The organism is Acinetobacter sp. Tr-809, from assembly GCF_011753255.1.
Lineage (GTDB): Bacteria > Pseudomonadota > Gammaproteobacteria > Pseudomonadales > Moraxellaceae > Acinetobacter.
In genome coordinates, this window is sequence record NZ_VWVZ01000003.1 from 461,370 (window position 1) to 512,398 (window position 51,029).

A 51,029-nucleotide genomic window follows, 5' to 3' on the forward strand; every position below is an offset into this window, starting at 1 on the left:
TCAGTACTGACTGAAGTCGATGGTAATTGGCTCATACGGCAATCTTTAATTCTGTATCAAACTGTTGAGTTGATAGGTTTGGCTCAACGTTGAAAGGTAACTGCTTTTGATATTCAAGACTGAAAGGAATGATCGCTTGCTGAGAAAAAAAGTTATAAGTGATTGGAGCTTTGCTCTCAGATTGTTCTGCTTCAACTTCAGAAGGCGTTTGTGTATTTTTAAGCGCGTCTAGCTGTTGTTGCATCCTGCGTTCAAGTTCAGTGATTTTATCAATTTCTTTTTGCATTTCTTCGCGGAACTCAGAAAGGCGTAATTCTCGATCAATTTCGTTCTGAATGTTGTTGATAAACTTTTTAATTTTTCCATACCATTTCGCTACGAACCGTGCAGCTTCTGGCAATTTATCAGGACCGAGTACCAACAATGCAATCACAGCAAAGCAAAAGATTTCGGTCATTCCCAAATTCAGCATAATCGTGCTCGCTTAGCTTTTTACTGAGCTTTCAGTATTTTTAACTTGAGCATCAATGGTGCGAGGTTCATTTAAAGGTGCTGCTGTTTCTTCTTCTTTCATCGATTTTTTGAAGTCTTTGACTGCACCGCCGACATCTTTACCTAAGTTTTTAAGTTTAGATGTACCAAAAAGTAGAATCACCACAATTGCAAAAATCAGTACATGCCAAATTGATAAACCAGCCATCATTCTATTCCTATAAAACTTTGGATATATCTCAACAGCTTGGCATGACAAAGATGTGACACTTATATTGCAGTTTTAAGACAGTGCATTTACCCAACGGTAAATAGTGCTAGCATAAGCAGCATATCAAGACATGATAATAATAGATCGACATGACCTTTATTCTCCCCACCAGTGCCTTTATTTTCGGGCTGTTGCTTGCTCAATTCAAAGTCGCGGAACAGGCGAAGAAAATCTTATCTTCCTTATTGGCACGCTTATTTATTCCTGTGGTGATCATCTACAACATGGTGTTTTATCAGGCGGGTAGTTTTGCACTGATGGGATTTAGTTTCATTACATCGATTCTTCTATTTTATTGTTTTTTCCACTTTTCAAAGGATCGCTTACAAGCGCTTTGTATGAGTTATAGCAATATTGGTTGGTTAGGTTTTCCATTTGCCATCGCCTTATTTGGGGAGCAGGTCAGTGGTGCCATGATCGCACTGTATATTGGGGGTTCACTGTTTGGCAATATTTGGGCTGTTGCTGCGGTTTCAGAAGGGCCGACTAATTACGTTGCAACACTGCATAAAGTTCTTAAGTCACCACCAGTCTTGGCATTGTTTGTTGCACTGATTTTATGGCTATTCGGCATGCATCGTTTGCAAGGCAATTTTATTCTAGAGGGGCTGTATGATATTGCCAAATTTGGGATGAGCTTTGCGGGGATGTGTATTTTAGGGATGTGGCTGAGACATACTCGGGTACATTTTGTTGATTTGTGGCTGAGTGCACGAACCTTAATGTTCAAGCTCTTGTGTGGTGTGGTGATCTGTACGTTGACTTATTATTTTTTTGCGATTCCGCAAATTGAATCATTGCTTCCTGTGCTGTTTTTCTTATTTTGTTTGCCACCTGCCGCCAATATTGTTGCTTTGGAAACACATTATCAAGGTACGGGTGTTTCAGCCCGCTATATTGCTGCGGGAACTATCGTGAGCTGTTTGGTGATTGTGATCTATGGTTTAGTGCTGCATATAAAAAATGCCCTCATCTAGGAGGGCATTTTTAAGTTTTAAACCAAACTGGCTTTAAACAGCTGCATTGCTTGACCGCGATGGCTAATTTTATTTTTATCAGCTTTGCTCAGTTCAGCACTCGAAACATTGAGTTCAGGCAGCCAGAATAAAGGGTCATAACCGAAACCATTTTCACCACGAGCAGCTTCTAAAATCTCACCTTTCCAGATACCTTGGAAAATTTGTGGCAGTGGATCTTCTGCATGCGTGACCAGTGCCAATACGCAGACAAACATCCCTTCAATGGCTTCACCTTCTTTACGCAAAGGTGCAAGATCAGCCAACAATTTCTGATTGTTGGCAGCATCATTACCATGCTCGCCAGCATAACGCGCTGAGTAGATGCCAGGCGCACCACCTAAAATAGGTACACAAAGTCCAGAGTCATCTGCTAGCGCAGGTTTACCTGAAAGCTTAGAGGCATGGCGTGCTTTGATAATGGCATTTTCAACAAAGCTGAGACCGTCTTCAATCGCATCTTCAATATCGAGTTTGCCTTGAGGAATGATCTCGACAGGAAGATTAAGTTGTTGAAACAGATGTTCAAATTCGACTACTTTGCCTTTGTTATTACTTGCAAGCACAAGGCTGCCTTGGTTGAGCCATGATTGGGTAGACATATCAGTTTTCAGATCAATAAAATTAAAGAGGATTTTAGGCAAATTTTATGAAAATAGATACTTTATACATACAGGTATGTCTATTTTAGGGAATTTGTTATGCTTAGGTTTGAAAGAACAAGAATAGAGAGGAAATGATGAGTCCAACCTTTTTACATGAATTGGCTATAGAGCAATTGCAGCATATGTCTCAGGAGGATATTGAACAGACGTTAAAAGCTGAACAATTGTATTGGGAGAATAAGCCTCAGACGCTTTACTATCTTGCTGTAAATGGTGCTAAAACAAAAAATGGTGGCTTGGTTAGAGCTTCTTATCATTATTACAAAATTGCAGGGATGTCGATTGCTCGTGTGGGTGATGATGTCATTTATATAGATGGCACAACGTCCAAAATTATTGCAGGTGCAGGGCAAGCATGTGTGCTTGATGGCGTGCCAGTTGCTTTGGTAGGGAGTCATTTAGAAAATGGTGATGAGATTATTGATAGTCCAAATACATCCGTTGCGATTCGTATTTTTAAAGATCAACCAAAAATTGATAACTTTCTAAGTTCTGATACCTCTCTAAAGGACTAAATTATGGCAAAAGGTTTTGCGATTCATAATGCATTTACAGATCATGGTGGCATGATTCCAGCAACTCAAATGATGAGTTCTCAGCAGGGAAATTTATTTGTAAGGGCGGGAGATGGGCATCTTTGTCCTAAATGTAGATGCTGGTCTACAGTGATAAAAAGCCATGATCATGTCATTTTTGATGGTAAACCTGTCGCTTATGTCGGTGATAAGCTAACGTGTGGTGCAACCATCATGCCTCAACAAACACATGTTGTTGGGAGCAGTAGCTCTGGAAGTAGTATAAGTACAGCAACATCATCTTTTGTAAATAATAAGCAAAATACTACGGATAGTTTTGTTGACAATATAAAAAATTTTGAGATTGAGCTTACTGATATGAGAAGCTCTCCCTTTATTCCATTGGGTGTTTCTAAATTTAAAGATTTTACTTTTTTTGTAAATATTAAAAAGGGGACTTATGATGCTATTAGTTTAGAGGTTGAACATGAGGGAACATTTGTAGAAGTAAAAAAAATAGAAAAAATATTCACGGCTGGCCAAAAGGTAAATATTGACTGGGATGGTTTCTTAAATAATTTATATGATAGTAAGTTCTTTTTAAAATCTTTAGGTGTTAAATTTAAGCTTAAAGGTTACTCTTGTGGTTCTTGTCAATGTTCTGATGAGAAAATATTTCAATTTAAATATATTAGTAAAGACTGGATGGATGTAGTTGTTAATAAGAAAAGTAATCACATTTTAATTAACTTAAGGGTAAATTTAACTGATGGTGGAGCAAGTGGACTGTTTAATGAGAGGTCAGTACCAGAAATTACAACTAAGTTAAATAAAACTAAACCATACTCTTTAAGAACGCGGTCTTTTTTGCAATTGCAACAACTATCTTTGGATGGTATTAAGTATTATTGGAGCCGTAATAGTAGTCATCCTACAGGGAAATTTATTTCTATTGATAGTAAAAAATATGAGGTTTTCCTGAAACCTTCTTTATCTGATTCTAAGGCTATGCCTGAGATGAAATTAACATATATTACAAATGTTAACCCTAATGACTTTATGTTTAGAAGTTCTAATTGGGCTTTGTCAAGAAAAACAGCATACGCAACTGGATATTTAAAATTAGAGAATGATTGGTATTTTTATAAGCATGAATATTCAGATAAAAAGTTTAAAGAAACAATTGCCCATGAGATTGGGCACGCGATAGTAGAAACTTATGCTGGGTTCAAAGAATCTATTACACATCATGGTTCGTCAGGTTATAACCAAAATCCAAAATCTGGAACTACTTATCCTCAATCTGGAGAAATTGACCTAATGAAATATGCTGAGACATCTCTTAGTCGGACACCTTCTTGGGATACTCGAATGATAGCAAATGAAAATGATGTTATAGGACTTTTATTCATATCAGGAATTTCTAGAAAATGAGAAAAAGTATAATTTTTATTTTATTAATAGTGATTTTTTCAAGCGTTTCTTGTTCAAAGAAAACAATTTATCTGACCCCGGAAATTACGGGGTATCTCTATGATAGTAATTCTAAAGAACCTTTAGGTAACAAAAAAGGTTATATAAGCTTTTCGTTACCTACTGAAAAAACTCCAAAAAAATCATTAAAATCATCAGGTGAGTTTGTAATATATCCAATTAAAAAAGAATATTATATTTTTAAGCCGGATATAAGTTCTTATAAGGATATTCCTTTGCAGATATATATATATATAGAAGGTTATGAAGGGGAAATACTGGATTATTCAAAATTCTTTTGGAGGCAAGTTCCAAAAGAAAAAATAGGCTTTGATTATTATAATAAAGTTGAAGTAGGTAAAGTATATTTGGATCCTGAGAAATAGACTTTAATTTTATTGTTATATCGAATTATGATTTTTTGTGTATATGACTATGAAGATAATTTTTTTTGTATTTTGCATTACAGGGTTGATTGCTTGTACGCCTAAAAACTACTATTTAAAACCAGAGGTTAATGGGCAGGTTTTTGACAGTAGAACAAAAGCTCCTATTACGAATACTGAAGGTTATATTGGCTATGATTTAGGCTTGGATGAAAATAAGAAAATTAAGACAGATCATACTGGTAGCTTTAAAATTACCCCTAAGGCTGAGCCTTATTATTTTTTTAGACCAAATTTAAAAAAACTATCCCTTAGTGCCCCACAAATTTATATTTTTTTTGAAGATTACGAGCCTAGAATAGTGGATTATTCAAATGGGAAATCTCTTGAAGATATTAAAGAGAATCCTGGGGCGAGAATTTTGGAAAAGATAGATGTCGGTATCATCTATTTGGAACCAGAAAAGTAAAAGGACTTTGATCGAATCGTTTAACAGGAAACTGAAAATTAGATCTAAGCATATAAAAAAACCGACTCTCACAAGTCGGTTTTTAAAATCACTCAATAGATCTAAGCAAGATTATTGCGCTTGAATCCATTTATCAGCACGGTCACGTGCGGTACGGATCTGATCTTGAGTTAGGTTAGCCGCCAAAGCAGTTTTCTTACCTTCAGAAAGACTGATCACTTTGGTGTCGAGCATGCCATCACGCGTTGAAAGCTCATACCACTGATAAGCACCAACAAAGTTTTTCTTCTGTTCTTCCATCATTGCAAGATTAAAGCTGGCACGGTTGTCACCGTTGCTTGCTGCTTTCTCGAAATATTTACGTGCTAAAACTTCGTCTTTCTTGACGCCCATGCCATCGGCATACATACGACCAACATTCAATTGTGCTGCAGATAAACCTTGATCTGCTGCTGCTTTGAATAAAGAAAATGCTTGTTTCTCATCTTTAGCAACGTCTTTACCAAATTGGTAACGGGTTGCTAAGTAAAACTGTGCCCCAGCTTGACCAGATTTTGCTGCGCTTTGCAATTCATTGATACCCATCACTGAATATCGCGCTGCCTGTGTTGCAACCGATTGAGGTTGAGCAACATAGTCAGCGTGCGCTTGTATACTGATCAGACCAAATAAAAATGTGCTGATTAATGTCTTTTTCATAGAGCGCTCACTCGATAAATTGCGACTTCACCAAATAGGTTCGGCATATGCTTACTGAGCATACTACCTTGTTGGTCACCATTAACGGCAAGTCGATTAATAATTTTAATCCGATTCTCAGCACATAAGGCTTCAAAGTCACGGAAAGTACATAAATGAATATTCGGGGTGTTATACCACATATAAGGTAAAGCTTCCGAAACAGGCATTTTTCCTTTCAATGCAAGAAAAGAACGTGTCTTCCAATGCGCAAAGTTTGGAAAAGTAATAATAGCCTGTTTACCGACACGCACCATATCACGAAGTAATACATCGGGTGCATCTACAGCTTGCAAAGCTTGTGCCATAACCACAGAGTCAAAAGACTGGTCGGCAAAACGGCTTAAACCAAGGTTTAAGTCCTGTTGGATAATATTTAACCCCCGACTGATGGCAATTGCAATCTTTTCTTGATCAATTTCTAGACCATAGGCACGAATATTGTGCTGTTTGCTCATATGAGCCAGCAATTCGCCATCACCGCAGCCTAAGTCTAACACGCTAGAGTTCGGGTTAATCCATTTTTCGGCGAGTCGTTGATCTATGCGCATTAGTGCTGCTCCTGCGATGTCGATTGCAACTGTTGTTCTCCACCTAAAAATGCGCGTAGCGTTTTCACATACAGTGGAATAGGGAATAAGAACGAGTCATGACCTTGTTCAGCATCAATGTCTAAGTAGCTGACAGGCTTATGATTATCAATCAAAGCATCCACCAGTTCCTGAGAACGGCTTGGACTAAAACGCCAGTCTGTGGTAAATGAAATCACCAAAAATTGGCACTTTGGTTGGCTCATTGCCTTCGTCAAAGAATGTTCATATTCACGCGAAGGGTCAAAATAATCCAAGGCCTTGGTCATAATCAAGTAAGTATTTGCATCGAAATTGCGGCTAAATTGTTCGCCTTGGTAACGTAAATAGCTTTCCACTTGGAATTCGACATCAAAACCATACATAAATTTGCCCGATTTTAAATCGCGACCAAATTTTTGTTTCATGGCTTCTTCTGACAAGTAGGTGATATGACCCACCATCCGCGCCAAAATCAAACCGCGTTTCGGATAACTATCATTTTCTAAATAACGACCATGATGAAAATCTGGATCGGAAAGAATCGATTGGCGTGCCACTTCGTTGAAGGCAATATTTTGGGCTGATAATTTGGGTGCACTGGCGATGATGGCGCATTTATGTAATCGGTCTGGATAATCCAGTGACCATTGCAGGGCCTGCATGCCGCCCAGAGAGCCGCCAATCACAGAATACCAAACTTTAACGCCTAAACGGTCTGAGAGCATCGCTTGGGTTTTGACCCAGTCACGTACTGTAACCAATGGAAAGTCTGGACCATAGGGACGATTTTCATTTTCAGGATTCGGTGAGGTTGGACCTGTAGAACCACTACAACCACCGATATTATTTAAGGAAACAACAAAGAAGTGATTGGTATCAATTGCTTTCCCTGGTCCAATACAGCTGTCCCACCAGCCTGCTTTTTTATCATCTTCATGATGATAGCCCGCAGCATGATGATGTCCTGACAGTGCATGACAAATCAGAATGGCATTGGATTGATCTGCATTGAGTGTTCCATAGGTTTCAACCATTAAATCGAAACGAGGCAATACGCGGCCACATTCAAGTTCTAAAGGTTGTTCAAATTGAAACTTTTGTGGTGTGACTAAACCCACTGAATCCGATGGAAAAGACACTGGAATGATTCGCCCTATAATAAATCATTAATAATAAAAGGATACCAATTCAGGTATCCTTTCAAAAGTCATTTTTTCTGATATTACAACTCAGCTTTACTGACGATTATGTGATATTTCACTTACCTAAACGGCTGCTGCAGCCACTTGATCGGTGGTTAATACCCCTTGTTCAATTAAACGGTTGGTACAGGCAATAATGGCTTCGATTGATGAAGTTACGATGTTGTCATGTACACCCGCACCAAATGCGCTCTTACCTGTGCCTTTCACTTGAAGCTCAATCAATGCAAGTGCTTTGGCATTGGCACCTGAACTGATGCTGCGCTCTTCATAGTTCACCACATCAATTGGTAACTGTAAGGCATTCAACATGGCTGAGATAGGACCATTACCTTCTCCGCGGAGACGCTGAATTTCACCATCAATTTCAACGTCTAATTCAATGATTTGTGTACCATTGATATCCGACAATTGATAATGTTTGGTTTGATAATGGCTGTTCTTCACATCCACATAGGTATTTTCAAATAAGGTCCAGATTTCATGTGCACTGATTTCTGTACCATTTTCATCGGTATGTTGTTGTACGATCTGACTGAATTCGATTTGAACACGACGCGGTAATGCAACGTTGTAATTCGATTCCAATAAGTAGGCTATACCACCTTTACCTGATTGGCTGTTGACACGAATTACTGCATCGTAGTCACGGCCCAAGTCTTTTGGATCGATTGGCAAGTATGGCATATCCCAGATTTCTTCGTTTTTCTGGAATTCGAAGCCTTTTTTAATTGCATCTTGGTGTGAACCAGAGAAAGCGGTAAAGACTAAATCACCTGCATATGGATGACGAGGATGAACAGGTAAACCTGTACATTCTTCAACTGTTGCAATGATTTCATTGATATTTGAGAAGTCTAGGTTTGGTGCAACACCTTGGGTGTACATGTTCAAGGCAATCGCAGCAACATCAACGTTACCCGTACGTTCACCATTTCCAAATACACAACCTTCAACACGATCAGCACCCGCCATAATTGCCAATTCAGAGGCTGCGATACCGCAACCACGGTCATTGTGACAGTGAACAGAGATAATCACGCCATCACGACGTGCTAAGTTACGGTGCATCCATTCGATTTGATCGGCATAGACATTCGGTGTAGACACTTCAACTGTTGCAGGCAAGTTCAAAATGACTTTATTGGTCGGTGAAGCTTCCCAGATTTCAGTCACAGCATCGCAGACATCTTTGGCAACTTCTAATTCTGTTGCAGAGAAACATTCTGGGCTGTACTGGAAAATCCAGTCTGTAGCAGGGTATTGCGCTGCATATTCTTTGACTTTGGTTGCCGCATTAATGGCAAGTTGTTTCGAACCATTGGCATCGACATTCAAGACTTTCTGGCGGAAGGTCGGTGAATTTGAATTATAGATATGCACAATGGCACGCTTTGCATCAACCAACGCTTCAAAAGTACGTTCAATCAAATGATCACGTGCCTGAACCAAGACCTCAATGTAAACATCTTCAGGAATCAAATTTTCTTCGATCAATTTACGGGTAAAGTCAAAGTCAATTTGAGATGCTGAAGGGAAACCAATTTCAATATGTTTGAAACCGATTTTAACCAACATGTGGAACATTTTTAATTTTTGATCCATATCCATCGGTTCAAAAATCGCTTGGTTCCCATCACGAAGGTCGGTACTCATCCAAATCGGTGCTTGATTGATTTCATTATTCGGCCATTGACGATCTGGTAAATCCACTCGTTGATACATACGGCGGTATTTTTTGCTTGGGTCAGCCAACATCATGAGAAAACTCCTTGTCGTAGCATGGTTGCTGAGTCAAATAAAAGGCAACGTGCTACAGATATATATGGTGTCTATAAGAATTAATTTAAAGCGAATTCGGGGATCGAGCGCCTAAAAAAGTAGGCGAAAAAATTTATACGCGCGCGAGGCGCAGCATCAGGAGAAGTGCAGCGAGATGTGTTGTATGAGACGGGTGGGTAAAGCCGCGATTTGTTTTCATCATCTACCATTCATATTGGGTATTTAATTTTGCAGTTATATTAATCATCTAACGATATTCAGTCTAGGCGAAAATACAGACGACTGCAAAGGTCTATAGAACATTTTAATAAGAATAAATGGGAAATATTTCCCTGTTTTTTGCATTATTTAAATTTTAATGGGGAAAATTTCCCGTAATTTTATTAATTAGAGATAAAAAAGTTGTTTTTATCTCTAAACTTTGAAAAGTGTGCGAATTATAGCTCAGACCACATCCGAATCAGGTTATGGTAAATGTTGGTGAGTTTCATCACTTCTGGATAAGCATCGCCATGGGTTTTCCGTAATTCACGAATACTTTCATCCAACGTAAATAATAGGTGGCGTTTACTATCATCTCGAATCAGGCTTTGTACCCAAAAAAATGAGGCAAAACGGGTTCCTGCGCTAATACTGCTGACTTCATGCAAACTGGTTGATGGGTAAAGCACCACATCACCAGCAGGGAGTTTAATCTCATGGTAGCCATAAGTATCTTCAATAACCAGTTCACCACCTTCATATTCTTCTGGTTCGCTTAAGAATAAGGTGCATGATAAATCAGTGCGGATTTGCTCAGATGTGCCACGAATCAGGCGAATCGAGTTATCGACATGAAAGCCAAAGCTTTCAGATTCATCATAACGATTAAATAGAGGTGGGATGATTTTATGAGGAAGCGCAGCTGCTTGAAATAATGCATTTTGCCAAATTGCTTTGATCACGATATCACTGAGCGCGTGAGTGAGTGGATCTTGCTCAGATAACTGCTGATTTTTTTTCACGGAAGCAGAGAGTGTACCTGCGGTGACTTTTCCACCTACCCAATCTGCATCTGCCATCAAGCGACGGAACTCTGCAACTTGTTCTTTCGTTAATACATTGGGAATATGATGAATCACTGTGAACACCTTTTGAGTATTTGCTTCATATGTAAAAATAGCCTCATGTCGAGGCTATTTTATACGAACTGAGTTTAATTCCATAAATATTTTATGGATTTTGACTTAGTATTTAAAGTTAATCGCTAAGACAGCATTACGTCCATTACCTTCATTAGCATAATGAGCTGCATGAGCACCTGTAAAGTAACGCTTGTCACCAATGTTATTGACGTTCAGCTGTACATTTACATTTTTATCTACGTCATATTTTGCCATCGCATTATAGATGGTATAAGTCGGTAAGAATTTTGGTGCAGTGGTATTCGCGAATACTTTATCTTGGTATTGAACGCCAGCACCTAAAGTAAGTTTAGGGATGACTTTGTACGTAGACCATAAAGTTGCACTATTTTTCGCAACAAATGGTAATGGCTTACCTTCTGCTAACAAGCCTGCTGAATTTTGGTTACCTTTGGTAAGTTCACTGTCTAAGTAGCTATAACCAGCAGCAATATCCCATTTATCTGTAATTTTGCCATTTAGGCCAAGTTCAAAACCATCAACTTTACTATTACCAATATTACGAGTTGTACCATCTGAATCTGTTACGCGAGAGTCAGTTTTTTCAGTACGGAAAATAGCAGCAGTGACGTTAGCACGTTGATTAAATAAATCCCATTTGGTTCCTAATTCAATCGTACGTGCTTTTTCTGGTTTTAAATCAAGATATGCAGCACCAAGATCACTTTCTCCATCGCCTTGGCTAATACCTACAGGACTCGCAGAAGTTGCATAGCTTGCATAAATGCTGCCTTGTTCTGTTGGCTTATACACTAATCCAGTTTGATAAGAGAAATAGTCCGTGTTGCTTTCAAGTTTTACACCTGTTGCTTTGGTAACTTGCTCAGTGTCAAATTTATCCCAACGAACGCCAAGATCAAGTAACCATTGAGGGTGTAATTCGATACTATCTAATGCATAGATAGATGTAGTTTTACTGGTTACGGTATTGATTGAGGTTGGATTAATATCAATTTTGCCTAACCAAGGGTCATTTGGATTCGGGTTATTTAAATCTGTACACCAGTAATTTGATGCAGCCCCAACACCTAATGAACATGCACCTTTCAATGCATCACCATTATTGGCATTTGCTATATCTGTTAATAGATATGATGCTTTATCTGTTTCTTGGCGAGCATATTCTGCACCGACATTAAAATTATGTTTTAGAAAGCCTGTATTGAATTTACCTTTTAAAGATAATTGATCGCTAAAAGCATCTGTATCTCTAGTGTGGCCATTTGAGCGGCGCCATACTTCACCATTGTAGATGTTGCCTTTAGAGTCATCAGGCATAGAGTTGACATAATCAGCTTTAGACTTAGTGTAGGTCGCAACGTTACTAAGCGTTAAGTTTTCATTAAAGTCATGTTCTAATTTTAATGTACCAATATGATTTTCGCGTTTATCAAAATCGCGTGCTTTCCAGCCATAGTAAGTACCTTGCTTCACATGAACAGGTCGACCATCGCCTTTTTCAGTACCAGCTGGCGCATTGGTTGGAACATTGGAGTTATTAAATGGAATACCTGCATCTGGCTCATCATTACTTTTCAAGAAATAATAGCTAAGGGTTGCACGGTTAGGGCTACCCAAGCCTAAGCTAATACTTGGTGCGATACCAACGCGAGCATATTCGGCACCATTGTGTTGACCTGGTTTTTCATTTTCATGACCCATCACCACGACACGGCCTGCTGTACCATTACCAAAATCTTTGTTGGCATCAAGTTGGATATGACGATAGTTATCAGTACCACCTTGAACACTACCTTGGTAAACATCGCCTTCATGCGCAACTTTAGTTACTAAGTTGATGCTACCACCGATACTACCGCCACCACCAAGTGCAGAAGAAGAGCCTTTAATAATCTCAACTTGTTCAACAGCGAACATATCACGGCTTTGTGAAGTGGCATTGCGCACGCCATCCACATAAATAGAGTTTTGGCTGTTGTAACCACGAATAATCGGCATATCCGTATAAGGGGTACCACCCTCACCAGCGCCTAGAGTAATACCTGGCTCATAACGAAGTGCTTCAAGTAAGGTATTTGAATTGGTTTCTTTTAGTAGTTTTTGCGACAGAATCGAAACTGACTTTGGTGTGTCTTTAAGAGGAGCAACAAATTTTGCATTTGCAGACTGATCTACTTTTAAAGATTCTTCTTTTGCTGCGTGTGCATGAATTGTTGGTAGTTGAACGGCTTGGTCCTGTGCAATGGCTGGCATCGCAATAACTGAAAGTGATGATGCAATTGCAGAAGAAACAAGTTTCTTCCGTGATTTAATAAAAGACATGGGGCACGCCTAAGTATGTAAAAATTTATGCAAAGGATAATCATTGTTATTTCTATATTCATTTTTTTTGGATTGGATTTTTCAATTGTTTCTAATTGTTGCAATGGAAACCTAAATAATTTTTCGTCCTTAAATGTTTAAAAACGTTGTTAATTTGTTGATTTTTTTATTTAATCTAAAAAAACGATTGTGTTTTAACTATTAACTTTTAATTTAGATATTATGAGTTGTGTCATTTTACTGAAGTTTTATTTATATGATTTATCTTTAAAAGCCTGAAAGTTTTTTGAATATCAGTTTGTTAAAGTGAGGTTGGGGTAAAACGGATTATTGATCAATAAAGTCATGGTTAATCTCTTTTAATGTTGCTGTTCCCATCAGGGCCATGGTGATCTCAAATTCCTCCTTTAAGATTTTAAGTACATGGGCAACACCTAGGGCGCCAGCCGTTGCCAAGCCATAAATATAAGGACGACCGATCAGTACGGCTGATGCACCAAGTGCAATAGCTTTAAAGACATCTGAACCACGACGGATACCACCATCTAACAGTAGGGGGTAATTGGCTGGAACAACGGCTCTGATTTTTTGCAGTGCAATTAATGGCGGAATGGTGGTATCCAGTACGCGACCGCCATGATTGGAAACGATCAGACCTGAAATACCACATTCGACCGCTTTCTTGGCATCCATAGGATGTAATACACCTTTGAGGATTAGGGGCAGTTTAGTATTTCTAATTAACCACTCAATATCCTCCCATTTGGGTGCCATTTTCATCAGACCTTGGAAAATAGGATGTTCATTAGCAGCCAAATTACCGATTTTTAAATTAACCGATGCATGGGGATGTGGCATCTTATTGGGAAGTTGAAAGAAGGTTTTTCGCTCTCGATCGCGGATCCCTGTATGTGGCGCGTCGATCGTGATCACGATCGCTTTGTAATTGTGTTGTTCTGCAAGTCGAATTAACGCTAATGATTTTTCTCGGTTACCTTGCCAATAAAGTTGAAACCATTTGTAGGGATTCTCTTTATTCAAAGCTTCCATATGTGTGTTGCTTAATGTACTCAGTACAAAATTACTCTGCATTAACTCAGCTGCAAGTGCTGTGGCTTGCTCGGCTTGAGGATGGAAAAGTGCCTGATGCCCAATGGGAGCGAGAAAAATTGGATGAGGATAGTCCATCCCAAATAAATTGAGCTGAGTATTGCCCTGAGAAAAATCATTTAAATGACGTGGAATAAGTCGAACATCTTGAAACTGGAGCTGATTATCTTGCACGCTCAGTTCATGCATGGCACCACCTTGTAAATAATGCCAAGTCGCTTCTTCTAGGTGTTGAGATGCTTGTTGCTCGTAATCTGCCAGGGTTTGTAGATGAGCTGGTATTGTGGTCAATGGCGGGAGGGGTGACATTAAAAAACTCCCCATTGTCTTAATAAGTTGTGATAATGGCTAGTCAATGCAACCACTTCCTCTGTGTCGCCAAGTTGCTGTCTTAGTTTTAGAATAGTCATATCTAAATTAAATAGCATGGTACGTTGCCAGTCATCTTTGACCATGCTTTGAATCCAAGTGAAAGCGGCAATCCGACTACCTTGAGTGACGGGTTCAACGCGATGCAGACTTGTGGACGGATATAAAATCGCATCACCAGCATCCAGCTTAACCTCGTGGCTGCCATAGGTATCTTCAACAATCAGTTCTCCACCTTCGTATTCATCGGGTTCGGATAAAAAAACCGTAATAGAGACATCGGTGCGAATCATTTGTCCTGTTTTTGAAGAAGCCTGAACAGCACTATCGACATGATTGCCATAATTGCCTTGATTTTGATAGCAATTAAACATCGGAGATAAAATATGTTGGGGCAGTGCCGCTGAGCGTAACAGCAGATTGCTTTGTAAAGAATTTAGAACAGACTGACTTAAGGATTGATAGAGATCATTATGGGTATCAATCTGTAAATTATTTTTAGTTTGCTGAGCTTGTACTCCTGCGCTTTGAGAACCATTAACCCAGACTGAAGCTGACTGCATTTGTTGGCGTAGTTCTAACACTTGTTGTTTACTGAGCAGCTCAGGGATGTGCAACATCATCTTTAAAAACCCTTCAAAAAATACAGCCTGTCGAAAAAGTATACCTTTTCTGACAGGCTGAGTTCATCTATTCAATCTTCAATTTTGATTGAATAATTTAGAACTTATAGTTGAATGTTAATGCTGCTGAACGAGGCTGACCGAGCACAAAACGGCTGCCACCATTGTTCAATGCGCTGATGTAGTCTTTATCTGCTAAGTTGTAGACATTGAGGTTAAGTGATGCATTCTTGTTGAAGCTATAACCTGCCATTGCATCAAACACGACATAAGATGGTACTTTTGGCATATTGGCTGGAGCAGTGCTATCGGTATTTACACGTTTCTGTTCATCTACATAGCGTGCACCTAAACCTACTTTAAAACCAGCGATGTCATAAGTCGTCCATAACGTTGCAGTCCAATCAGGTGACCAACGTACCGAATCCGTTACTGTTTTTTCGCCAGTGCTGCTAAAGCTCTGCTGATTTTTTTGCTTGGTTTTCATGTGGGCAACACCCGCAGAAATATTCCAAGCATCGGTAATTTGACCCACAACACCGAGTTCAACACCTTCAACTCGTGTTTTACCTTCTTGAACAGATTCTTTAGTAATTGGGTCAGTGGTGAATTGGTTTTCATTTTCTGTGTGATAAACGGCAGCATTTAATGCCAGTTTGTTTTTCAGCACGTCCCATTTTCCACCCACTTCATAGTGATTGGTTTCTTGTGGTTTAGCAGCAGAACTATTAATACCTGTATCTGATAGCCCAAAGTTTGCACTGCCTGGAGGCGTGAGTGATTTTGCATAAGATGCATAAATACTACTGTTTTCAGTTGGCTTAAATAAGCTGCCCAATTTCCAACTAACTAAAGTGTCATGTGCTTGTAGATTGGTTGGGGTTTTAGTAACTGCAAGGGTATTTGAATCTGTTGCAACAGCAAGTGCATTGTAATCCGTTTCATAATAATCAACACGGACACCACCATTAAACTGCAAACGATCATTAAGTAGTTTAACTGTGTCAAACAAATAAGCAGCAGCAGTTTTGGTTTCGCCATCAGTGTAGCCACCGGTATAGACTAATGCTGGTAGGGCATCGTGGTGGTTTGGATTATATAAATTTGCCGCAGGTGTACTAGGAGCTTTCGTTCCTGGTGTTTGAGTCGATAGGGTTTTAGAAATTTGTTGTTCTTTCAGAAATTCTAAGCCAGCAACGAGGTCATGCTCTACAGCACCAGTTTTAAAATTAAAGTTCAAGGTTGATGTGTTGGCAAGAATTTTATTTTCTTGGTCCACACCTTGATACGAGCGAGAAATTGTCCAAGTATCTTTATTGTTTGGATCAAATGTACCGTAGTTGAATTTGTAGCTATATGTATTATTTGGATTTACAGTGACATTGACAGATGGTGCATTTCCAATGGCATTAATTCCTGTTAATGCACGTTGCATTCTGTTTTTACCAAATCGAGAGATATTGGTAAATTTAATGTTCTCGGCAAAATCACTTTCAATTTTAGCAGTGACCATATCTGAGTTAATATCTTCATAGTCATTTGCATTGCCGTAAAAGTTACTACGATCGACTTCAGGTGCTGTGCGTAAAGCACTATTAATTTTCTGTGCATCGGCAGAATTATTAATCGCTTCGCGGATTTGATTTTGTAAAGCGGTATTTTTAGCGTTTGCGTAGTTAGAAGCATAACCATAATAAAAGCCATTCATACCAATGGTCGGAATACCACCATCAGGAATATTATTTTGGCGAACATGCTGAGAATATAGGTAGAAACGTGTATCTGTATTTAGACCGAAAGCAATCGAGGGAGCAATTGCCCAACCATTGTTTTCAACAACATCACGTCCTTCAACACCACCATCCTGTCCCATCACATTTAAACGAATCGCTGTACTTTCATTAATTGCCTGATTGATGTCAGCAGTTAAGCGTGCATTTTCAGCGGTATTGTAACGTGCTGAAACTTCACGACTACTTTCAGCTTTCGGTAACTTGGTGACTAAGTTGATATAACCTGATGCTGCACCACGACCCGCTTCTGAGCCAGATGGACCTTTTACAACTTCAATCTGTTCTAAGTTGAATACATCACGACTGACCGCACCAAGATCGCGGATACCATCGACATAGGTTGATGTTTGTGTCGAGAAACCACGCATCTGGAAAGTGTCACCTGCGCTGGTATTACCATTCTCACCCATTTGTAGTGTGATGCCTGGGGTATTACGTAGTGCTTCCACTAATGATGCAGCACCTTGTTCCTGTAACAGTTCTTTTTTAATAACTTGTACAGTTTGAGGTGTATCGAGTAGGGGTTGTGTATATTTTGGAGAGCTTACTGCATCTACTTTATAGGTATTTTCTGCATTTACTTCAATTGTTGGAAGCTTTGCCACACTTTCTTCTTTAGGGGCAGCATGTGCTGCTAAAGGAAGGGTTGCTGCAAGTGCAACTAAAGGTGTGGTACGGAAATGTTTACGACTTTTGATTTTTGCCATTGAGAGAACCCCTGAAATTGAAGTGTGAATGACAGAACTTTCAACTTTGTAGAGCTTTTACAAAAAAGAAGTAAAAGCGAATGAATTGTTAAGCTATGTAACAATTTGTGTGAAGTCTATTGATAATTATTATCGTTATCAATAGCTTTTAGGTCGGTATAAAGAGCTGTATATATTTAATTTATTGAAATATATTGACATTTTATGGGATTGATATTTTTGATTAATAATTGGGCTGAATGATAATGTAGTGATGGTTATATTTAATTTATTGATATAAAAGTTTTTTATAAAAGTTTTTTATAAAAGTTTTATTTAATTTTGATCAGGGTTTTAGAGGGTCAAATATTTGAATATAAGGGGAAGTAGGGGGATCTTTATAAGAGTATTTTTGTAAAATTGAATTTAGGGTAAGCATTTTTCACTAATCATTAGGTGATCTCTAATGACTAGTGAAAAGATTAAGATGGAAAGGACTGAGTTTAGAAAGAGAAAGTGGTGCTTAATTGAACGCGACGACCTTCTTGGGTATTACTGTAGCGGTTATAGTAGCTAGTACCAACACGCTCATAGTCATTGAAATTCTTATCAAAAACATTATACAGAGCAACGCCCAAGTTCCAGTTTGGTGTGATATTAAAATTAGAGCCTACATGTAATAAGGCATATTCTTTATAATCACCCAAAGCATCGTAAGCATTTTTTTCTGCAGTACTCATATTTTGATAAGTTTTAAGGTAGCGAGCCCTTTCGCTGCGGTATTCACCACGAGCCCAAAGTTGGATATTGTCATCTGCCTGCCATTTAAGTGAAGCATTGGCAATATGTTCGGGTGTATCGTTAAGTGGTGGATTCCCAATACTTTTGTCTTTAATCTCAGTATTTGTCCATGTGTAGTTGATACCAAACTTCCAATCAGGAACAAACTCCCAGTTAAATCCTGTTTCTACCCCATAAATTTCAGCTTTTTCAGCATTGGTTGGTCGGGTAACGTTCCAAGAGCGAGTCCCTGTATCTCCATTTTCCATTAGCCAAGGTGTGCCAACACTTGCCATAAAGTTTTCACAAGCAATTTTTCCACCAAAAGCATCACTACTGGCAGCATCACAAGTTCTTTCAATTGCCCCAGTTACGATTTTGTCTTTAACTTGGCTATAAAAAGCTGTCATGTTTGCATCAAAATTAGAGCCATTACTAAAATACGTTCCAATTTCGAAGTTGTTACTTTTTTCAGGTTTTAAATCTGGATTTCCAAAGAGAGGGATTCTACCTTGTCCACCAATGTTATAGATGCCATCAGTTAAGCGTTCAAGTCTCGGCGCTTTGTATCCCTCGTTATATCCACCTTTGAACGTCCAGTTGTCATTCGCATTCCAGACCAAATAAGCACGAGGAGTCCAGAAGTCTCCGAAGGTATCATGGTCGTCGTATCGTAAACCAAGCGTAAGTGCCAGACTATCTGTGATTGACCATGTATCTTCAGCGAAAAGACCTAGCTGTTTAAAGGAGATTTCTTTATTGGCACGTAAACCATCTTTGATATTAGCTTCCCACCATTGGCCACCTAGAGTGATTTTATGACCCGAGAAATGTTCAGTTGTAAATTTGGTATCAAAAGTCGTATCTTCACTTTCCAAAAGTCTTGGGGTAATGGCTTTAGATCCATTTTGAGCGCGAGACGGAATTAGGCGACCAATAGTTTCAGTTTGAATATTACTAATACTGGATTCTAAATTACCAAAGTCACTTCTCCATGTATGCGCTAAAATATATTTTTCACGATTATATTTTTGAGCTTCTGAATAGCCGCCATTCGCGCCTAAAGTACCCAATTGCCCTTTGCTGTTATCATACCATTGCTTTGTTTGTTCATATTCCACAGATAAATCATGGTTGTCTGTAGGGGTGAGTGTTAAACGCGCACCAATTGTTTCAATATCTGATTTAGTTGGGTTATTTCCCATATTCAATGATTCATCAGTTGACTCATCATCCTTTCTAACAACATTGGATTGGTCTCTCTCCGCCTTTCTGCCTCTTAATTGTAAGCCTAGTAGATTTTTTATAAGTGGACCCGTAATAAATGCATCAGCAGAGCGTTGATTACCAAAATCAGATGAATTAGGCAGAATTGTACCTTCTAATGTCACCGAGCCTGTCCACTCATCAGTTACTTTTTTAGTAATAATGTTGACTACACCACCCATAGCATCAGAACCATAAAGTGTAGAAGCAGGTCCTCGAATTACTTCGATTCGTTCAATAGCAGATATTGGGGGAATAAAACTGTTATTGGATTCACCAAAACCATTTGGCGTTATATCACCAGTACTGTTTTGTCTTCTGCCATCTACTAATACAAGTGTGTATTCCGAATCCATTCCTCGAATACGAATATTCAAACCACCTGTTTTGCCTGCTGTTGGGCTGATATCAACGCCTTCTACATCAACTAATGCATCTGCAATGGAATTAATTCTTTTATCTTTCAAATCTTGAGCAGTAATAACTGTGATACTTGCTGGTGCATTTTTAATATCTTGTTCAAAACCAGCTGCCGATACCACAATGGTTGCAAGTTGGTGTGTGTTGGTATTTTCAGATGCTGCCGTCGTGTCTGCAAAAGCGGATGTGGTCATTGCCCCAAGTAATGCGAATGAAAGGGGGGTCAAATTAAATTTACTCATAACTAGAGTTCCAAAGCTGGACGAGAAAAATAGAACAATTGTTCAAAAAGAATGCAAAGTATAATGATAATACCTATCATTAACAACAAAAAATAACGTTTGTTTTAAGATTCATTTAAGAAAACTATGGTTTTGGATAAAAATGAAAATATATTTGCTTTTTTAGCATCCGATTTTGTATATCCAGAAAGTTGTCATATAATGTGGCACTTTAAAAATTGTTATTACTAACTAATATCGAGGAAGCCATGCAAGTAACGACTGAAGCGGTTTCGGGCGTTGCCCGTCGTTTAAATGTTTCTGTACCGACGAGCCGTGTTAACGAGCAATTTGAAGCTCGCTTACAACGCACTGCCAAAACTGTGAAGATCAACGGCTTCCGTCCAGGTAAAGTGCCTTTGAATGTTGTTCGCCGTGAATATGGTGCGGGCATTTATCAAGAAGTTGTGAATGACATCATTCGCGACACAGTATTTGAAGCAATTCAACAAGAAAAAATCAATGCGGTCGGTATGCCGAATATTGAAAAAGTTGAAAACAAAGATGATGCTTTAGTTTTTGAAGCGACTGTTGAAGTTTACCCAGAAGTAGAAGTGAAAGCTTTTGCTGACTTGGAAGTTGAGCGTAAAGCATCAGAAATCAACGACAAAGACGTTGATGTAATGATCGAAAACTTGCAAAAACAACGTCAAACTTGGGCTGTAACTAAAGGTATGGCGAAGAAAGACATGCAAGTAACTTTCGACTTCGAAGGTACTGTTGACGGTGAGAAGTTTGAAGGCGGCGCTGCTGAAGACTTTAAACTTGTACTTGGTTCAGGTCGTATGATTCCTGGCTTTGAAGACGGTATCGTTGGTATGAAAGCTGGCGAAGAGAAAGTGATTGATGTAACTTTCCCAGAAGATTACCAAGCTGAAAACTTGGCTGGTAAAGCAGCTCAATTCAAAATCACTGTGAAGCAAGTTGAAAAAGCAAAACTTCCAGAAATTGATGCTGAATTCTTGAAAATCTTTGGTTTGACTGAAGAAGAAGGCTTAGACAAGTTAAAAGCTGACGTTCGTAAGAATATGGAACGTGAAGTTCGCAACGGTCTTCGTAACCAAGTTAAACAAGCTGCATTTGATGCACTTGTTGCTGCAAACGAAATTGAAGTTCCTACTTCAATGGTTGCTCAAGAAATTGACCGTCAACGTCAACAGATGATTCAACAGTTCACTCAACAGTTTGGTGCTCAAGGTGCAGGCGCATTTGACAGCAGCATGCTTCCTGATGAATTGTTCAAAGAACAAGCTGAAAAATCAGTTAAGCTTGGTGTATTGGTAAGCAAAGTATTGGCTGACGCTAAACTTGAAGTTGACCAATCACGTGTTGATGCTTACATTGATGACATGGCTTCTTCTTATGAAGATCCAACAGAAGTTGTTGAATACTTCAAAAATGACAAACAACAACGCGCTCAAATCGAAGCTGTTGTATTAGAAGACCAAGTTGTTGATCACATCTTAGCTGCTGCTAAAGTAAAAGATGTTGCGATCAGCTATGAAGACTTATTGAAAGAACAACAAGCTCGCCGTGGCTAATCTTTTAAAAAGTTGAATCAAGAAAAAGGCGCTTAATGCGCCTTTTTCTTTTTGGGTTTGCTTCGCTTTCATTGATGTATTTTATTATCAGTTAAAGCGTTGATGTAAGCTCTTTAAACCCTCTGTTATGAAAGTGTTAATTTAATTAGGAATTGCCAGATTTTAGTCTAAAAAATCGAATATTTCAGATTGAATCTTTTGCAATTTCATTGATTATCCCTCATATTGTTGGCATAGATCGAGTCACAATAATTTAGGAATAAGTAAACGTATGTATGTTCCAACAATTGAAAATGCTTTAGTTCCTGTTGTCGTTGAACAATCGTCTCGTGGTGAGCGTTCATTCGATATTTTTTCACGTCTATTACGTGAGCGTGTTATTTTCTTAACGGGTGAAGTTGAAGATAACATGGCGAACTTAATCGTTGCGCAGATGTTATTTCTTGAAGCAGAAAATCCAGAAAAAGATATTCACCTTTATATCAATTCACCTGGCGGTTCAGTAACTGCGGGTATGGCGATTTATGACACCATGCAGTTTATCAAACCAGATGTTGTGACATACTGTATGGGACAAGCAGCATCAATGGGTGCATTCTTATTGAATGCGGGTGCAAAAGGCAAGCGTTACTGTCTTGAAAATGCTCGTGTGATGATCCACCAACCACTAGGTGGTTTCCGTGGTCAGGCTTCTGATATTGAAATTCACGCACGTGAAATTCTGTTCATTAAAGAGCGTTTAAATCGCTTAATGGCTGAACATAGTGGTCAAGATTACGAGACCGTTGCACGTGATACAGATCGTGATAATTTCATGACTGCACAAGCAGCCAAAGAATATGGTTTAGTAGATGAAGTGCTAAGCAAACGTCCCTGATTTTTAGGACCTAAGTTTAAGATTTAAGTTGTGGAGTAAATATGTCCGAACATCCTCAAGGACAAAAACATTGTTCATTTTGTGGTAAGACGCAATCTGAAGTTGGAAAATTGATTGCTGGTGAGGACGCATATATTTGTAATGAGTGTGTAGATGTCTGCTTAGATCTCGTTCAAACCAGTCAACAAGTTGAAGCAGGTGATTGGGCAACTAAAGCCCTGCCAAAACCACACGAAATACGTGCTGCCTTGGACCAATATGTGATTGGGCAAGATGTTGCGAAGAAAACCTTATCTGTTGCGGTCTATAACCACTATAAGCGTTTAAAAGTAGGCCAGTCGACTCACGGACATCAAGAGATTGAAATCGCAAAAAGTAATATTTTGCTGATCGGACCAACAGGTTCGGGTAAAACATTACTTGCACAAACACTTGCACGTCTGCTTGATGTTCCATTTGCGATGGCAGATGCAACCACTTTAACCGAAGCAGGTTATGTGGGTGAAGATGTTGAAAACATCGTGCAGAAGTTGTTGCAAAAAGCGGATTATGATGTAGAAAAAGCGCAAAAAGGCATTATCTATATTGATGAGATTGATAAGATTACCCGTAAATCTGAAAATCCTTCAATTACCCGTGATGTGTCTGGTGAGGGCGTACAACAAGCATTGTTAAAAATGATTGAAGGTACGGTTGCTTCTATTCCGCCACAAGGTGGTCGTAAGCATCCACAGCAAGAATTCATCCAGATTGATACTGCAAATATCCTATTTATTTGTGGTGGTGCATTCTCTGGCTTGGAAAAAATTGTTCAACAGCGCCAAGAGAAAGGTGGAATTGGTTTCACAGCAGATGTGAAGAATAAAGATGACAGTAAAAAAGTCTCTGAATTGTTCCGTCAAGTAGAAGCAACTGACTTAGTTAAATTCGGTTTGATTCCTGAGTTTATTGGTCGTTTGCCTGTGATTGCAACTTTAGAAGAGCTGGATGAAGAAGCATTAATGCAGATTCTGACAGAACCTAAAAATGCATTAACACGTCAATACCAATATCTATTCACCATGGAAAATGTAGACCTTGTCTTTGATGAGTCTGCATTACGAGCTGTGGCGAAGAAAGCTCTTGAGCGTAATACTGGTGCGCGTGGTTTACGTTCTATTCTGGAAAATGTATTACTGGAAACCATGTATGACTTACCAAGTCGTACGGATGTTGGTACGGTCATCGTGGATGAAGCTGTCATTAATGGTACGGCGAAGCCAACATTTAAAGCAGAGCGCTTGCCACAAGTCGGTACGCCAGAACTGACTGAAAAGAAGGATTTAAAGGTGATTGACTCTAAATCAGCTTAATTCTCATTCATCTAAAAAAGCATGAAAGGCTTGGCTTTTCATGCTTTTTTTATTTGCAATTAGTCGTTGAGGTGTTAATCTTAAAAAATTGAAAAAATGCGCATAGTTTTGCGCTGTTAAAAATAAATCCAAGAAAACGCCTTGAGGGATGTCATGCGTTATTTAATATTGTCATTATATTGTGCTGGGGTATTGGCTGGCTGTCAAAGTCATAAGACAGTTGAAGAAAAACCAACCGCACTGACCGCAACATTACCACCCGTAGACACAGCAAAAGAACCAGGTCTATTTGATCAGTACCATGTGGGTGGTTTTACTGTTGGTGGTTGGGTCAACCAAAAGTTAGGCCAATATTACGCACCAATCAAACCACAAAATGAACAGGCTGCGGTGGTTTATTTATATCGTCCAGATACACGTTGGAACCGTCAGGAAATTGCTGCGGCCAACTTATTTATCAATGGTCATCGTATTCCGAGCTTATTACATAATCATTATTACTGGGTGGAACTACCTGCGGGAACTTATCGCTTGAGTGTGAGTCGCCCATTGGCGGGATTGCACTTCCAGAAACCGAAATATCTCGATTTTACGGTCGATGCTGCACAAACTTATTTCATTAAATATGATGAAGAAAATAAGATTTCTCGTAGTGAGCATACAGGCCCATTTATGATTACACCTGACAAGGTGGCGCATCAAGAAATCGCATTTACCCGTTTAAAATCTTCCAGCTATAACTTTGTTGCACAAGATGCATCTGGCAAGGTTCGCTCAAAACCTCAAGAATTAAAACCCGCAAAGTATGATGAAAAGTCAGAAGTGCATTTGGTTAAGCCATTTAAGCTTTGGAATCCATTAACTTGGTAGGTTTGCTTGAGCAGTTACTCATCCTGAATTAAAGGTTTGATGATGGTGAGGAACTGCTCTTTTAATTGTGAGCTCTGCTCTGGGTCATTTAAGGTTTTTTGACTTAAGTTATTCATATATTGAAAAACATTGGTACTGATTTGCAAGGTTTTTTGATTAATGGATTTACCTTCAGGTGTTTTTAAGAACTTCAAATAGGCTTGTATTTCTTCTTCGCTCAAGGTATCTGCATAAATCTTCTCGATTGCCTGAACAGTTTCGGGTCGAGCAAAGACTTTTGAACTGGTATTTTTAAGTAATTGGCTCAATTCGAGTACAGCAAGATGTTCTTGTGTTGTGGTGAGTTCTTCTTTTCCTAAGACTCTTAATAAAATATTTTCAGCTTCAAGATCGAGAGTCGGTTGCATTTCATCGAGTGAGGTGTTTAAAACATTTTCGAGCTCGCTTAGTTTGATCAGTTCTTTGACTGACTTACTTTGGGCTGGGGATGCAAAGGTATTTTGCATGCCAACGAGAAGGCAAAGTCCAATCACCATGTTGAACATGTATTTATTCATCTATAGACCGCCTTATTGTTCTCGTCTTTTTTATAATTTAGCAGAAGCCATAGGCAAAAAAATAGCCGAATACGATGATTCGGCTATGATTATTGTATGAGTATTATTTATGACGCAGCAGCATCAACAACTGGGATTTTACCAATCTTAGCTTGCCAGATTTTTGGTGCAGTGGCATGGATTGAAGTACCATTTACATCAACTGCAACAGAAACAGGCATATCTTCAACTACGAATTTGTAGATTGCTTCCATACCTAAGTCTGCAAAAGCAACGACTTCAGCTTCACGGACTGCTTTAGACACGAGGTAAGCAGCACCACCAACGGCCATTAAGTAAGTTGCTTGATTGTCTTTGATCGCTTCAATTGCAGCAGGACCACGGTCTGCTTTACCAATCATGCCGAATAAGCCCGTTGCTTCTAAAACTTGACGAGTGAACTTATCCATACGGGTTGCAGTGGTTGGGCCAGCAGGACCAACAACTTCATCGCCAACTGGATCGACTGGACCCACGTAGTAAATGAATTTACCTTTTAGATCTACTGGAAGTTCTTCGCCATTATTTAACATGTCGACCATGCGCTTATGTGCAGCATCACGACCTGTATAAATCGTACCGTTCAATAATAATGTATCGCCTGGCTTCCAAGCATTCATTTCTTCTTGAGTAATGGTATCAAGGTTTACACGTTTTGATTGAGAAGAATCCCACGTTACAGCAGGGTAGTCTTCAAGTTTTGGTGCTTGAATATGTGCAACGCCAGTACCATCTAACTGGAAGTGTGCGTGACGAGTCGCCGCACAGTTCGGAATCATACCCACTGGCTTACCTGCCGCATGACATGGGTAATCCTTGATTTTAATATCAAGTACTGTGGTTAAACCACCAAGACCTTGTGCGCCAATACCGAGTGCATTCACTTTCTCGAAGATCTCGATACGGAGTTCTTCCATTTTGCTTTGTGGGCCACGACGAAGTAATTCGTCCATGTTGATTTCTTCCATAAGTGCTTCTTTTGCAAGCATCATGGCTTTTTCAGCAGTACCACCGATACCAATGCCGAGCATACCTGGTGGACACCAACCTGCACCCATAGTTGGAACAGTTTTAAGTACCCAATCCACGATTGAATCAGATGGGTTTAACATCGCAAGTTTAGATTTATTTTCTGAACCGCCACCCTTCGCTGCAACGGTAATATCAACTTTATTACCAGGAACGAGTTTGTAGTGAATCACGGCAGGCGTATTGTCTTTGGTATTTTTACGACCAAAAGCTGGATCTGCTAAAACAGAAGCACGGAGTACATTTGAGTTCTCTAGGTAACCTTGGCGTACACCTTCGTTTACAGCATCATCCAAGCTCATGGTTAAATCAAATTTAACATCTAAGCCGACTTCAAGGAAAACGTTAACGATCCCTGTATCCTGACAGATTGGTCGGTGACCTTCAGCACACATACGTGAGTTGATAAGGATTTGGGCAATAGCATCTTTTGCAGCTTTGTTTTCTTCACGATCATAAGCACGGCTCATCGCTTGGATGAAGTCTTGTGGGTGATAGTAAGAAATAAACTGCAGGGCATCCTTGATTGATGTAATCAAGTCATCTTGTTTGATGATCGTTGTCATATCAAATTTCTCTTGAGCGGGCGATTAGCTGGCGGGCTAAATTATATGACAAAAAGGAATGAATGTGGGAGTTTTAGCTTAGATTTGGCTAAAGGTCTAAAGTAAGCCTTCGATCTAAATTGCATCAACAAAAGATGCGCTTTGGATTTTAGTTTTTTCTCAGTTGAGATGGACTATAGCCAAACTGTTTCTTAAAGCGATGGCTAAAATGGCTGCTTGAGCTAAAACCATATTGCACTGCGATCTCTGTCAGATTCACTGTGGTTTGTTCAAGTGCTTGATGAGCTCGTTCAAGTCTGCGTTGCATCACATATTGATGTGGTGGCATCTGCATCGATTGTTTAAACATATGCGCAAAATGATACTCGCTGAGTTGCGCTTGCTGAGCCAGATCAGACAAGGTCAAACTCAAATGGAGATGTTGGTCAATCCATTCCAGTAACTGCTTAAGCACATAAGGGGAGAGTCCCCCTTTGACTTCAGGTGCTTGCCATTGTGCATGACTGTAATTTTTGATCAGATGATTGAGTAATAATGTTGTTGCGGTACTCATCTGCAAATGGTTTTCACGATCTTGCCATGCACCATTGAGTAAAAAGTGCCGATAAATCATCGAAATTTGTGGGTCAGCCACAAAAATTTGTGGATTTAAGATGATTTGGCTGGGTTCGCGATCCCAGACTTGTTCTGCCACACGTTGTAAGTGCTGTTCAGTATAGTAAAGATGTACAAAGGTGAGTGGATCACGTAGGTCCCAAGTCGACTCGAAATCTTGTGGCATCAGACACATGCGGTCAGGTCCACCGCCATTGTGCCAACCTTGCTGGGTCTTTTGATAGCTTTCATAACCACCCTGAATATACATACTCAAGGTATGGTGATTGCTACAGACACTGACACGGTCTTGGTTATTTTGCCACATGGCCAACTGCATACCCGACCCCAGTTCTACCGAGTCGAGCAATTGCGCTTTATATTGCTGTAATTGATCTAGAATCTGATATTTCATCTTCTATACGCAGTGCCAAATATGATCCAGTTTAGTGTAGAACTTTCAGCCAGTTTTGTCATCTGGTCAAAAATTTCCTAGAAAAACGCAAGTCCATGATAATCACCGCAAGATGATGCAAGTAATGATGACGATAAAACCAGCAAAATAGTCGTCGAGGTAATTGAATTTGGTTCTAATGATATGAATGCGCTGTTATATGCTTTGGTTGTGGTGATCTGGGGCACAACATGGATTGCGATCAGTCTGCAACAACAAAGTGGGGTATCAGCCAGTGTTGCGGTGTTTTGGCGTTTTTTTATTTCTGCCATAGTGTTATTTGCTTTTGTCACTTTGAGTCGGAAGCTACAGAAATTGGCTGGCAAAGATCATCTGTTTTGTATGCTGCAAGCCTGTTGTATTTTTGGTTTTAACTTCGTCTGTTTTTATTATGCGGTGCAATATATCAGCAGCGGTTTAGAGGCTGTTATTTTCTCCATGGCCGTGATTTTCAATACTATCAACGCCAAATTATTCTTTGCACAGCAGGTATCGGCACGCTTTTATCCTGCGGCGTTATTAGGTGTGCTCGGGATTATTGCCTTATTTTGGCATGACGTGGTGGGTACCACTTTAAATCGCAATACATTGATCGGTATTGGACTGTGTATTCTAGGGACGTATGGTTTCTCTTTGGGCAATATGATCAGTACGCGCCATCAAAAACATGGGTTGGATATTTTTACCACCAATGCCTACGGTATGTTATATGGCTCATTGCTGATGGCGTTGATTTCATGGTTTAGACAGGATGAATTTTTTCCAAGTATGCAATTCAGTGCAGTCAGTGCTTTACTGTATTTAGCTATCTTTGGTTCAGTGGTTGGTTTCACCGCCTATTTCTATCTGGTCGGACGTATTGGTGCGGGTAAGGCAGCCTATAGTACTTTGCTATTTCCTTTAGTCGCATTGGTGATTTCGACGGTATGGGAAGGCTATCACTGGCAAATGAATGCGGTGATTGGGGTGATTTTGATCTTGTGTGGTAATGCGATTTTCTTTGTGAAAGGGCCGCAGTTGAAAAGTATAGGTATTTCAAAACGCGCTTAAGGAAAAGCATACATACAAAAAAGCCATCTCCTTGATAAAAAGCAGATGGCTTTCATTCAGTACAACGAGGTGAATTTAATCCTGTTGCTTAGCCTGAATCGCTGTCAGGGCAATGGTAAACACAATATCATCGACCAAAGCACCGCGAGACAAATCATTTACGGGCTTGTTTAAGCCTTGTAGCATTGGACCGACACTCACCACATTGGCCGCACGTTGTACTGCTTTATAGGTGGTATTACCTGTGTTTAGATCAGGGAAGATAAACACATTGGCTCGACCTGCAACTTGTGAGTCTGGCGCTTTTTGGCGACCTACGCTTTCAACAGAAGCAGCATCATATTGTAATGGCCCATCAATCAATAAGTCGGGGCGGCGCTGTTGTGCGATTTTGGTTGCCTCAGCAACTTTCTCAACATCTGCACCTGTACCTGAAGTTCCTGTTGAATAGCTGATCATGGCAATACGCGGATCAAGACCAAAGGCTTTGGCTGAATCCGCAGACTGAATCGCTATCTCGGCAAGTTGTTCTGCATTTGGATCTGGATTGATCGCACAGTCACCATAGACATAGACTTCATCAGGCAGCAACATAAAGAAGATTGATGATACCAGTGAGTAGTTTGGTGCAGTTTTAATGAGTTGGAATGCAGGACGTACGGTGTTGGCAGTGGTATGAATCGCACCTGACACCAAACCATCCACTTGATCGAGTGCCAACATCATGGTGCCAAGTACCACTGTATCTTGCAGCTGTGCTTTGGCTTGTAGTGCATCAAGTTTACCTTTACGCAGTTCCACCATCGGTTCGATGTATTGGTCACGAATCGTATCTGGATCAATGATCTGTAAATCTTCGGGTAACTGAATACCGCGTGCTTTAGCCACTTCTGCAACCGATTCAGGTTTTGCCAACAAAATACATTGCGCAATGCCACGGGTTTGACAGATGACAGCCGCTTGTACCGTGCGTGGCTCATCCCCCTCAGGTAGGACAATACGTTTTTTTGCAGCAATTGATTTTTGTACTAACTCGTAACGGAATGCTGAAGGTGATAGGCGAGGATGCAAGTTGTTCTGGGTATGTTGATCGAGCCAATTGTTATCTAAATGACTTGAGACAAAACGCGTGACTTGCTCGGCACGTTCAGTATCATCAATTGGAATTTCATTGCCAAAGCGATGCAGCAGTTGTGCCGTTTCTAAAGTATCAAGTGGGGTGTGTAAAATCGGTAAACCCTGTTTGATCGCACTTTGGCAAAATTCGAGTACATTGCTTGCAGGCGCAGCTTGCTCGGTTAAAACCAAACCTGCTAGTGGTGTACCATTGCTGCTGGCAAGGCTTGCTGCCAAGATCGCATCGGTGCGTTGTGATGCACTAATAATTAGTTCACCCGCAACAAATTTATGTAGCTCTGATTCGATATTGGATGCAATTAAACTGGTATGCAGGATACGACGTTGTTTAGCCTCACCTTGATGCAACCATGTCCCATTGATGATTGATGCAATATCTAAACTACGTGGCACGCTGAGGGTATTACTGAATGGTACCAGTCCAATAATCGGGAGTTCATCGGTGCCCATAAAGCGGTTATAGCGTTGTAATTCTAAGGCAAAAGCATCGATCTGTTGATCGAGACGTAAACTTGGATCAAGTGTTAGTGGAATTGCAGCAGTACCTTCTGGCAGTCCTTTGGTTCGCATAAACAACACGCCTGTAGTGCGTGCCGAGGCTGCTCCACCGAATTGGCGTAAATGCGCATCGACTCTTTCTGCTGTTTTACGTGGATCAGCTAAATCTGCTGTGCTAACCAGTACTACTTGGGCATCGAGTGCTTGCGCGAGGGCGGCATTGATTTCACTGACAAAATGATCTTGTCCATTTGGAACCAAACCTTCAACAATAATCACATCATGATTAGCTGAAATTTGACGGTGTAGCGCAACGGCTTCCTCAAGCAATTCATCGGTTTCACCCAAGGCAATTAGTTGCGTCAGTCTTTCGTAAGTGATTGGCTCTGCAGATGAGTGCTGAAATAAATGACGATACAAGGTGGTGGTACGGTCAACAGTGGTATCTGCAATCTGTGAGTAGGGTTTTAAGAAACCGGCGTTAATCCCTTTACAATCTAGTGCGTAGATCATGCCTAAGCAGGCAGAGGTTAAACCAACACCTTCCCCTGTGGGAATGAGTAAAATCGTATTCATAGTGACCTTAAATTCTTTTAATAGGTTGATTAAGCTGTTGGTTCAAGCACTTGACGTGTTTCTTTGGCAATTCGACCTTCTTCATCGGTTGGAATGACCCAAATTTGTGGGCCAGTACCATTGTCGATACGCCCTTCGCTACCGCGAGCCAAGGCATCATTTTTCTCTTTACTAAATTGAAAACCGAAATGCGCTAAATAGCCTAAAGTCTTTTCACGGACATAAGCCGAGTTTTCACCAATGCCGCCTGTAAATACTAAACCATCAAGGTGGGGCAGACCGCAACTCATTGCCGATAAAGATTTAGCAAGACGGTAGCAGAACACTTCAATGGCTAGAGTTGCACCATCATGACCATTTGCAGAGGCTTCAACCAAGGTACGCATATCATTGGATAAACCAGACAAGCCCAATAAGCCACTTTCTTTATTCAGCATACTGTCAATTTTTTGGATATCCCAGCCGAGGTTACTGGCAAGGAACAAATGCAAACTCGGGTCGACATCACCACTACGCGTACCCATCACTACACCTTCAAGTGGTGTCATGCCCATAGAGGTATCGACGCTATGACCATTCCAGACGGCACAAGTCGAACTACCATTGCCCAAGTGTGCACTGAGCCAGCCACCTTCATTTTTATGACCTGCCAATTCGCTGGCACGTTCAGTTACATATGCATGGCTAGTACCATGGAAACCATAACGACGAACTTGGTGTGCTGTATATAAAAATTGTGGCAGGGCATAGCGATAGGCGCGTTCGGGCATAGTTTGATGGAAGGCAGTATCGAATACAGCAACTTGAGGTAATTGAGGGAACAAGCGCATAGTTGCTTCAATTCCAATTAAATGTGCTGGATTGTGCAGTGGTGCAAGAGGTGTCGCTGCTTCAATACGTTCAACCAGTTCTGGTGTGAGCAATTCTGCTTTGGTGATGTCGCCGCCGTGAACCACACGGTGTCCAATCGCCTGCGGGTTATAGTTGGCTAAACGAGCCAATAATGTTTCAAGTGCTTTGGCGTGATCTGCATAAGGAATTGAAAGTTCCAGTGGTTCGCCACCAAGAGTGACCCCTTTAATACGAGCATCTGCTGCGCCAAGGTTTTCTGCCAAACCATAAATACGGTCTTCACGTCGTTCCGAGATGAGCGCGTATTTGATTGATGATGAACCACAGTTAATTACTAATACAGATATAGCCACGTTTGAACACCTAACAGATTTTAAATTTTATGATGAACACTTTGATTTTGCTGCAACGCATGAGGCAGAAGAATCAAGCGCAATGTTTTAACATGGGATGTCGTATTGGCGAAGATAGACTTTAGCCTATACAACCCGTTTATAAATCAACCTATTCAGTATAGTTTGGAAATCAGCAGTTCTTTTAATTGATCTGTTGGTTTTATCATTATTTTTGTATGCAAATATATAAAAACACGATAAAGATCAAATAAATGACCTTTATCGTGTTTCTGTGTTCAAATGCTCGATTTTGTTATTGGCGGATTTGACCGTCGCCAAAAACGATCCATTTTTGTGAAGTTAAGCCTTCTAGGCCAACGGGGCCACGGGCATGGATTTTATCGGTTGAAATTCCGATTTCTGCCCCTAAACCATATTCAAAACCATCGGCAAAGCGGGTTGAGGCATTGATCATCACCGAACTTGAGTCAACACGCGCCAGAAACTCACGCGCTAGACTAAAGTTTTCAGTAATGATGGCATCGGTATGATGCGAACCATATTTATTAATATGTTCAATCGCTTCATCCATACCTGTGACCACTTTGACTGCCAGAATTGGCCCAAGATATTCGGTATACCAATCTTCCTCTGTTGCCGTTTTTACGGATACACCTAAAATACGCTGCGTTTCAGCACAACCGCGTAATTCAACCTGTTTTTCAGCATAGAGTTCAGCAATGCGTGGCAAGAATTCCTCAGCAATCGCTTCATCGACCAATAAGGTTTCCATCGCATTACACACGCCATAACGATGTGTTTTTGAATTGAGTGCAATCGGTAGTGCTTTCTGCAAATCCGCTTGAGCTTCAATAAACACATGGCAGTTGCCATCTAGGTGTTTAATTACAGGAATACGTGCTTCATTGCTGATGCGTTCGATCAAGCTTTTACCACCACGCGGCACAATCACATCCACGAATTCAGTCATGGTAATCAGGTGACCCACTGCAGCACGATCAGGGGTATCAATCACTTGAACCGCATGTTCGGGTAAGCCGGAAACTTGTAGACCATGTTGAATCGCGGTTGCAATGGCTTTATTAGATTCAAGTGCTTCCGATCCACCACGTAAAATAATTGCGTTGCCAGATTTCAAAGCCAATGATGCTGCTTCAAGAGTAACGTTCGGTCTTGACTCGTAGATCATGCCAATCACACCCAAAGGAACACGCATTTTTCCAAGTTGAATGCCTGATGGGCGATAAGCAAGGTCGGTAATTTCCCCAATCGGGTCAACCAAGGCAATTACATCTTTCAGACCTTGTAACATACCTTTAAAACGAGCAGGGGTCAGTTCTAAACGATCGAGTAAAGCACTGTCGAGTTGACGTTGGCGACCATTGTCCATATCAATTTGATTGGCTGCTAAAATTTGTGCCTGATTATTTTCCAAAGCCGTATAAATTGCAGACAAGGCATGATTTTTCAAATGAGTTGATGCACTGGTGAGTACACGAGACGCTTGACGTGCTTGAGTACCGACATGTTGCATATAATTTTGAATAGAGTCTTGCATAGCAGTTTGATATTTGCATGTATTTATAAAGATAGTAACAGTCAACGGCTGAACAATGAATAGGCTGAACTGACAATTCAAAAAATTATGAAGCGTTAATTGGCGCAAAAGTTTTTATTTTAGTGCGATGAAGATATTGAATCTAAAGCTGAGATTACATATTTTGCAAAAGATTAATGTTCTAAACAAGATAAGTGGTTAAGGAAATGATTGCGTATAAAACGTGCATATGTATAGAATGAAAAAGTATAGGATAAATGTAATACAAATTTTATAAATTTGTTAACTTGCAAGTAGAAATCGCAGAAAATGAGATTCTTGCAACAAAAAAATAAACAAGGATGGAGGAAGGACATGAATTCCATTATCCAAATGGACTCGGATATAAATCATACCTACACAGGCTTTGGTTTTTTCGACATTTACAATAAAAACAGTTTTAAACAACCTGCGCGTACCACGTGGATTGATGGTTGGAAAATTGAATATATGGCAATTGCAGATCCGAAAACGATCTACAACACGCCGATTGTAATTGTCGGGGGCGCTTTTCAAAATTTTAACTCTTATAAGTATTGTGTTGAGCAACTCTTTGAGAGTGGTCCTGTTATTTTAATCGATTTACCATCAATGGGTGCGAATCAACAGATTCGTAATGTTGATACAGGTGAATCTGCTGGAATTCTGGAACTGCCTCATTTATCTAAAATGCTCGGTCAATGGCTGGATATTGTTGGAATCGATAAAGTTTCAATGATGGGTATGTCATTAGGTTCGGTGGTTGCATCTTCATTTGCGGATCAACGCCCTGAGCTAATTGATCGTATGGTGCTGATGGGCGTCATGCAAAAAACCCGTAAAAGTTGGCGGATGTTGCTGGAAGAATCTCTACATCTAATGCGTGAAGACCGTATGGAAGAGTTTGGTCAGGCCGTTATTCTGTATCTGGTCAACCATGCCAAACTTGATAAAACCCGTATGTCTCCAACAGCGAAACGTTTGTTTTTTAGACAAATGGCGGAGTTTAGTGCAACCGAACGTGAGCGTTATGAAATCAACTGCAACCGTTTACTGCGTTTAAGTGATGTTCCTGTACCACAATGCAAAACATTGGTCGCGGCAGGGCAGTATGACAGTTTTACTTTACCGCACGAAAATGCTGATTTTGCTTTGCAATGTAAAGATATGCAGTTTGCTTTAATTGCCAATGCAGATCATGTGCCGCAATTACAACGTCGTAAAGAAACGATGAATTTGTTTACCACCTTTTTAAAGGGAGAGCCGATCGACAATCTAGATGGCATTATTCCAATGACGCGTGAACAAATGCAGCAGATCGAGCGTCGTGGTGAAGAGCGTATTGCGGTATTAGAGCCTGAAAGCAAATTATCGCACCGTCATCTCGAAACTGAAGCTAATGTGAAGATCGTAGATATCACTTACTTTGGGGTGTATTTAAAACTTCACAATGTTGAACAGCTTGATTTTATCAATCAACATCCACGTGATTTAGCGCTACATTTAGCAGATGAAGAAGGTGAGTTTAAAATTGAATGTTTAATCTTTGATGCAACTGAGCAAGGACTGCGCATCTTGTTTAAACATGGTAGTTTTGATATCGCAGAGCGTTTGACTCGTTTTATTCAACGTCAAAAGCCAACTGAATAACGAGTATTCCAAAATAAAAAAAGTGGCAATTTGCCACTTTTCTTTTGGGGAGTTTTATTTATTGGTCGCTTGAATCATCCAAACCAAGTCGCCTAAGTGTTGTTGCGTATTTTCTAAAGTTGCCTGTTCAAAAAATTGCTTTGGCTGCAGAACTTCAACTTGATTAAAGCCCGCCTCATGGAAAAAATGTTCGACTTCGGCAGGTGTTTTAAAATGAAAGCTAAAGGCGCTGCGTGACATTAACTTTAATAAACGACTACTGTTCCAGATAATCGTTGCCAGTTTATTTTGAGTGGGTTCTGGGTAGATGTCTGTTAAATAATGCAGTTCTTTAAAGCCTTGTCCATAGTTGGCAATCGCTTGAATGAGTTGCTGCAATAAAGGTTTTTCAAAGTAATTGATCAGTCCTTCACTAATTATTACCAATGGGCGTTGAGGATCAAATACCTCAAATGCAGCAGCAAAGGCATCGGTAAATAAGTCAACTGACAGTACTTCATCAACATTGCTTTCAATTTGTTGTAGTGCAGCCTGTTTAGTGGCTGCCATATCGGGTAAATCCAGCTCACGGTAGCTGATGTTTGGATAATGTTGTCTAAACCACCAGCCACGTGGTGATAGACCACATGCAATTTCTAGCACTTGTAAATCAGGGTATTGTTCAATTAATTCTTTTAAGTGACTATCCAACATACTGTGACGTTGTTTAAGGGTTGTGCGCATACTGCCACCGACATATTTTTCTGCCCAGCTTTCAATTGGATGGACTAAGGCTGCCAGCGTTTTTCCTTTTGCTGTTGCCAGTGCTGGATGTGAAATCCCCATTTGATACCAGATGTAGCCAGTGTAGTGTGCGGTAAATGAAATGTGGCGATGTTTCGAAAGTTGTTGTGTCATCTGTCCTAGACTCTATTTTTCCTAATTGGGATATATAAAATTAATCTCTTTTTAAAAAGTTGAGATTTTTCCACCAAATCCGATTTTAGGTTTGTTATTTACTATCGTGGGGTGGCATGGATGCCGCCGTTGGGCTGGGGTTACAAGGATGTATCTTCAGCCTAACAAAGGATTTTTGCTTACTTTTCATCCCTGAAAAGTAAGTCGAGCCGAAGGCAAAATCCTTCAATCAGATGAGCACTCGGCGAGATTCCATTATGTTAATAAAACGATGAAGAAATCTAAGTAAAGTTAGAATGAATTCTTAAACTCTTCAATGACTTTTCTGACGCTATGCCAGTTTTCATCATCTAAAGTCAATGTCGTACCGACCTGAATATTTGGAATTTTACCGCGCATACGTTCTAAACGTTGCTGATTTGGTAAAGCCAACGTCTGGATACCATCTAATGCGGTACATGCAGCTGCGCGATCATTACAAACCAAGCCCATATCACAACCTGCATTTAAAGCAGCTTGAATACGTGCATCAGCACCGCCTGCAACACATGCAGCCTGCATGCTCAAGTCATCTGAGAATAATACGCCATCAAATTTAAGCTGTTTACGCAAGATTTCTTGTAACCAGAATGGTGAGAAGCCTGCTGGATTTGGATCGACTTGATCATAGATCACATGGGCAGGCATCAGTGCATCAAGCTGTGGCATTAATTTGATAAAGCTTTGCATATCTTTGTCATAGATTTCTTGGTATGAGCGGCTGTCAATTGCTGCAGCTACGTGCGAATCAGCCTTCACTGAACCATGACCAGGGAAATGTTTGCCCGTAGTTGCCATGCCCGCTTTTTTCATACCGCGCATAAAGGCATCTGCAAGTGGCACAATGTCTTGCATGTTCTTGGCAAAACCACGATCACCAATCACATCACTGACCTCATTTAGGTCTAAAACAGGGGCAAAGCTAAAATCAATCCCGACAGCCAATACTTCAATTGCCATTAGCCAGCCACATTGCTCAGCCAGTTCAATCGCTTGTTGTGGATTGCTGAGATAGCGCTCGCCCAATCGCCCCATGGCTGGAAGCAGGGTAAAACCTTGTCTTAAACGTTGTACGCGACCACCTTCTTGGTCAACGGCAATTAAAATCTCTGGACGGATTTGACGCATATGGTCAGTTAAGGCACGAACTTGTTGAGGGGATTCAATATTTCGTGCAAATAAAATCATGCCACCGACTTGCGGAGCTTGTAATAGTTCAATATCTTCTTGAGTAAGTTCTGTGCCAGCAATATCCAGCATCAACGCGCCGATCATAAGGATTCCGTTTGAATTTTGATGAAAAATTTGGTGAAAAAAACGATAGCTAAATTGTGCAATGATTTGCTACATTTTGTCAGTACAGAATATGATAAAACTACATGATATTGATGATAAGTGCTTGTAGGTCATTTATTTATGATGACCGATGAGTTTTACATGTTGCTATTAGGTCGAGTGAAATGTGTTCATCGTGGCCATATCAGCATGTAATAATTGCCATATCCAAGGAAGTACCAAAATTTTATGAAACTTCAAATGATAGCGTGTGCAGTTGCAATCGCGACTGGTGGTTTATTTTTCACTCATACCATAAATGAGGCATTTGCGGCGACTGAGGCACCTGTCGTTTCAACGGTAATCAAGCCATCACAAGAGCAGGCATTGGTTGCACGTCAGTTAGCCACATTGGTAGATCGTCAACATTATTTAAATATGCGCCTAGACGCAGCAACGTCAAACCGTGTTTTGAATATGTATCTGGATAGTCTTGATCCAGATCATTCATTATTTCTAAACGGTGAAGTTGAAGAATATCAAAAGAAATATGGTTCGAATTTTGGTAGTTCGTTAAAAGCAGGTAACTTGACTGGACCTTACGCGATTCATGCGCAATATCGTGACCGTTTGAAACAGTTTTATGAGTTTATGTTGGCAGAATTGAAAAAGCCGCAGAACTTAAATCAGAAAGATGTTTATCTCGATACCGATCGTGAAAAAGCTCCGTATTTCAAAACAGCTGCTGAGCAACAAGATCACTGGCAAAAAATGCTGGTCTCACAGTTGATCAATTTAACCATCAGCAAAGAAGAAGAACAAGCGAAGCAAAAAGCTTTAAAAGCAGATCCATCATTGGCCAATGGTCAAGATTTGACGGGACCAGAAGATCTAACACCAGTGCAAACGCTAACCAAGCGTTATACCCGTCAGTTGGAGCGTATTGGTCGTGTGAAGAGTGATGATGTGCTAGAGAAGACATTGAATGCAATGTTAGCAACTTACGATCCGCACAGTAACTATTATCCACCGATTGATGCGATGGAGCTAAATCGTCAGACCACCTTACAATTAGAGGGGATTGGTGTTTCGATCCGTCCTGAACGTGGTAATGAAGACTACACCAAGATTGAGACCATCGTTGAAGGTGGTCCAGCCAGTAAATCGGGTCAGGTGAAATCAGGAGATCGTATCATTGGTGTCGCTCAAGATGGCGAGAAAATGGTGGATGTGATTGGTTGGCCGAGTTCGGAAATTGTAGGACTGATTCGTGGTAAACGTGGTACTAAAGTGGTGGTACGCTTATTGGGTGCTGGTGCATCGATGAGTCAAGCCCGTAATGTGACTTTAACCCGTGACATCATTCAAGAAGAAGATGCAGGAGTTCGTTCACGTACGGTTGAGATTACCCGTGACGGTAAAAAACATCTGTTTGGTGTGATTGAAATTCCGTCTTTCTACTTTGACTATCGTTCACGTCGTGCGGGGACTGAATACCGCTCAGTTTCTGAAGATACTGCCAAAGCGCTAGATTCGCTCAAAGCGCAAAAGGTAGAAGGCATCTTGGTCGACTTGCGTAATGACCCAGGGGGTTCACTCGAAGAGGTTGCACGTATGCTCGGTCAGGTGATCAAGTCTGGTCCTGTGGTGCAAATCCGTGATGGTAACGGTAATGTGAATGTGTTTGAAGATACTGATGGCGGGGAACAAATCTATGCAGGCCCAATGGCGGTATTGGTTAATTTAGCATCGGCTTCTGCAAGTGAAATTTATTCTGCTGCGATTCAGGATTATGAGCGCGGTATTATCATTGGTAGTACGACTACAGGTAAAGGCACAGCACAGGTTCAATTAGACTCTTTGGCTTATGGTCAGGCAACATTGACGCAACGTAAGTTCTACCGTATTACAGGCGGAAGTACCCAAAACAAAGGTGTGATTCCAGATATCAAATTGGTTGATATTTATAATGAAGAGTTTGGTGAGCGTAAAGCAAAAAATGCATTGAAGTGGGATACTATTCCAACAGCACCATTCAAACGTGAAGGCTCAGTACAGCCTTACGTTGCCAAATTGACACAATCATCTGAACAACGTGTTGCTGCAGACTCTCAATTTAAATATTTAGAAGCACGTAAAGCGATTGCTAAGAAAACCTCTGACCAGAAGAAAGTGGTATTAGATATTAATCAACGTCGTGCCGAGTTGATTGATCTTGAGAAGCAAACTTTGAATGCAGAGAATCAGCGCCGTACTGCAACAGGTCTAGCACCATATGCGAATTGGGAGAGTTATCAAGCATCTATTGATGCATTGGTTGAATCTCGAGCTAAAATGAAAGCACACTTGCGTCCGCCATTACCTGAAGAAGAGACCTTCATCAATGAAGCAGCAAATGTCTTGTTAGATTATTCGAAGTTGCAAACTCGCTAAGATTGACGTGATTTGATGAGTAAAAAAGCCCTGTATAACAGGGCTTTTTTATTTATGATTCAGTCAACTTAATTGACACGGATCCAGATTTGGCTACGTCCTAAGACTGAGACGCCAACATAACCACGTAAGTGCAAACGTTGTCCATTGGAACTGAGTTTGGCAGTTAAGCTATAAACACGACCACTGTTTGGATCAAGGATTTTTCCCCCAGTGTAGCTGAGATCCTTTTTATGTTTTAGCTTGGTAATGGCATTTAAACCTAAAATTGGCTTATTGGTGTAAGGGGCAGGGCAGCCTGTACAAATTTCTTTCGGTGTATAACCTGTACGTGGAGTAATTTTGATAATTTTACCAGTATAAGAACCATCAGCTTCTTGGGTAATTTCAACTTGTCCTTTGGGAGCGCCAGTCACATCATCAACGCTTTGCCAGATACCAGCAATGTCTTGAGCAAAAGCAAAATGACTGAGTGTAAATAAGAAGAGAGAAGAAATCAGTTTTGTGGACATGTTCATGCGAGAGCCTCCTTGCTGCCATGGTTGTCCTGCTATTATTTCGGATTTCTAATTTGAGATTCAATCATTATTTTACACTTGTAAATTTTTAATAATTGAAGTTTCAATTATTTTTTATATTGAAATTAAAAAAGCTTCTTCATGCTATGAAGAAGCTTTTAGCTAGAACCGAGATCAATTTGATCAGAGAGAAGTGCGTATTAAGGCTCTAAATTTTATTAATGTTACTCAGCACGAATCCAGATCTGATTACGACCCAATGCAGACACACCGAGATAACCACGTAAGTGTAAACGCTTACCATTGGCGCTGAGTTTGGCTTTCATACTATAAACTTTGCCTGAATTTGGATCTAAAATACGGCCATTGGTATAGTTCAAGCCTTCGCTGTATTTCAACCCAGTTACCACATCTAAACCAACGATTGGTTTATTGGTATAAGGTGCAGGACAATCGACACAGGTTTCTTTTGGTGTATAGCCTGTGCGCGGTGTAATTTTAACTACTTTGCCTGCATAAGTTCCATTTGCTTCTTTGCGAATTTCAACCAATGCTTTTGGTGCCCCTGTCTTGTCATCAATACTTTGCCAGAGCCCCGTAATATCCTCTGCAAAAGTAAAACTGCTCACCGCAGATAAAAGTAACGCACTTAATAATTGTTTGCCCATCATTAAAAATCCTTTTAACGTTTAAGCTTACATTATGGCGGATATATGACAACTAGTTCAATCTTTATGTGATATCTGCGGCAAATTTTAAGATAAAGATAGAATAAAGGTTGGGAGCCAAATGGCTGTAAATACGCCATTTACCGCCATACCAAAGGCGGCATAACGGCCTGTGACAGGACCACGTTGCCATGCCTGAGCTGTACCAATTGCATGCGCAGCTAAACCTAGCGCCAGACCAGAAGCACGCTCATCATGGATATGTTTTAAAATCCAAGGGGAGAATGCAGCACCAATCACGCCTGATAAAATAACAATCAAGGTTACCATCATCAAAGGGGCATGTAGTAGGGTGGCGATGTTCAAGGCAATTGGGGTGGTTACAGCACGGGTTGCAAAGGCCATAATCGTTGGCTCAGACATGTGCAGTAAATACGCCAGTCCCATCGGTAGGGCAACAGCACTGATACTGGCAAAGCATAAAATCCCTATCATCGATTTTAGCGGAAGATCATCGTAACGCATTGCAGCTAAAGGGATGGCTAAGGCTACAGTGACGTAGCCGAGTAGGTGATTGAATACACCGTTCACGTTATCCATATACTGTTGATACGGGATACCGAATAGAGCCAAGAATGCAATGACAATAAACATGCCGAATACAATTAGGGGAATTTGAGGCATTTTTTGATTGAGCGGTTTGGCTATAAGGTAACTGATAAACGTAATGATGAAGCCATAGATAACCATCGACATAGATCAGCTCCTTATAACCAACGCTTCGCCATTTTGGCATAAATCCATAATGGCAATAATGTGCTAAACGTTAAGATAAATAAAAATGCAGGGATTTCTTTGCCCATATGTACCAGCATAATTAATGAACCTGCACAGATAGGTAGAAAAGCAAATGCACTTTCTTTTAAGATTTTGTTGTTGGTATCAATCAGGCGATTGGAGATTTTTCTAAAGCGTCTCCAGATCAACAATGTTGCTAATAAGCTAATCAGTCCGACTAGATTCCCCAATTCAGGATGACCAAAAGCTTGTGTGATCGCGACAGCCCCTTCACGATAGACAATGATTAATAAAATCGTGCCAAACCAAGCTGTCCAATCAATATTTTTCATTTTCTTTTTACTCTCGTCTATTCGAACGATGGCTGATCGCAATTGCAATTAAGGTATTGGATGATCGATCTCAAATTCTTCCAAAGGCCGTTGAAAGAAGGAAGCTTTTTTTCCAAGAATTTCGTCTAATGGTAAATGAGCCTGTTTAATGATTTGTTCCAGTTTCTGTGGGGCAATGCATACTGATACATGTAGATCACCTTGCTCATCATAACGTTCAGATTGAATCACATTTAGGGTGTAAAGTTGTGTACGCAGTTTACCGTAAGCTGGTTTTAACACGAGGTCAAACTGTTGTAATTGTCCCATCAGACATTGTTGAACTGCTTGGCTGAGTAATTCAAGTCCTTGCCCCGAATGCGCAGAGACATAAACCCGATCAGGGGCATCAGCAGTTTTATAAATGATTTTGGCGGCATCACCACTGAGATCAATTTTATTGTAGACATGCAAAATGGGGGCATCAGCACCGATTTCTTTGAGGACCGACTCTACCGCTTCAATTTGTTCAGGCATGTTGGGGCTGCTACTATCAATGACGTGTAGTAGCAAGGTTGCTTCTAATGTTTCTTCCAAGGTGGCTTTGAACGACTCGACCAGATCATGTTGTAGGTTACGAACGAAGCCTACAGTATCTGCCAGTACGACCGTGCCTACACCATCCCAGTCTAAACGGCGCAGGGTTGGGTCGAGGGTCGCAAACAGTTGATCGGCAGCATAAACATCACTTTTGGCTAGGAGATTAAATAAAGTCGATTTTCCTGCATTGGTATAACCCACCAAAGAGATGGTTGGAATGGCAGCTTTTTGACGTGCAGCACGACCTTGCAATCGAGTCTGTTGTACTTTAACCAGTTTGTCTTTGAGTTGAGTAATTCTGACACGGATTAAACGGCGATCAGTTTCCAGTTGTGATTCACCAGGACCACGTAGTCCGATACCGCCTTTTTGTTGTTCGAGATTACCTGTAAAACCACGAATTAAACGCGTAGATAAATGTTTGAGCTGAGCCAATTCAACCTGTAATTTACCCTCGTGAGTTCTAGCACGTAAGGCGAAAATATCTAGGATTAAACCAGTGCGGTCAATCACGCGACATTTGAGAATTCGTTCTAGATTACGTTCTTGTGCAGGTGAGAGCGAATGGTCGAAAATCACCAATTCGGCTTCAAGACTTTGGACCAGTTCTGCAATCTCATCCACTTTACCCGAACCGATGAAAAACTTAGGATCAGGTTTGTTACGTTGTACTGATAGGTGTTCAAGGATTTCAGCACCTGCGGATTGGGCGAGTAATTGAAACTCTTCAGCGTCAAGATCATCGAGAAGTTGAACGGATACACTGACTAAAATTGCTCGTTCACCACTTTGACGCTGCTCAAAATTTTCCACGCTGCTCTGAAATCCTTATTTTTAAAATCTTATTCTAGAATAAACTTCAAGCAAAGGGCAAAGACTTAGTGGATTTATATGACATTACGACGTAAAAGTTCAATGAATCCAACTAATGTACCCATATACAAAATTGACCACCCTAGAAACATTCTTAAAGCATAACCATAAGGGATGGTGGTTTGTGGCTCAGATGTCGTGCTTTGCTGGTTCATCACATCACCTTTTAATCTGTAAAATCGATTTATTTATAATATTTGATCTAATAAAGCTTTTAAAATTGAAAAAATTTATGCTCTCATTCGTTTTTTGTTATTAAGGAAACTTCTACAAGCTGATATCGGCATGATATAACAAGACTAATCCAATGCACACGTGCATACATGCGTACGGTTTTAAGAATTTATGACTCAACAAGCAACAACAGTAAATAACACACCTTTAAGTCTGTTTTCGAAATTTAGTTTATACAGTAAAAAATTAGCCTCAGGTCTGGAGACGATTGGTGAAGGCTTCTATCTCATTTACCGTCATGGCTTATATAAAGATCCGAATAATCCAGTAAATACACGTTATGTACAGTATTTCTGCCGTCGTTTGTGTGAAGTCTTTAATATTGAAGTCCAAGTTCATGGCACCATTCCACGTGAACCAGCCTTATGGGTAAGTAACCATATTTCTTGGTTAGATGTGGCTGTGTTGGGCTCAGGCGCGCGCATCTTTTTCTTGGCCAAAGCCGAAGTTGAAAAATGGCCTATTCTAGGCAATTTGGCAAAGGGTGGTGGCACTTTATTTATTAAGCGTGGCTCAGGGGATTCTATTCGGATTCGTGAGCAAATTGCTGAATTTTTAAAACAAGATATTCCTGTATTGTTCTTTCCTGAAGCAACCACAACCGATGGTAGTAAAGTCAAAAAAGTACATGGTCGTTTATTAGGTGCTGCAATTGAAGCACAACGCCCTGTACAAATTTGTGTAATTTGCTATGTCAACCAACAAGGAGAGTTGGATTTGGTGGCGCCGTTTATTGGTGAGATGTCTTTTGCAGAACATGTGCAACGCGTTTTGGAAATGCCTCAAGTTACCGCCCATTTAATGACTTTGCCTGCAATTCCTGTGGAAGGTCATACGGTTGAGAGCCTGACTAAGGAAGTAGATCGTCAAATGCGAGCTGGTTTGGAGCGCTTACAGCGAAAAGTACTGTCAGTATTGCCAGAAGGCATAGCAACTACATAAATCCTTCAATTGGCAGCCATGAAATTACTTTCATGCCTGCTCTTTGCCACCATTTCATCTTGGGTTCTTTGGTGTAGATTAAAGGACCTTGTGGTGTTTCACGTTGCCAAGTAATTTTTTTATTGGCATCCAAAACCAAGCGATAGGCATAAGTCTTCAAGTTCTGATCCATCGTAGCATGTACTGCTTGCGCCAATGGTGGACTATTGAGTAATACACCAATCTCGGTGTTCAAATAAGCTGAACGTGGATCAAAATTAAAAGAACCAATAAAGACTTGTTTTTCATCGAGCGCCATGAGTTTGGCATGAAGACTCGAACGACTTAAACCCTTGATATTGACCTTGGCTTTTTTCGCAAGTTCTTCTGTATGCTTATCTAGGTCACTTTTGTCTAAAGCGGGTAGAAACTCATATAGTTGTACGCCATTTTCCAGCAGTTCTTGGCGGTATTTACCATAAAATGCATGCACGACTGCAACGTCATTGGCTTTGAATGAATTGGTCAATACTCGGACTTCGATCCCATCTTGTGCTAAATCACTTAAAATTTTGGTGCCTTTCTTTTCTGGAACAAAATAAGCAGAAATTAAATCGATATTCTTTTCAGGCTGTTCTAAATGATTAATCAGCTGGAAGTTAAGATGTTCTTCTTTTTTAGCTTTAGATTTAATTTTATCTGGTGAGTCCTTGACCACTTCAGCTTTGACCCAGTCGAGTGAAATATCCCGATTCATGAGTGAATCGACAGCTTGGGAGTGACTGGTTAAATCTAAATAGTTTTGTACAGTGATCCTTTTATAGTGCGCATCCAGTTGCTCTTTAAGACTCTCATAGCTTAAACGGTGGGCACTTTGTTTCACCACTTCTCGTACATCGTAGGCATATTCATGATTCCAGTAATCATCAAATGATTTGGAAATATCATTTACAGCCGTGCCGAATAGCATCACATCCACATCAGAGAATTGATAAGTATCACTGACATTGTAATATTGATTGGTCATATTTCGACCACCAATTAAAGCCACCTGATGGTCGGCAATAAAGCTCTTATTGTGCATGCGACGATTGATGCGTTTTAAGTCCAGAACCATATCCAGCGCACGATATTTGCGGAAACGGTATGGATTAAATAATTTCACTTCAATATTGGGATGTTGTGCTAAAGCTAAAAAAATGCCTTCCGTATGCTTGGCATTATTATCATCAATCAATAATCGAACCCTAACTCCACGATCTGCAGCTCGGATGAGTGCGTGTAAGGCCAAGGCACCAACTTTGTCGTTATCCCAAATATAATATTGTAAATCTAATGTTTTTTCTGCTTTATCAATTAAACGAAGCCGAGCTGCAAGTGCTTCTAAAGGTTCATATAAAACGTGATAACCCGTGAGCTCGGGGTGCTGTTCTTGTAGGGGGCGAATAACTTGTGCTAAAGATGTCTGTGAGGTGTCAATTTGTGTTGTTGTTTGAATGACAGGTTCGATTTTATGTTTAGGCAGGGTACTACAACCAGTAACGGTCAATGCAATTGAGCAATAAATCGCAATCATACTTTTATTGTAAGCGGTTGTACTTATCTTTGTATGTTTGCTATTTAAATGAGAAAATTGCGTCATAATCGTTACTGATTAAAAGTTGGGCTCGAGTATACCATTTCATCGAAAAAGATAAATATAAGATGAGATGTATGTCCCTAAAGTGAAATTAATGAGGGCTGTAATGTCGAATTCAGATACTATTATTATTGGTTTTTACCTTATTTTTGCCATTCTGGCGCTTTGGGCATTAATTCAGGCTTGGATTCACCAAGCTCGTACAGAAACGATCCATCCTTTTAAAGCCTTCGTACATTTGCTGGCTTTTTATCTTTCTTATTTATTGCTTCCACTCTGTTTTTTTAGTCTATATGCCGGTTGGGTTGGATATTACAGCTTACATCAAGCGGGCTTTATTTTTTTACTGAGCAGCGTGTTGGTCTATGCTCGTTTTATTGAACCCCATCAAATTCATGTTAAACACCACCAGTATCGACTCAATTCAGAACGTGAATTTACACGACCGATTAAAGTCGCTTTAGTTGCAGATATGCATGTGGGGTTATTTTCAGGGCATGAGCGCCAATTGAAAAGTATTGTGAAAAAGCTGAATCAGGAGCAGCCTGATTTTGTGGTCGTAGCAGGTGATTGGACCTACGAACCTGAAAACCGCTTGGTACAAGAGCTCGAGGTTTTAAAGCAAATTCAGGCACCCGTTTATTCGGTTCCTGGTAACCATGATGAACAATATCCTGGTCCTCCGATTCAAGCACTGTTAGGTCGGGCACTTGAACAAAATAATGTGGTTGATATTGAAGGTAAGATTGTCGATTTTGATGAATTTCGTTTGATTGGGATTGGTGATTTATGGGCGGGTAAGGCCAATATGCGCTTTATGCCCGATTTACCTCAAGATAAACCTTGGCTGATTCTGTCACATAACCCCGATACTGTAGATATGGTGCCAGAACTACCAACACGCCCATTAATGCTGTCGGGGCATACACATGGTGGGCAGATCGAACTACCGTGGATCACCAGTTATATTATGAAACGTGTTTCAATTTTGGGACACAAGAAAGGTTTCTATAGCCATGAACATGCCGATGTTTTTGTCACGGTTGGAACGGGAATGGTTGGTGTACCATTTAGATTTCGGGTTCCACCAACGATCGATATCATTGAACTGATTTAAATAAAAAAACCGACTCAATTAAAGTCGGTTTTTTATCGTGATGAGCATTTATGGGATAATGATGACATTCACTCGACGGTTGCTGGCGCGGTTTTCATCTGATGTATTGGCTACAAAAGGTTGGCTTGAACCACGACCCACTACAGTTAAGTTATTTGGCTTAAAGCCTTGAGCGACAAAAATTGTTGAAACGCTTTGAGCACGCTCTTCAGAAAGTTTTTGGTTGTATTCTGGATTACCAATATCATCGGTATGCCCCACAATTTTTAATTTCTGTAAATCATATTTATTTAGTTGAGTTGCCAGGCGAACAATTTCTTTTTGATGTTCAGGTTTGATTTCTGCCTTATTAAAATCAAATAATAAACGTTCAGGTAGACCCAATGACCAACCTTCATCTGTCAGAACGAAACCTTCTTTCTTCAGCATTTTGACCTGACGATATTTCAATGGGCCAAAACTCAAGCAGCCAGCCAATGTTAGGCAGAGCAACGCAATAAATGAAATTTTAATGGTGTGAGTGCGCATAACATGTCCTAAATTTCTGGTTTATAAAGAAACCAATGTGGGTTTAAATTTTTAGCTTTATACATGGCTTGATCGGCTTGCATGATTAAATCCTCTGGATTTTCTGCAAACTGAGAAAAAGCAACCCCTAAGCTAAAACCGAAATGAATCATTTGTCCGTTAAACGCTAAAGGCTGTTCACAACTTGCGAGAACACCTTCAGCGATTGTTGTTAAATGGTCAGTATGATGGATAGAATGTAAAATGATGGCAAACTCGTCACCGCCTAAACGAGCAATGAAATCCTCATGGCGAACCGATAGTCTTAAACGAGATGCCATTTCTTTTAAAACCGCATCCCCAGCTAAATGCCCATACTCATCATTAATCACTTTAAACTTGTTATTGTCGATAAATAGTAAGGCAGAGTTGTGACGATATTGGGGGTTTTCAAAAATATTAAATAACTCTTGATAAAAATAATGACGATTCGGCAAGCTCGTCAGTTGATCATGATGGGCTTGGAATGAAAGTTGACGATTTTCTTTTTGCAAATGGGTATGCCAAATTTGAATTTCTTCTAATAGTTCATTAAATACTGTATTTAAATTTTGAAATTCATGAATATGGTTATTTGGAAAACGTAAATTATAGGCCTTTTGATCACTGACCAATTGTGCAATATGGGTAAGTGGTTTGATTGCTTGCATAATTTGGCGATAGGTAATATTTACCGACCACAATAAAGCAATCACAATGAAGAACATTGAAATCGCAAGACCAATAATAATGGTCTTTAAAAAGTGCAAGATATTCTCAGAGCTACCATACAATACGAGTTCGCCAACTTTTTTCTTATGATGTACGACCATCAATTTAATTGGATCATGTAAAAACCATCGATCCATTAAATCTTGCATGACAGAGGTATGTGCAACTTTTTTAGTACTTTCAGCTAATAATTGCTGTTGAGGATCATAAACATGAATACTGCGAATCGCATGCTCGCTAGTATAGTCATCCAGAATCTGATCAATCGCACCTTTATCTTTAAACACGACAGCAGGCTGAACACGCTCCAAAACAGTTTGACTTAAAAGTTGTAAATTCTGTTTCGCATAAGTTTCCATGGTGAACATAGAAATTGTGGCGAATGTAAAAGAACAAATTACGAAAGTAATGGCAAAGATTGCAAACTGAGATTTGCGGAATAATGCGTGCAAGGACGTTGATTGATATAAATTAGAAATCATCATGTTCACCCTGCATTCTTTGCTAAAAGTAAAACACGAGGATCAATATGTACTTTGGAATAACTTAACGCATCCAAATTTACCTTAAACGTAGAAAAGGTCCTCTTATTATATAAGCAGAAAATACTACCAATCTCACAAGCTGGATTGTTGGTACTCAATGAAAGTAATGATTTTGACGGATAAGCCTGAATCAAGTTTTGTTGTTGCTGAGGTGATGTTGTTGTAAAGTAGGCAACATGACATTCTGTTTTTGGAAAATCTTTGGCACTTACTGCCTGAACTTGATACTCATAAGATAATTGGCGAATGTTGGTTTGAAACTGACTAGCAGCATCCTGATTGTCGATGACACAAATAGTTGGACGATTTGTATTCGACCATTTGCTGTAACTTAATATAGATAAAGCCAACTCATAGAAGTTATGCGTTGAAATGGCATAGCAAAGCGGGCTCGCAGCAAACAATGCAGCAAGTAATATAGAACGAGCTTTTTTACTATCAAACCGTATTTTCAATCAAAAGTGCCAAAAAATGTGAAGCAAGAGACATATTCTACTGGACTTAATTGTTTAAAAAAAGTTCTTAACTACAAAGAAAAGGCATTAAAAGTAACTGTTGCGTTCAAAAAACACGCACTCGAATAAAAAAGATTGAAAAGGGGGTTGTGTCTGTCCTGAAATACTGTAGAATGCACATCCATCGGCGGTGATGCAGATAAAAACTTGTTGAGAAACAAGGATTTGGCTAGAAAGGTTAGATTCTTGGTTTGATTGATAAGTTTGCTAAATATCTAAATTACCTGTTGACTTTGAAGAAATTTAGAGTAATATAGCCGACCTAGCTTGATGATGACGAATCATCGAGAAGATCATTAAGAGAATAGAAGAACAACTTGTGTGGATTTTTACTGATTGATCGATCGAAAATATTTCATTGATTGAATGGTAAAAATTTCTCGAAGTTTATTTGAGCGAATTTTTAGTCAGAAAATTG

45 protein-coding genes and 1 pseudogene (1 of these 46 only partly in view) are annotated in these 51,029 nt (G+C 40.0%); 14 read left to right on the plus strand and 32 right to left on the minus strand.

The window, feature by feature from the left end; translation table 11 throughout:
- The 3 genes in view from tatC to tatA are tightly spaced (at most 12 nt apart) and all read right to left on the minus strand, a layout consistent with a single transcriptional unit that may run on beyond the window.
- A protein-coding gene (tatC, locus tag F3J02_RS09575; RefSeq protein ID WP_167248730.1) for a twin-arginine translocase subunit TatC crosses the window boundary here: on the minus strand, positions 1 to 35 show its 5' end (the start). Its footprint begins 730 nt before the window's first position; 35 of the gene's 765 nt are visible here — the first part of the coding sequence; the start codon lies at positions 33 to 35; its stop codon lies beyond the left edge, outside the window.
- Positions 32 to 472 carry a Sec-independent protein translocase protein TatB gene (gene tatB / locus F3J02_RS09580; RefSeq protein WP_167248731.1) on the minus strand — a complete coding sequence of 147 codons (441 nt, stop codon included), beginning with the start codon at positions 470 to 472 and terminating at the stop codon, positions 32 to 34. The genes tatC and tatB overlap by 4 nt, the downstream gene beginning before the upstream one ends.
- A gap of 12 nt (positions 473 to 484) precedes the next feature.
- Positions 485 to 700: a Sec-independent protein translocase subunit TatA gene (gene tatA, locus F3J02_RS09585; protein ID WP_167248732.1), complete on the minus strand. Its 216-nt coding sequence runs from the start codon at positions 698 to 700 to the stop codon at positions 485 to 487.
- A gap of 152 nt (positions 701 to 852) precedes the next feature.
- Here tatA and F3J02_RS09590 point away from each other — a divergent pair, with 152 nt between their 5' ends.
- Complete coding sequence (locus F3J02_RS09590; protein WP_167248733.1) at positions 853 to 1,740, plus strand: permease; 888 nt, start codon at positions 853 to 855, stop codon at positions 1,738 to 1,740.
- Between the two features lie 17 nt (positions 1,741 to 1,757).
- Here the strand turns inward: F3J02_RS09590 and rdgB are convergent, their stop codons facing one another.
- Entirely contained in the window at positions 1,758 to 2,381 is a 624-nt protein-coding gene (gene rdgB, locus F3J02_RS09595; RefSeq protein WP_167248734.1) for an RdgB/HAM1 family non-canonical purine NTP pyrophosphatase, read from the minus strand.
- 134 nt (positions 2,382 to 2,515) lie between these two features.
- On the opposite strand from rdgB, the gene F3J02_RS09600 reads away from it, so the two are divergent.
- From F3J02_RS09600 to F3J02_RS09615, 4 genes and pseudogenes are all read left to right on the plus strand, one after another.
- Positions 2,516 to 2,959 (plus strand): PAAR domain-containing protein, encoded by a 444-nt coding sequence (locus tag F3J02_RS09600; protein ID WP_167248735.1) that lies wholly within the window; start codon positions 2,516 to 2,518, stop codon positions 2,957 to 2,959.
- A 3-nt stretch (positions 2,960 to 2,962) separates the two neighbouring features.
- Positions 2,963 to 3,233, plus strand: a pseudogene (locus F3J02_RS18600) (PAAR domain-containing protein); the annotation flags it as partial.
- 1,156 nt (positions 3,234 to 4,389) lie between these two features.
- Positions 4,390 to 4,818, plus strand: a complete 429-nt coding sequence (locus F3J02_RS09610) for a hypothetical protein (protein ID WP_150954592.1) — start codon at positions 4,390 to 4,392, stop codon at positions 4,816 to 4,818.
- A gap of 43 nt (positions 4,819 to 4,861) precedes the next feature.
- A complete protein-coding gene (locus F3J02_RS09615) occupies positions 4,862 to 5,287 on the plus strand; it encodes a TMEM53 family protein (RefSeq protein WP_228284344.1) in 426 nt (141 codons plus the stop codon).
- A 111-nt stretch (positions 5,288 to 5,398) separates the two neighbouring features.
- Here the strand turns inward: F3J02_RS09615 and F3J02_RS09620 are convergent, their stop codons facing one another.
- The 10 genes from F3J02_RS09620 to F3J02_RS09665 form a co-directional block, all read right to left on the minus strand.
- Entirely contained in the window at positions 5,399 to 5,986 is a 588-nt protein-coding gene (locus F3J02_RS09620) for a tetratricopeptide repeat protein (protein WP_005185094.1), read from the minus strand.
- A complete protein-coding gene (gene metW, locus F3J02_RS09625; protein ID WP_016651551.1) occupies positions 5,983 to 6,576 on the minus strand; it encodes a methionine biosynthesis protein MetW in 594 nt (197 codons plus the stop codon). Before metW ends, F3J02_RS09620 begins: the two co-directional genes overlap by 4 nt.
- Positions 6,576 to 7,736: a homoserine O-succinyltransferase MetX gene (gene metX, locus F3J02_RS09630; protein ID WP_167248737.1), complete on the minus strand. Its 1,161-nt coding sequence runs from the start codon at positions 7,734 to 7,736 to the stop codon at positions 6,576 to 6,578. The genes metW and metX overlap by 1 nt, the downstream gene beginning before the upstream one ends.
- A 126-nt stretch (positions 7,737 to 7,862) precedes the next feature.
- Positions 7,863 to 9,560: a 2-isopropylmalate synthase gene (gene leuA / locus F3J02_RS09635; protein ID WP_167248738.1), complete on the minus strand. Its 1,698-nt coding sequence runs from the start codon at positions 9,558 to 9,560 to the stop codon at positions 7,863 to 7,865.
- Positions 9,561 to 10,018: 458 nt separating this feature from the next.
- Positions 10,019 to 10,702 (minus strand): Fe2+-dependent dioxygenase, encoded by a 684-nt coding sequence (locus F3J02_RS09640; RefSeq protein WP_323127322.1) that lies wholly within the window; start codon positions 10,700 to 10,702, stop codon positions 10,019 to 10,021.
- A 105-nt stretch (positions 10,703 to 10,807) separates the two neighbouring features.
- Positions 10,808 to 13,048, minus strand: coding sequence for a TonB-dependent receptor (locus F3J02_RS09645; protein WP_167248740.1), 2,241 nt, complete (start codon positions 13,046 to 13,048; stop codon positions 10,808 to 10,810).
- Positions 13,049 to 13,375: 327 nt separating this feature from the next.
- Positions 13,376 to 14,467, minus strand: coding sequence for an alpha-hydroxy acid oxidase (locus tag F3J02_RS09650; RefSeq protein ID WP_167248741.1), 1,092 nt, complete (start codon positions 14,465 to 14,467; stop codon positions 13,376 to 13,378).
- Positions 14,467 to 15,150, minus strand: a complete 684-nt coding sequence (locus F3J02_RS09655) for a Fe2+-dependent dioxygenase (RefSeq protein ID WP_167248742.1) — start codon at positions 15,148 to 15,150, stop codon at positions 14,467 to 14,469. Before F3J02_RS09655 ends, F3J02_RS09650 begins: the two co-directional genes overlap by 1 nt.
- Before the next feature lie 97 nt (positions 15,151 to 15,247).
- Positions 15,248 to 17,650, minus strand: a complete 2,403-nt coding sequence (locus F3J02_RS09660; protein WP_167248743.1) for a catecholate siderophore receptor Fiu — start codon at positions 17,648 to 17,650, stop codon at positions 15,248 to 15,250.
- A gap of 482 nt (positions 17,651 to 18,132) precedes the next feature.
- Positions 18,133 to 20,337: a TonB-dependent receptor domain-containing protein gene (locus F3J02_RS09665; RefSeq protein WP_167248744.1), complete on the minus strand. Its 2,205-nt coding sequence runs from the start codon at positions 20,335 to 20,337 to the stop codon at positions 18,133 to 18,135.
- A 248-nt stretch (positions 20,338 to 20,585) separates the two neighbouring features.
- On the opposite strand from F3J02_RS09665, the gene tig reads away from it, so the two are divergent.
- The 4 genes from tig (at position 20,586) to F3J02_RS09685 (ending at position 25,016) form a co-directional block, all read left to right on the plus strand.
- Entirely contained in the window at positions 20,586 to 21,917 is a 1,332-nt protein-coding gene (tig, locus tag F3J02_RS09670; protein ID WP_005185077.1) for a trigger factor, read from the plus strand.
- Positions 21,918 to 22,188: 271 nt separating this feature from the next.
- Positions 22,189 to 22,794, plus strand: a complete 606-nt coding sequence (gene clpP / locus F3J02_RS09675) for an ATP-dependent Clp endopeptidase proteolytic subunit ClpP (protein ID WP_004775790.1) — start codon at positions 22,189 to 22,191, stop codon at positions 22,792 to 22,794.
- A gap of 41 nt (positions 22,795 to 22,835) precedes the next feature.
- Positions 22,836 to 24,146 (plus strand): ATP-dependent Clp protease ATP-binding subunit ClpX, encoded by a 1,311-nt coding sequence (gene clpX / locus F3J02_RS09680; protein WP_016541515.1) that lies wholly within the window; start codon positions 22,836 to 22,838, stop codon positions 24,144 to 24,146.
- 153 nt (positions 24,147 to 24,299) lie between these two features.
- Positions 24,300 to 25,016, plus strand: a complete 717-nt coding sequence (locus F3J02_RS09685; protein WP_167248745.1) for a DUF2846 domain-containing protein — start codon at positions 24,300 to 24,302, stop codon at positions 25,014 to 25,016.
- Positions 25,017 to 25,030: 14 nt separating this feature from the next.
- Here the strand turns inward: F3J02_RS09685 and F3J02_RS09690 are convergent, their stop codons facing one another.
- The 3 genes from F3J02_RS09690 to F3J02_RS09700 all read right to left on the minus strand — a co-directional run bounded on the left by F3J02_RS09690 (position 25,031) and on the right by F3J02_RS09700 (position 28,216).
- Complete coding sequence (locus F3J02_RS09690) at positions 25,031 to 25,573, minus strand: DUF2059 domain-containing protein (protein WP_167248747.1); 543 nt, start codon at positions 25,571 to 25,573, stop codon at positions 25,031 to 25,033.
- A 107-nt stretch (positions 25,574 to 25,680) separates the two neighbouring features.
- Positions 25,681 to 27,207: a fumarate hydratase gene (locus F3J02_RS09695; RefSeq protein WP_004657827.1), complete on the minus strand. Its 1,527-nt coding sequence runs from the start codon at positions 27,205 to 27,207 to the stop codon at positions 25,681 to 25,683.
- Positions 27,208 to 27,355: 148 nt separating this feature from the next.
- Positions 27,356 to 28,216 carry an AraC family transcriptional regulator gene (locus F3J02_RS09700; RefSeq protein ID WP_159886287.1) on the minus strand — a complete coding sequence of 287 codons (861 nt, stop codon included), beginning with the start codon at positions 28,214 to 28,216 and terminating at the stop codon, positions 27,356 to 27,358.
- Positions 28,217 to 28,399: 183 nt separating this feature from the next.
- Between F3J02_RS09700 and F3J02_RS09705 the strand changes: the two genes are divergently transcribed.
- Positions 28,400 to 29,305: a DMT family transporter gene (locus tag F3J02_RS09705; protein ID WP_167248749.1), complete on the plus strand. Its 906-nt coding sequence runs from the start codon at positions 28,400 to 28,402 to the stop codon at positions 29,303 to 29,305.
- Positions 29,306 to 29,380: 75 nt separating this feature from the next.
- On the opposite strand, the gene pta is transcribed toward F3J02_RS09705, so the two are convergent.
- From pta to F3J02_RS09720, 3 genes are all read right to left on the minus strand, one after another.
- The gene (gene pta, locus F3J02_RS09710; protein WP_167248751.1) at positions 29,381 to 31,516 is read right to left on the minus strand and encodes a phosphate acetyltransferase; all 2,136 of its coding nucleotides are present in this window, start codon (positions 31,514 to 31,516) and stop codon (positions 29,381 to 29,383) included.
- 29 nt (positions 31,517 to 31,545) lie between these two features.
- Positions 31,546 to 32,721 (minus strand): acetate/propionate family kinase, encoded by a 1,176-nt coding sequence (locus F3J02_RS09715; protein WP_167248753.1) that lies wholly within the window; start codon positions 32,719 to 32,721, stop codon positions 31,546 to 31,548.
- Positions 32,722 to 33,016: 295 nt separating this feature from the next.
- Positions 33,017 to 34,282: a glutamate-5-semialdehyde dehydrogenase gene (locus F3J02_RS09720; protein WP_167248755.1), complete on the minus strand. Its 1,266-nt coding sequence runs from the start codon at positions 34,280 to 34,282 to the stop codon at positions 33,017 to 33,019.
- Between the two features lie 354 nt (positions 34,283 to 34,636).
- Here F3J02_RS09720 and F3J02_RS09725 point away from each other — a divergent pair, with 354 nt between their 5' ends.
- Positions 34,637 to 35,950, plus strand: a complete 1,314-nt coding sequence (locus F3J02_RS09725) for an alpha/beta fold hydrolase (protein ID WP_216076274.1) — start codon at positions 34,637 to 34,639, stop codon at positions 35,948 to 35,950.
- Between the two features lie 54 nt (positions 35,951 to 36,004).
- On the opposite strand, the gene F3J02_RS09730 is transcribed toward F3J02_RS09725, so the two are convergent.
- Both F3J02_RS09730 and nagZ read right to left on the minus strand, forming a co-directional pair.
- A complete protein-coding gene (locus F3J02_RS09730) occupies positions 36,005 to 36,847 on the minus strand; it encodes a class I SAM-dependent methyltransferase (protein ID WP_167248757.1) in 843 nt (280 codons plus the stop codon).
- Between the two features lie 291 nt (positions 36,848 to 37,138).
- The gene (gene nagZ / locus F3J02_RS09735) at positions 37,139 to 38,161 is read right to left on the minus strand and encodes a beta-N-acetylhexosaminidase (RefSeq protein ID WP_167248759.1); all 1,023 of its coding nucleotides are present in this window, start codon (positions 38,159 to 38,161) and stop codon (positions 37,139 to 37,141) included.
- Between the two features lie 249 nt (positions 38,162 to 38,410).
- On the opposite strand from nagZ, the gene F3J02_RS09740 reads away from it, so the two are divergent.
- Positions 38,411 to 40,594 carry a carboxy terminal-processing peptidase gene (locus F3J02_RS09740; protein ID WP_167248761.1) on the plus strand — a complete coding sequence of 728 codons (2,184 nt, stop codon included), beginning with the start codon at positions 38,411 to 38,413 and terminating at the stop codon, positions 40,592 to 40,594.
- Positions 40,595 to 40,662: 68 nt separating this feature from the next.
- On the opposite strand, the gene F3J02_RS09745 is transcribed toward F3J02_RS09740, so the two are convergent.
- From F3J02_RS09745 to F3J02_RS09770, 6 genes are all read right to left on the minus strand, one after another.
- Positions 40,663 to 41,112: a DUF2147 domain-containing protein gene (locus F3J02_RS09745; protein ID WP_167248763.1), complete on the minus strand. Its 450-nt coding sequence runs from the start codon at positions 41,110 to 41,112 to the stop codon at positions 40,663 to 40,665.
- Between the two features lie 224 nt (positions 41,113 to 41,336).
- Positions 41,337 to 41,780, minus strand: a complete 444-nt coding sequence (locus tag F3J02_RS09750; protein ID WP_167248850.1) for a DUF2147 domain-containing protein — start codon at positions 41,778 to 41,780, stop codon at positions 41,337 to 41,339.
- 87 nt (positions 41,781 to 41,867) lie between these two features.
- Positions 41,868 to 42,536, minus strand: coding sequence for an LrgB family protein (locus F3J02_RS09755; protein ID WP_167248765.1), 669 nt, complete (start codon positions 42,534 to 42,536; stop codon positions 41,868 to 41,870).
- Positions 42,537 to 42,547: 11 nt separating this feature from the next.
- Positions 42,548 to 42,910, minus strand: a complete 363-nt coding sequence (locus F3J02_RS09760; protein ID WP_167248767.1) for a hypothetical protein — start codon at positions 42,908 to 42,910, stop codon at positions 42,548 to 42,550.
- A gap of 48 nt (positions 42,911 to 42,958) precedes the next feature.
- A complete protein-coding gene (gene hflX, locus F3J02_RS09765) occupies positions 42,959 to 44,302 on the minus strand; it encodes a ribosome rescue GTPase HflX (protein ID WP_167248769.1) in 1,344 nt (447 codons plus the stop codon).
- Between the two features lie 74 nt (positions 44,303 to 44,376).
- Positions 44,377 to 44,517 carry a hypothetical protein gene (locus tag F3J02_RS09770; protein WP_004804260.1) on the minus strand — a complete coding sequence of 47 codons (141 nt, stop codon included), beginning with the start codon at positions 44,515 to 44,517 and terminating at the stop codon, positions 44,377 to 44,379.
- A 190-nt stretch (positions 44,518 to 44,707) separates the two neighbouring features.
- On the opposite strand from F3J02_RS09770, the gene F3J02_RS09775 reads away from it, so the two are divergent.
- Positions 44,708 to 45,538 (plus strand): lysophospholipid acyltransferase family protein, encoded by an 831-nt coding sequence (locus F3J02_RS09775; RefSeq protein WP_167248771.1) that lies wholly within the window; start codon positions 44,708 to 44,710, stop codon positions 45,536 to 45,538.
- Here the strand turns inward: F3J02_RS09775 and F3J02_RS09780 are convergent.
- Positions 45,531 to 47,093, minus strand: a complete 1,563-nt coding sequence (locus tag F3J02_RS09780; protein ID WP_416224645.1) for a phospholipase D family protein — start codon at positions 47,091 to 47,093, stop codon at positions 45,531 to 45,533. The genes F3J02_RS09775 and F3J02_RS09780 overlap by 8 nt on opposite strands.
- A 169-nt stretch (positions 47,094 to 47,262) precedes the next feature.
- On the opposite strand from F3J02_RS09780, the gene F3J02_RS09785 reads away from it, so the two are divergent.
- Positions 47,263 to 48,273 (plus strand): metallophosphoesterase, encoded by a 1,011-nt coding sequence (locus F3J02_RS09785; protein ID WP_167248775.1) that lies wholly within the window; start codon positions 47,263 to 47,265, stop codon positions 48,271 to 48,273.
- A gap of 48 nt (positions 48,274 to 48,321) precedes the next feature.
- Here F3J02_RS09785 and F3J02_RS09790 read toward each other — a convergent pair whose 3' ends face one another.
- From F3J02_RS09790 to F3J02_RS09800, 3 genes are read right to left on the minus strand one after another with little or no spacing between them, the layout of a single operon-like run.
- On the minus strand, positions 48,322 to 48,801 hold the full coding sequence (locus tag F3J02_RS09790; protein ID WP_167248777.1) for an OmpA family protein: 480 nt from the start codon (positions 48,799 to 48,801) through the stop codon (positions 48,322 to 48,324).
- Between the two features lie 8 nt (positions 48,802 to 48,809).
- On the minus strand, positions 48,810 to 50,033 hold the full coding sequence (locus F3J02_RS09795; RefSeq protein ID WP_167248859.1) for a diguanylate cyclase domain-containing protein: 1,224 nt from the start codon (positions 50,031 to 50,033) through the stop codon (positions 48,810 to 48,812).
- Between the two features lie 5 nt (positions 50,034 to 50,038).
- Entirely contained in the window at positions 50,039 to 50,551 is a 513-nt protein-coding gene (locus tag F3J02_RS09800) for a YfiR family protein (protein ID WP_171526069.1), read from the minus strand.
- Positions 50,552 to 51,029 lie beyond the last annotated feature (478 nt).

Bases quoted from the DNA above. Each gene is read 5' to 3' on its own strand.
- tatB (WP_167248731.1), bottom strand. From the start codon at position 472: ATGCTGAATTTGGGAATGACCGAAATCTTTTGCTTTGCTGTGATTGCA.
- tatA (WP_167248732.1), bottom strand. From the start codon at position 700: ATGGCTGGTTTATCAATTTGGCATGTACTGATTTTTGCAATTGTGGTG.
- F3J02_RS09590 (WP_167248733.1), top strand. From the start codon at position 853: ATGACCTTTATTCTCCCCACCAGTGCCTTTATTTTCGGGCTGTTGCTT.
- rdgB (WP_167248734.1), bottom strand. From the start codon at position 2,381: ATGTCTACCCAATCATGGCTCAACCAAGGCAGCCTTGTGCTTGCAAGT.
- F3J02_RS09600 (WP_167248735.1), top strand. From the start codon at position 2,516: ATGATGAGTCCAACCTTTTTACATGAATTGGCTATAGAGCAATTGCAG.
- F3J02_RS09610 (WP_150954592.1), top strand. From the start codon at position 4,390: ATGAGAAAAAGTATAATTTTTATTTTATTAATAGTGATTTTTTCAAGC.
- F3J02_RS09615 (WP_228284344.1), top strand. From the start codon at position 4,862: ATGACTATGAAGATAATTTTTTTTGTATTTTGCATTACAGGGTTGATT.
- F3J02_RS09620 (WP_005185094.1), bottom strand. From the start codon at position 5,986: ATGAAAAAGACATTAATCAGCACATTTTTATTTGGTCTGATCAGTATA.
- metW (WP_016651551.1), bottom strand. From the start codon at position 6,576: ATGCGCATAGATCAACGACTCGCCGAAAAATGGATTAACCCGAACTCT.
- leuA (WP_167248738.1), bottom strand. From the start codon at position 9,560: ATGATGTTGGCTGACCCAAGCAAAAAATACCGCCGTATGTATCAACGA.
- F3J02_RS09645 (WP_167248740.1), bottom strand. From the start codon at position 13,048: ATGTCTTTTATTAAATCACGGAAGAAACTTGTTTCTTCTGCAATTGCA.
- F3J02_RS09650 (WP_167248741.1), bottom strand. From the start codon at position 14,467: ATGTCACCCCTCCCGCCATTGACCACAATACCAGCTCATCTACAAACC.
- F3J02_RS09655 (WP_167248742.1), bottom strand. From the start codon at position 15,150: ATGATGTTGCACATCCCTGAGCTGCTCAGTAAACAACAAGTGTTAGAA.
- F3J02_RS09660 (WP_167248743.1), bottom strand. From the start codon at position 17,650: ATGGCAAAAATCAAAAGTCGTAAACATTTCCGTACCACACCTTTAGTT.
- F3J02_RS09665 (WP_167248744.1), bottom strand. From the start codon at position 20,337: ATGAGTAAATTTAATTTGACCCCCCTTTCATTCGCATTACTTGGGGCA.
- tig (WP_005185077.1), top strand. From the start codon at position 20,586: ATGCAAGTAACGACTGAAGCGGTTTCGGGCGTTGCCCGTCGTTTAAAT.
- clpP (WP_004775790.1), top strand. From the start codon at position 22,189: ATGTATGTTCCAACAATTGAAAATGCTTTAGTTCCTGTTGTCGTTGAA.
- clpX (WP_016541515.1), top strand. From the start codon at position 22,836: ATGTCCGAACATCCTCAAGGACAAAAACATTGTTCATTTTGTGGTAAG.
- F3J02_RS09685 (WP_167248745.1), top strand. From the start codon at position 24,300: ATGCGTTATTTAATATTGTCATTATATTGTGCTGGGGTATTGGCTGGC.
- F3J02_RS09690 (WP_167248747.1), bottom strand. From the start codon at position 25,573: ATGAATAAATACATGTTCAACATGGTGATTGGACTTTGCCTTCTCGTT.
- F3J02_RS09695 (WP_004657827.1), bottom strand. From the start codon at position 27,207: ATGACAACGATCATCAAACAAGATGACTTGATTACATCAATCAAGGAT.
- F3J02_RS09700 (WP_159886287.1), bottom strand. From the start codon at position 28,216: ATGAAATATCAGATTCTAGATCAATTACAGCAATATAAAGCGCAATTG.
- F3J02_RS09705 (WP_167248749.1), top strand. From the start codon at position 28,400: ATGAATGCGCTGTTATATGCTTTGGTTGTGGTGATCTGGGGCACAACA.
- pta (WP_167248751.1), bottom strand. From the start codon at position 31,516: ATGAATACGATTTTACTCATTCCCACAGGGGAAGGTGTTGGTTTAACC.
- F3J02_RS09720 (WP_167248755.1), bottom strand. From the start codon at position 34,282: ATGCAAGACTCTATTCAAAATTATATGCAACATGTCGGTACTCAAGCA.
- F3J02_RS09725 (WP_216076274.1), top strand. From the start codon at position 34,637: ATGAATTCCATTATCCAAATGGACTCGGATATAAATCATACCTACACA.
- F3J02_RS09730 (WP_167248757.1), bottom strand. From the start codon at position 36,847: ATGACACAACAACTTTCGAAACATCGCCACATTTCATTTACCGCACAC.
- nagZ (WP_167248759.1), bottom strand. From the start codon at position 38,161: ATGATCGGCGCGTTGATGCTGGATATTGCTGGCACAGAACTTACTCAA.
- F3J02_RS09740 (WP_167248761.1), top strand. From the start codon at position 38,411: ATGAAACTTCAAATGATAGCGTGTGCAGTTGCAATCGCGACTGGTGGT.
- F3J02_RS09745 (WP_167248763.1), bottom strand. From the start codon at position 41,112: ATGAACATGTCCACAAAACTGATTTCTTCTCTCTTCTTATTTACACTC.
- F3J02_RS09750 (WP_167248850.1), bottom strand. From the start codon at position 41,780: ATGGGCAAACAATTATTAAGTGCGTTACTTTTATCTGCGGTGAGCAGT.
- F3J02_RS09755 (WP_167248765.1), bottom strand. From the start codon at position 42,536: ATGTCGATGGTTATCTATGGCTTCATCATTACGTTTATCAGTTACCTT.
- F3J02_RS09760 (WP_167248767.1), bottom strand. From the start codon at position 42,910: ATGAAAAATATTGATTGGACAGCTTGGTTTGGCACGATTTTATTAATC.
- F3J02_RS09770 (WP_004804260.1), bottom strand. From the start codon at position 44,517: ATGAACCAGCAAAGCACGACATCTGAGCCACAAACCACCATCCCTTAT.
- F3J02_RS09775 (WP_167248771.1), top strand. From the start codon at position 44,708: ATGACTCAACAAGCAACAACAGTAAATAACACACCTTTAAGTCTGTTT.
- F3J02_RS09780 (WP_416224645.1), bottom strand. From the start codon at position 47,093: ATGATTGCGATTTATTGCTCAATTGCATTGACCGTTACTGGTTGTAGT.
- F3J02_RS09785 (WP_167248775.1), top strand. From the start codon at position 47,263: ATGTCGAATTCAGATACTATTATTATTGGTTTTTACCTTATTTTTGCC.
- F3J02_RS09790 (WP_167248777.1), bottom strand. From the start codon at position 48,801: ATGCGCACTCACACCATTAAAATTTCATTTATTGCGTTGCTCTGCCTA.
- F3J02_RS09795 (WP_167248859.1), bottom strand. From the start codon at position 50,033: ATGATTTCTAATTTATATCAATCAACGTCCTTGCACGCATTATTCCGC.